This window comes from Flavobacterium rarum (SeqCode) (assembly GCF_965234445.1).
GTDB lineage: Bacteria > Bacteroidota > Bacteroidia > Flavobacteriales > Flavobacteriaceae > Flavobacterium > Flavobacterium rarum.
The window spans coordinates 57,672-115,342 of record NZ_OZ248482.1; the positions used below are offsets into that span (position 1 = coordinate 57,672).

A 57,671-nucleotide genomic window follows, 5' to 3' on the forward strand; every position below is an offset into this window, starting at 1 on the left:
GTGGAACAAATTCTCAATCAAAAGGCCCTTAAATAAATAAATTATTAATTGCTTTATAAACTGCTAACAATAGTCTTTTTTTAAAATTTAAAGACGACTTTGGAAAATAATAAGTTTATTAATACTAACGATAATTAACATTAGATATTTCTAGAAATATTAAGTAAACGCTCTTAATGTTCTACAAAAAAGTTCGACATTTGTTCGGGCGGGGCTACAAAAAACAAACCCTTAAACATCAATTGTTTAAGGGTTTGTTATTGGAATTGTGTTTTGAAAATACTGCTTTCAAAAACTCTCCAGTGAGAAATGGAGTGAGGAATTTCATAAAATTGGGATGCGAACATTAAGCGGAAAAGACACAAGTAGCATCTAATCATCATCTTACATCCTCTAAAATTCTCCCAACTATTATGATTTCGAAAGCTGACGGAGAGGATCACGTTAAAAAAACACTCTTTTAGTACACCATCCGTTGGATGCGAGGAAAGAATTTTTAGTATCCTTTATACAATTATCAAAGATTTTGTGTTTACATCAAATCAAAATAGTATTTTCGGCAAGTAATATTATAAAGTAAAGACGGAGATTTACAATACAACAAAATGGGACTCAATAAGAGAATGTCAAACACCAAAAAAGAGCAATAGAACAATATGGATATAGTCAAATTTAAAATCACGTCTAAAACGATAAAAGTAGAAGTTCGCAATTCAAATAATTATGTTTTTAATTTCAATACAGCCTTAGAAATAGAAAAAGAAGATAGAGACGTTTTATTGAAACTGTACAATGCATTAGACCTACTTTTCAAGAAAGAAAATGCTAGTGAAGTAAAAAATTACATCTCGCCCAATCAAACCAATATATTAGACCAGATTGCTGCCGTTGACGATTTAGACCAGTAAAGATTTTAAACAAAAAAAAAGATAGGCTTTTCAAGAGAAAGCAAATAAAATATACTATTTATTCATTAGTTTTTTACCATTAAAAAACCAAAAAAATTGGCGTCATTAATTATAAAAAGGTAATTTGCACATCCATCAAAAAAAACAACTCCGAATAAATGCGCCTTCCTATTTTTCTTTACTTATTTATTTTTTGCATCATTCCTTCAGCTCAAGCACAATTAAAAGCGATTACCGATCAAACTGACTACCCATTTTGGATCAATCTGCCCAATCAAGAGGTTTTGGATAAAAAAGCGCCCATCATTTTATTTTTACACGGAAAAAGTCTGTCTGGCACTAGTTTGGATCGAGTAAAACGGTACGGCGTACTAAGAGCTATCGAAAGAGGAAAAGAAATTCCCGCCATCGTTATTGCGCCTCAAGTAGCTCACGGTGCTTGGGATCCAGACAAACTCTTGAAACTTCTGGAATATGTGCAAAACAATTACAATACCGATTTGTCGCGCGTTTATGTATGCGGCATGAGTTTAGGAGGCTACGGAACTTTTGATTTTGCTGGAAAATACCCCGACAAAATCACAGCGGCAGTCGCCATTTGCGGAAGCGGAAATCCAAAAGACGCTTACAATCTGGCAACGGTTCCTTTGTGGGTTATTCACGGAAACAAAGATTTTATCGTTCCAATTTCGGAATCCAAAAAAATGGTCAAAGCCATACAGACTTGCAATCCCGATGCTAATCTCACCTTTACAATTGTCAAAGGCGGTAATCACAGCAGTGTAGAAAATTATTTTAGAGAAGATAAAATTTATACTTGGATGCTAAGTCAGTTTAAATTAATTCCATAAAAAAAGGCTGCAATTGCAGCCTTTTTATTTATTTTAGAATCTCTTTTAATTCCTCAAGTCCTACTTTTTTCTGCTCTCCAGAAACCAAATCTTTCAAACTATATTGATTGTCCTTCATTTCTTCCTCACCTACAATTACCGCATAGGGAATAAATCGCTTGTCGGCGTGCTGAAATTGCTTGGCCACTTTGGCATTGTCAGGATACAATTCGACTTTAATTCCGGCAGCACGTAATTCCTTAATGGCTTTCATCGAATAAAAGGCTTCTTTTTCGCCATAATTGATGAACAACGCTTTGGAAGTAGATGTTACTGCTTCTGGGAACAATCCTAACTCTTCAACAACTAAATAGATTCGGTCAAGTCCAAAAGAGATTCCTACTCCACTCATGTTTTTCAATCCAAAAATACCGGTCAAATCATCATAGCGACCACCGCCACCGATGGAACCCATGGCAACTGTTTTGGGAGCAGCCACTTCAAAAATAGCGCCTGTATAATAATTCAATCCTCGGGCTAGTGTTACATCCAAATCCAAACTGGCAGTTGACAATCCTAGATTGGTAACATTGTCACAAATAAAACGAAGCTCTTCTACTCCTTTCATTCCTTCGGCTGAGGATGAAAGTAAAACAGACAATTTCTCGATTTTCTCAGAAATGGTTCCCGTAAAATTGAATAGCGGTTGTACTTTGGCAATCGCTTCTTCGGAAATTCCTTTTTCGATCATTTCTTTCTTTACACCGTCTTCGCCTATTTTGTCGAGTTTGTCCAAAGCAACTGTAAAGTCAATCAGTTTATCGGATGCGCCAATGACTTCGGCAATACCAGAAAGTATTTTTCGGTTGTTGATTTTAATCGTTACTACCGCAAGACCCAAAGCGGTAAAAACCGAATCGTACAATTGCACCAACTCTACTTCTTGCCAAAGCGATTTTGATCCAACCACATCGGCATCGCACTGAAAAAATTCTCTGAAACGCCCTTTCTGCGGACGGTCGGCACGCCAAACCGGTTGAATTTGGTATCTTTTGAATGGGAATTCAATTTCGTTTTGGTGTTGCACTACGTAACGCGCAAACGGAACGGTTAAGTCATAACGCAAGGCTTTTTCGGAAATATAACCCGTTAAATATTTATACTTTAATTCATAATAAAAATCTGCAAAGATGATTTTGACAAAAACATCTAGTTCTGAGTCTGATTTTGAAAGTAAATCATATTTTTCAAGTCTTTTCATTATTAAATAAAAAACATCATCTAATAATTCAATTTCTGATATTGATGCATCTTTAAAAAAGTGTAAATTTTTACTTTTTAAGTGTGCTAAAAGATTTTTTTTGTACAATACATCATAATCTTTCATATCAAAAGATTCATTTCTCTTTTGTAAATAATCTCTATGATATATTATAGAAAAACGTATAAATTCAACAAGTGTCTCATTAAATTTAGAAATATATTCCCCTGAGTTCAATATTTTGAAAATCAATCGGTCGCCTTCTTCTCCGTATTTTCCCATTAAGGTTTCGGAGTTTTCAAAGGAGGGTGTTTCTATAGGTTGGAATCCAAATTTTTCGAAATTGCTTTTTATGATTTGGATAATGTATTGTCTTTTTGCCACCTCAGCAGGTGAAAAATCTCTGGTTCCTTTTGGAATACTCGGTTTTGATGCCATTGTTTTAATTTAGAATTTTAGATTTAAGTAAAACTTTCTTAATCGAAAACGAAATCCTTTAAATCATTCTGCAAATATCTTACTTTTAAAATAATTCCGTTTGAAAAATTTGTGATTTAATTTAATAGGACAGTCCACAAAGTGTCCCAAATATTTTTTTTGCCACAGATTACACAGATTCTCACAGATTTCTTTAATCTCACGTATAAAATCTGTGAGAATCTGTATAATCTGTGGCCAATTTTATCGGTTTAGTATTAATCACGTATACTCATACTGATTTAATGTTTCTTTAACAACGGTATGCCCTGATCTATTTTGTGAACACAAATTATACTTCATAATGGGACACAGATTAGACAGATTAGACAGATTAGACAGATTAGACAGATTAGACAGATTGGTACTGATTCTTTGGGTGTAAACTAAAACTTAGGATAAGAAATACACATAAATCTTTAAGGCTGGATATGGATTAACTAATTTTTATCTGTGTAAATCCGTTAAATCTGTGACATCTGTGTTCTATTACATAATTTAGGTTCAACGACGGAATGCCCTAGCCCAGATAGTAGTGGAAATCCTCCTGAGCCGAGGTTCGGCTCAGGAGATTGAAACGAATAGCTGGAATTAGCTCCTAAAAAAATATTTAGAGGAATTTCTCAAAAGGAAATTGTAACAAAAATTGTATTTTCGAGTCAAATAAAACATGATGCTAAAACTATTCAAAGAAAATATCCGAATTGCATTTGGTTCGATCCGAACTCAATTGCTACGAACCATTTTGACGGTACTGATTATTGCCATTGGTATAACGGCGCTGGTTGGAATTCTGACCGTTGTGTCGGCGCTGGAGAACACGCTCTCCTCCGATTTTGCCTCGATGGGAGCCAATACTTTCAACATTAATCAATACGAAAGCAATTCCCGCAGACGTGGTGGAGGCGAAAGAGAAATCATAAATCCTATTATCTCGTATCCTGAGGCGGTGGCTTTCAAGAACAAATACAATTATCCCTTGACGGAAACATCCCTTTCTTTCACTGCAACATCGATTGCCGAAGTAAAGTATGAAGCTACCAAAACCGATCCTGAAATAAGCGTTCTTGGTGTCGACGAGCACTTTTTGACCAACTCTGGACTTGAAACCAGTTCGGGTAGAAATTTTACCAATTTTGATGTTTCAAACAATACCTATACTTGCGTTGTTGGTTCGGATTTTGAAAAAGGACTCTTAAAAGATATCAATCCTATTGGAAAAACCATATCCATTCGTGGTGCCAAATTCAAGGTTATTGGTGTTTTAAAAGAGAAAGGTTCCACTTTTGGGAACAGTCAGGATTTGCGCGTAATGATTCCAATACAAGTGGCGCGTTCTCTATTTACCGCACCAAACATCAACTATACCATGAGCGTTATGGTTGCCAAAAAAGAATTATTGGACCAAGCCATAGACAACGCCAACAGCACCATGCGTAGAATTCGAAAATTAAGCCCAGTAAAAGACAATAATTTTGCCGTGGTACGAAGTGATGATTTGATCAACAAAATCCTTGGAATCACCAAATATTTAGGCCTTGCTGCATGGCTTATCGGAATCATCACCATCTTGGGTTCGTCTATTGCTTTGATGAATATCATGATTGTTTCAGTAACGGAACGCACCCGAGAAATTGGAGTTCGAAAAGCATTGGGCGCCAAAAAATCAACTATTGCTTTTCAGTTTTTCATAGAGACTTTACTCATTGGTCAAATAGGCGGTTTGGTCGGAATTATTTTCGGAATTCTTATTGGTTATGGGATATCTAATTTAATCGATTTTGATTTCGTGATTCCGTGGGGAGCAATGATTGCAGCATTTGTAGTAAGCTTTTTAGTAGCCCTTATTTCTGGATTGTATCCTGCTATAAAATCGGCAAATCTGGATCCAATTGAAGCGTTGCGATACGAATAGGTTTTTAATTTTTAGCAACAAATACGTTTAAAAACAATAATTTGGGCGTGACCACATTAAGGTTAAGCTTTGTTTTTTCTCGCAAAGACGCAAAGGCGCAAAGTTAAGAGCAGATTTCTTGGCGTCTTCGCGTCTTTGCGAGAGTTATATTTTGAAAAAGCGTAGTGAGAAACCCACAACTTAATGAGTAATTTCATTATACCAAACACATATATAAACTAGTCCAATTATTTATCCTCAACCCAAACTCTCTCCCTAAGACAAACGTATGAGTTGTTTTGCCGCAGATTCGCAGATTTCAAATATAAGTTAATCTATAAATTAGCCGCTTACAGCGGAATTAGCGCGAATTAATTTCTTTAAAATTTTATTTTTTTTAAGGAATAATCTGCGTCCCGATAAATATCGGGAGCGGTTGCTTTTTTTACTATTGCTCTCCAAATTAGAATGGGCCTTTGGACTATATAGTATTTGTGTTTGGTATTACTTGAGAGCTACTAGCGTTCTCTTATTATGTGATTCCTCGTGCCTCGGAATGACAAAAAGCGATGTTTTAGATATGCAATATCGCGTAAGTTTGTCATCTCGACGACGGAGAGATCACACAAGTGACTCGACAATCCCAGTAAAACCTATACTTTTTTTTAAACTTTATGAAATTACCTTCACGCGCAAATCACGTAAAACGAGAAATCTAGTTCAAAAACAAAATTGGACTTTTTAGATTGCAAATTCTAAATCATCTGCTTTCTGTATTTCTTTTGAAAGTACCGAATATAGTTTTTCGATTTCTAGTGGTTTTAGAATTAACCCATTGAAAAAATGAAAATTCTCCTGATCATTTTGGGTCATAACATCGGCAGTTACTGCAAAAATTGGCGTATTTGAATTTTTGTTTGTATTCTCTCTAATATGTTTTGTAGCTTCAAATCCATTCATTTCTGGCATGTGAATATCCATAAGTATCAAATCATATTTTTTACTCTGTACGGTCTCTACCGCCAGTTTACCATTTAAAACATGATCGGTACGAATACCCCATTTTGAAAGTACTTTTTTTAGTAAAAATGCATTTATAGGCGTATCTTCTACGATCAACACCTTTTTATTGTTTAAATTAAAAAGCTTCTCTTCTTTTTCAATAACGATTTCTGTTGCTTTTTTTAATTTTAAAATAAAGAAAAACTCCGAACCTTCTCCTACTTTACTAATAACTTTAATTTCACTTTTGTGAAGTTCCACAAGCATTTTTACAATAGCCAGTCCCAATCCAGTTCCGCCTTGTTTACGAGTTGTAACTGGTTTAATTTGCGAAAAACTCACAAATATATCCGACAAATCTTTTTTAGAAATACCTTCGCCAGAATCTATAACTCTTAACTCTAATAGATCGTGATTCTTTCTTTCTTTTATAATTTTTGCTTTAAACTCTACTTTCCCTTTTTCGGTAAATTTTATGGCATTACTGATAAGATTACCCAAAATCTGAGTGACTTTGGTTTCATCTACTAAATAGGTTTTGTTTTTTAAAATATCATTTTGAAACACAACGTCTATCCCTTTTTCCTTTGCCATTCCTTCATACGTATTGCAGATATTATCGCAAAGTTCTTTGAAATTTGAGGGATACACTTCTAGTTTTGATTTTTTGGAATCCAACTTATTAAAATCCAAAATATCATTTACAATGTTAATAAGATTGTTTGAAGCGAATTGCAGTTTTTTTATCATTTTTCGGCTCTCAACATCAACTTGATTCTCAAGAATTGAAACAATGGTCGTAATTGCATTCAATGGAGTCCTTATTTCGTGACTCATTATAGAAATAAATTTTTGTTTTAACCGAACAGACTCTTCATCGTCCTTGTTTTTTTTGTCAATTAGCGTTTGCCTATCCTTTTGAAGAATTGCCTCTCGATCTAGCGTATTCATTTTATGTATTAGTTCATAATTCTCAATTACTTTAAGCGTTTGAGTATTAATAACCGATTCTTTTTCTTTTATGTATAATTCTAAATATTCTAATGCTTTTAATTTGTAATTACTAAGCTTATGAATTTGATAAAGCAGATAGTAATTCTTTATCTTTATCATAGAAATATTGTATTTTATACTCAGTTCAAGTCCCTCTTTTGTAATCGATTCAGCCTTGTCAAACAAATTTTCTTTTAGATACAATTCACCTAGTTTATTGTAAGCCATTGCTGTACCCATTTTTTCTCCCATTGAAGTATGTATTTTTACAGCTTCAAGAAAATCGGCTTCTGCGTGTTGAAAATCACCATTTTTATAATGCACTTTTCCTCGTCCGTAAATTGCAAAAGCAAAGCCTCGAATATCGTTGGAACGCTTTTTCAAATCCATTGAATATTCAATAATTTGCATCGCCAACTTAACTTTGTTCTTTTTTACCAATAGACCCGAAAGATTATTATATACATTCGATTCTAAATTAATATCATTTATTTTTTTCGCAACTCTTATGGAGCTTTTAAATGACTTAAAGGCATTGTTGGTATCACCAATATACTCATAAATAGTACCTATAGCTTTTTCAACTTTAGATTGATTATAATGGTCTTGATGTTTTTTGTATATTTGGAGTGCATCGATTAGATACATCAATCCCAAATGATAATTATTGGTTTTGTAATGAACACTTCCAATATTATACTTTGCATCGGCAATCCCTTTTTCGTAATTTAATTCCTTGAAAAAATGAATGGCCTCTTCTGATATTTTGTTAGACTTTTCAAAATCACCTACAATCATATGATATAGAGAAAGTAGATTTAAACTTTTTCCAATTAATTTCTTATCTTCTATTGTAGTGCTAATTTGAAGCGCCTCCTCTGCAAGAGCAAAACTTTTGGGTAAATTGTTAACTCGTAAAGTATAAGATTGATCTAATAAAGTAATGATTTGAGCTTTATCAGTTGTAAATAAATTATTGGAACTCATATTAGGTTTATTCTTTTTTGGGGAAAATCTTCGTTCCAAATATATAAATTAAACTTAAACAAAAGAACAAAACTTTACTACTGTGTATTTTAAGTGCAATACTTTAATATCTTTTTTTTTAATTATAAAAACAAGGTCATAGTAAACAAAGCATTTAGCATAAAAACTAGTTTACTCGGATTTAAAATCAAACGCTTTCTATATTCATTCAAGAGAAGCCTTTGTCATCCTGTCATTTCCATAAATATCCTTTCTCAATTCGATATCTTTAAAACCCATCACTTCCAACAAATCAACCATTTCTTTTCCTAAGTACTGATTAATTTCAAAATACAATTGTCCTGAAACAGATAAATTTTTTTGAGCTAATTCGGTTATTTTTTTATAAAAAATCAAAGCGTCATTATCTTCTACAAAAAGGGCCAAATGCGGTTCATTGTCCAAAACATTTTTCTTGATTTCCTGTTTTTCGAGATTTCGAACATAAGGCGGGTTCGAAACAATAATATCAAACTCTTGACCTAAATCCAACGATTCAAGAATATTTTGCCGGATAAATGTAATGCTTACATCATTCTGAATTGCATTTTTTTGGGCGGTTGCCAAAGCATTTTCAGAAACATCAATGGCAAAAACCTGAGCATTAGGAAGGTTTTTAGCCAACGAAATAGCAATGCATCCGCTTCCAGTTCCTATGTCTAAAATTTTTTGATTTTGCCTTTTGCCTTTTGCCTTTTGCTTTTCTAAAATCCAATCTACTAATTCCTCTGTCTCGGGTCTTGGAATCAAAACGTTTTCATTGACCTCAAAATCCAATCCATAAAAACTCGTTTTCCCCAACAAATACTGAATCGGAATTTCCAATTTTAATTGTTCCAAAATCGAATTCCAAGCCTCAATTTCATTCTCAGAAAAACCCAAATCGGGTTGCAAAGCCAAATCAATTCTTTTTAATTTTTGTTTTTCTTCCAATATTAAATAGAAAAAACTCTCCGCTTCGCCTTCACCATACATCGAAGTAAGTTCTTGTATAAAATGCGTTCTGTATTCTTTTATTTTCATTTTTTATGCTATTTTATTCCCCTTCTGGGGTTAGGGGACACAACATCCAAACTGGACAGCTCGTATGGCCTGTGCTTCCCATGGGAGAACAAATGTTTTTGAAACCTACTTTTCTATACAACTTTTGAGCGTCTAGCATAAAAGGCATTGTTTCCAGATAACAGTTGCAGAAACCAAAATCCCTCGCACTTTGCAGACATTGCTCCATCATCTGACTACCAATTCCCTGACCGCGGGTTTCTGGGAGAAAATACATTTTTTGCAATTCACAAAATATTTCGGCTTCATTTGCAAGTGGCGCTATTCCTGCACCGCCAATAATTCTACCTTCACATTCTACTACATAATAAACAGATCGTGGCTTATTATACTCTTCAAACATCAAATCGAGATAGGGATCTTCATAAGCTGTTCCAACTTTTGGAATATCCAATTCGTCAAAAACATCTCGTATCAATTGAGCAACGGCTTGATTGTCTTCTTTTTGTATTTTTCTAATAATCCAATTATCCATATCCTATTATAATGTTAATTCAGTACACAAAAATAACCATTGTAAACGGGAAAACATCCTAATTTTTGAAAACTAATCAAAGCAAACTAATGAATTATTTTTACCGCGGATTCGCAGATAACAATAAAAAAACATTATAATTTAGTCTTTAGTGAAATTTTAATCATAAAACAAAAAATCTAAATTCATATAAATCCGCCTTGCACCTTTGTCAAAGTTTAAAACTTTGACAAAGGTTAAGAGTCAACACAACTTTATCTCCAATTCTTTTTTTTTTAAATTACCATTGAAATTTTAGTACAACCATAATTTAACTGCTTTCAGCGGAATTACCTTAAATTTGTTTCTATAAAATCCCAAAATTCAGCTTTTAAAAAATGAATCTGCGAATCTGCGGTTGTTTATAAAACTCATGCGTTTGTCTTGAGCGGAATAAAAGCAAAATAGTTTCTCGAAAATTAAAAATTCAGCTTTCCAAGAAAAAAAATATTTGAATCAGTGGCTATTTTTTAAGCTCAATCGTTTGCTCAAGTAAAACTAATCACGAAAATTCGAGGCTAAACTCAAAATTAGTATTTTTGCAAAGTGAAGATACATGAAAAATACATGAAGCGTTGCATTGCGCTCGCTAAAAACGGACTAGGAACAACCTACCCCAATCCTATGGTTGGTAGCGTTATTGTTCATGAAGGAAAAATAATTGGAGAAGGTTGGCACAAAAAAGCAGGAGAACCACACGCCGAAGTCAATGCCGTAAATTCGGTACAAGACAAAACATTGCTCAAAAAAGCAACTATTTATGTGAGCTTGGAACCGTGTAGTCATTTTGGAAAAACACCGCCTTGTTGTGATTTGATTATAAAAAACAAAATCCCAAATGTGGTTATTGGCACTGTGGATCCCAACATAAAAGTGGCAGGAAACGGTATAAAAAAATTAATCGAAGCAGGTATTCACGTTACTATTGGTATACTCGAAGACGAATGCAATGAACTCAACAAACGTTTTTTTACGTTTCATCAAAAAAAGCGACCTTACATTATACTAAAATGGGCAGAAAGTCAAGACGGATTCATAGCGCCATTAGAAAAAATCGAGAAAAAACCCGTTTGGATTACCAATGAATTTTCACGACAATTGGTTCATAAATGGCGTACCGAAGAACAAGCCATTCTAGTTGGAACGCAAACCGTTATCGACGACAATCCCAAACTCAATGCAAGAGATTGGCATGGAAATAATCCCATCCGAATAGTAATAGACCAAAACAATAGAATCCCACTAGACAATACTGTTTTTGACAATCAAGTAAAAACCATATTCATTACAAAATCAAAAAACACACCAAACAAAGAAAACACTACCTTTGAAGTAATTGATTTTAAACAAAATATAGGTGAACAAATTATTGATTCACTATACAAACACAACATTCAATCGATTATAATTGAAGGAGGCCTTCAAACATTACAGACCTTTATCGATGCGAATCTTTGGGATGAAGCTCGAATTTTTATCGGAAAAACAACTTTTGGGAAAGGAATTTGTGCTCCTTTGCTACCAAAACTAAAATCAGAAAAGCACATAATAGACACCGATGAACTTCTAATAATTAGAAACCATGATTAATGCTATACTATTTGATTTTGGAGATGTTTTTATCAACTTAGACAAACAAGCTACCATAGATGGTTTGCAAAAACTAGGCCTTTCGGCTTGGAATGACGATTTGGAACAGTTGAATCTAAAGTATGAAGTGGGAGCTATATCCGAGGAAGATTTTCTTTTAGGGTTTCAAAAAAACATTCCCAATGCTTCCATCGATGAAATTTCAAAAGCTTGGAATGCCATATTACTGGACTTCCCGCTCTATCGATTGGAATTTCTTCAAATGCTTTCCAAAAAATACCGTTTGTTTTTATTGAGCAACACAGATGCTATTCATATCGAAACTTTCGAACAAAAAACAGGCTCTTCCTTTTACAGTGATTTTTATCAATGTTTTGAAAAAATATATTTTTCATTTGAAATCGGCATGAGAAAACCCAATCCAGAAGTTTACAACTTCGTTCTGGATCAAAACGGTCTTCAAGCCAAACACACTTTATTTATTGATGACAAAAAAGAAAACACAGATGCCGCCTTGGCACTTGGATTTCCCGTTTGGAATTTACAAGTCGGAGAAGAAGATGTGGTTGATTTGTTTGAGAAAAACTTAATTCAATAGCAATTGCAACATTCAATGGCAATTGCAATAAAAAAAAAAAAAAAACGAACAAGCTCATCAGAATAAAATCCGCTCATACTAAAATTTTAAACTGATATTGATTTTTGCAATTGATATTGATAATACAATTGAAATTGATATTGCAATTGATTTTTGCCATTCTATTGTAATTGCCATTGATTTTAGAAATTGATATTGCCATTTGAACATGAAAGACACCTACAAAACCATAGCTCTTCCCTCTGAAGAATCATTATTCAAAGAAAAAAGCAGTAAATTCTTCGGTTATGCTTACCCAATCGAAACGGAGGAAGAAGTAAAACCCATAATTGAAGTATTAAAAAAACAACATACACATGCTGTTCACTTTTGCTATGCGTATCAATTAGGCGCCGAAACCATTCAATACAGAGCAAATGATGACGGCGAACCAAGCAATACAGCAGGAGCTCCAATTTACGGTCAAATTCAATCGTTTGGACTGACCAATATACTTGTAGTTGTAGTTCGAATTTATGGCGGTATAAAATTGGGAGTTGGCGGATTAATCTCGGCATACAAAACTTCAGCCCAAATCACTTTAGAATCTTGCGAAATCATCGAAAAAACAATTGACATTCCTTTTCAAATTTCATTTGATTATAAAAATATGAACAAAGTGATGCGCGTGATCAAAGAAAAAAAACTGGATATCGTATCTCAAGAAATGGAAATACAGGAAGAAACTAATTTACCTATTGGCAAATTACTAATAAAAACCAGAAAAAAAAATGCCGAAATGGTATTCGACACTTTTAAATCATTGTTTGAAATTAACATTATAAAACTATAAATTCGCACTAAAAAGAACTCATTTTGGTGATTACTCAAAAGTTTTTAGTAGTTCCAAAATGTAATCTGGAGGAGCAATAGGTTTACCCGTTTTTAAGGACACAAAAACTAATAAAAATTGAGCAGTTGTTAATAACTCTTTTGATTCATTATAAATTGCACAATCAAATTCTATCTTTACAGACGTCTGACTTTTGAAAACCGTATGCACAGTTAATAACTCATCATACCGCGCCGATTTTTTGTAATTTATATTCATATTTACAATTGGCAAAGCAATACCACTCTCTTCCATACTTTTATATGAAATCCCTTTATTTCTAAGCCATTCGACCCTACCAATCTCAAAATAAGGAATGTAATTTCCGTGATAAACAACCCCCATTTGGTCTGTTTCCGAATATCGAACACGAACTTGAATTTGATGATCTTTCATTATATATATGTTAAAATTTTAAAATTAAAAAAGCACCTTACAACAATATTTTTGAAAATTATAACCTAATTAATTTTTTTTTACAGATAATTGTTCACATATTTGTTATCCCGAAAAAAGAATATATTTCACATTCTTTTTGCAAGAAAAAAAGCACTACAATAAAATAATTTAACTAAATATATGAACAAGACTGCACAATCAGTATGGGAAAACTGTTTGTCCTTTATAAAGGACAACATTCAGGATCAAGCTTACAAAACTTGGTTCGAACCAATCAAATCAGTTGAACTTACCGATAATGCATTATATATTCAAGTACCTAGTAAATTTTTCTACGAATGGCTAGAAGAACACTATGTAAAATTATTAAAAGTGGCACTAACCAAAGAACTTGGTAAAAATGCAAAGTTACTCTATAAAATCAAAATGGAGAATACTTATGGCAACAAACAACCGTTTACAGAACAATTGCCAAGTGCCAATAGAGGACCAATGAAACCTCAAGAGGTGGATGCTCCATTTAAAAACTTAAATCCAGAATTAAAAAACCCTTTTGTAATTCCTGGCATTCGAAATTTAAAAATCGAATCGCAATTGAATGCCAATTATAGTTTTGACAATTTCCTAGAAGGAGATTCGAATAGATTGGCTCGTTCTGCAGGTATGGCCGTTGCCAACAAACCAGGCGGAACTTCGTTCAATCCATTGTTAATTTTTGGAGGAGTTGGTTTAGGGAAAACACACTTAGCGCATGCTATTGGTGTTGAAATAAAAGACAAATACCCTGAGAAAACAGTTTTGTATATTTCGGCTGAAATTTTCACCCAACAATACATCGATTCGGTTAAGAAAAATAACAGAAACGACTTTATTCATTTTTATCAATTAATAGATGTTTTAATCATTGATGACGTTCAATTTCTTTCGGGTAAATCAGGAACGCAAGATGTATTTTTCCATATTTTTAATTATTTACATCAAAACGGAAAACAGGTTATCTTGACATCAGACAAGGCTCCAGTTGACATGCAAGATATTGAACAGCGTTTATTGTCTCGTTTCAAATGGGGATTATCCGCAGAATTGCACCAACCCGATTACGAAACTAGAATTTCTATCCTAAAAAACATATTGTATCGTGATGGTGTTGAAATTCCAAATGATATCATTGAATATGTTGCTCGTAACATTAAATCAAATGTTAGGGAACTAGAAGGCGCAATCATTTCATTGATTGCACAATCTTCTTTCAACAAAAAAGAAGTAACCATTGAACTTGCCAAAAGTGTAGTTGAAAAATTTGTAAAAAACGTAAAAAGAGAAATTTCTATCGACTACATTCAAAAAATTGTATCGGATTATTTTCAATTGGACCTAGAAACTTTACAATCCAAAACAAGAAAAAGACACGTGGTACAAGCCAGACAATTGGCTATGTTTTTTGCTAAGAAATTCACCAAAGCTTCTTTGGCAAATATCGGTTCTCAAATAGGAGATCGTGACCACGCTACCGTTTTACACGCTTGCAAAACAGTTGATAATTTAGTAGCAACCGACAAACAATTCAAAAAATACGTCGAGGATATCCATTCCAAATTAACGCTATAATAGCACTATGCCAGTCAAAATTTTAATGGTTTGTTTGGGTAATATTTGTCGATCACCATTGGCAGAAGGAATATTGGCCTCCAAACTTCCAGAAGACAAATTCCTTGTTGATTCTGCAGGAACGGGTTCTTGGCATATTGGTCGAGCACCAGATAGTCGTTCGATAACCACAGCCAAAAAAAACGGCTTGAATATTTCCAATCAAAAAGGAAGACAGTTTCAAAAATCTGATTTTGACACTTTTGACTATATTTTTGTAATGGACAATAACAATTACAACGATGTCATTCATCTTGCTCAGAATGATGATCAAAAAAACAAAGTCCAACTCATCTTGGATTCAATATTTCCAAACGAAAAAGTTGATGTCCCAGATCCTTATTATGGATTGGCAAACGGTTTTGATCTGGTTTATGAAATGCTCGACGAGGCTTGCGATGTAATCGCTCAAAGATTGATTACCAAACATTCAGGAGAAAACTAAAAAAGTTTTTTTATAACTTTGTTTCAAACTGTAACTTTTCCCTCAAAGACCATTGACAGGAGTCAAACAAAGCAACTTATTCTTAAAAAGCGAAAACAACCCAAATGAAATCAGCACCAATTCTTGGCAAACTATACTTAATTCCGACTACTATGGGCGATTGCGACCCTATGGACGTATTACCGCAAACCATTAAAAGATGTATTGAATTGATTGATTACTACGTAGTTGAAAACGACAAAACTGCAAGAAAGTCCATCAAACTGACCAATCCAGAGAAAAAACAATCCGAATTAAAGCTTTTCATCCTTAATAAATACACCGAAACCAAAGACCACCAAGAGTTCATAAAACCGCTTTTGGAAGGCAAAAACATGGGATTGATGAGCGAAGCCGGTTGCCCCGGAGTAGCAGATCCTGGCGCAGTAATCGTAAAATTGGCCCACGACAAAGGTATTCAGGTTGTGCCACTTGTTGGCCCATCCTCTATTCTTTTGGCTATGATGGCATCTGGAATGAACGGTCAAAGCTTTACCTTCAACGGCTATTTACCCATTGATAAAGGAGAAAAAAAGACAGCACTCAAAGCACTTGAAAAATTGTCATCAGACAAAAATCAATCTCAGATTTTTATAGAAACACCTTACCGAAACAACAAAATGCTAGAAGATATCTTGCAAGCCATAAATCCCGAAACCTACCTCTGCATCGCTACAGATATCACCCTCCCAACCGAATATATCAAAACCAAAAGAGCCACAGCTTGGAAAAAAGAAACAGTAGATTTACACAATCGACCTACTATTTTTATCATCCATAAAATGTAAAGCAGCACTAATACACTAATGTATTTTTCTTATATTTGTTTCGCTATTAAACCAAAAACACAAAAAATGAATTTTACAAAAAGAGATTTCAAAATGTTTGCATTAGGTTTTTTTACTTTACTTATCATTGATGGTGTTTACCATTGGAAAGATTGTGTAAAAGGCTATAAAGATGGAATGAATTCAGTCTTTTAAAAAACTAAGCAACCCTATTTAATCCTGTAAAAATCATTTTACAGGATTTGTTTTTTAAAACAACATCCATTTGGGCGTGACCCCATTAAGCAAAACGGCCCAATAATCATACCGCAAATTCGGCCGTTTTCCTTAATGCGGTCGGGCTATCCATGCTACTTCGGTAGCTTATTTCTATCCCTCACGCAACTCACAAGAGCAGTTGTTTTATACCAAAAACTTCATCATTCCGAAGAGATTTTAAAAGACGCAGAAGAAGTCTACACTTCACTTTCTTCAATACAAATTCATTTAATTCCATTCAAGAAATTAAAATCAGCTTAAAAAAACTACTTTTATACACCTAAAAAAAAACTTAAAAATAAATTTTGTATTCAGCTTATTCTAAATTAATGTCAAAATAAAAGAGAAAAAGACACGAATTTCACTAATTTACACGAAAACACAGTCCTTATAATTACACAAATTTTCTAGAACTGATAATTTTCGTGAAATTAATTTTAAAATTGAATATAATTAGTGCTAATTAGTGAAATTCGTGTCTACTTTTAATTAGGCTGAATAGTTACTAAATTTTAATCGAAAATCGACAATTCTAGTTTTATTTAATACCGTCAAGGACCTTTGTCAAAGTTCAAAACTTTGACAAAGGTTAGAGTTAAACACAATTTTATTTATTACATGAGCAAACTACCAAATGTAACGACTAGTATCTTTACAGTAATGTCCAAAATGGCATCCGAACACAATGCTATAAATCTTTCGCAAGGTTTTCCAAATTTCCCCGTTGATGATAGGCTAACAGCTATTGTTGCCAAACTTGCCCAAGAAGAGGTGCATCAATACACGCCAATGTCGGGTTACCCACCGTTGTTAGCTAAAATTGCAACTTTGGTAAAATCATCTTACAATCGTAACATTCAACCCGATACCGAAATACTCGTTACAGCTGGCGCAACTCAAGCCATATTCACCACATTACTCGCATTAATAAAAACTGGAGATGAAGTAATCATACTAGACCCAAGCTACGATTGTTATGAAGCACCCATTCTATTAAGCCAAGCAAAACCAATACGTGTAGCACTCAATGACGACTATACTCCCAATTGGAATGTAATTGAAAATGCCTTTTCCCAGAAAACCAAAATGATTATCATCAATAATCCGCACAATCCAACTGGGAAAATTTTAAATGAATCCGATTTTATACATCTTGAATCAATTTTGGAAAAGTATCCTGATGTAGTATTACTTTCAGATGAAGTGTATGAATACATCACTTTCGAACAAAAACACCTTTCGACCCACACTCGTCAAAAGCTGCTTGATCGTTGTATCATGGTTTCTTCTTTTGGAAAATCATTTCATGTTACAGGTTGGAAAATCGGGTATCTTGTAGCGCCCGACTATTTGATGAAAGAAATCAAAAAAGTGCATCAGTTTTTGGTTTTTAGTGTCAATAGTATTTGCCAAATTGCCATTTCTGAGTATTTAGATTTAGTAGACATGAATGAAATAAGAACTCTTTATAAAAAAAAGAGAGACTATTTCAGATTATTACTAAAAAACAGCCGATTTGAATTAATGCCTTGCGAAGGAACTTATTTTCAAGTGGTTTCTTATGCCAAAATTTCAAATGAAAATGATGTCGATTTTTGCAAACGATTAATCACGGAATATGGTGTTGCCGCTATCCCAATTTCTACTTTCTATGAAAATGGAAAAGACCTGAAATTAATTCGTTTTTGTTTTGCCAAAGACAATCAAACTTTGGAAGAAGCAGCCAGGAGATTGAAAGCGATATAGTTACTGAGACACTAAGTTTCTGAGAGTCAAAGTTTTTTTTTAAAGTATATAACTTATTTTTAGCAGAAAATCAGCAACTTAGAAACTTCATTAGTTAAAATAAATCATGCACGCATACTATTTTGCTCTATATTTACAATCCAAAAAATAATAAATTATGAGTTATACCGATAAAATGTTGAGAGATGATGCTTTAAAAGGCAAAGTAATAGTAGTTACTGGAGGCGGAAGTGGATTAGGAAAAGCGATGACCAAATATTTCTTGGAGTTAGGTGCTCAGGTAGCCATTACTTCTAGAGATTTAGAAAAGCTAAAAAACACAGCCAAAGAACTAGAATCCGAAACTGGCGGAACCTGTTTACCGCTACAATGTGACGTTCGTCATTATGTTGAAGTAGAAAATATGCTTCAAGAAGTACTAAAAGCATTTGGAAAAGTTGATGTCTTATTGAATAATGCTGCTGGAAACTTTATATCACCAACAGAGCGTTTGTCTGCTAATGCTTTTGATACCGTGATAGATATTGTTCTAAAAGGAACCAAAAACTGCACGCTTGCCTTTGGAAAACACTGGATAGACACCAAACAAGCCTCATCATCAATATTGAATATAGTAACCACTTATGCCTGGACAGGATCAGCTTATGTGGTTCCAAGCGCTACTGCCAAAGCAGGGGTTCTTGCTATGACACGAAGTCTTGCTGTAGAATGGGCAAAATATGGCATACGTACCAATGCCATTGCACCAGGACCATTCCCGACGAAAGGCGCATGGGATAGATTACTACCTGGAGATCTAGCCGAAAAATTTGACATGGCCAAAAAAGTACCTTTAAAACGGGTAGGTGATCATCAAGAATTAGCTAATTTAGCGGCCTATTTAGTTTCTGATTTTTCCGCTTATATAAATGGGGAAGTCATTGTCATTGATGGAGGCGAATGGCTGAAAGGTGCTGGACAATTCAACTTACTTGAAGCTATTCCAGAAGAACTTTGGGATCAATTGGAAATGATGATCAAAGCAAAGAAAAATACTTAACCACTTGCATTATTCATCGATAAACATCGATATGAATTAAAAATAATCAGAAATAACACCAAAATATTAAACCCAAAAAAAGAGAGCTTTTTACAAGGTTCTCTTTTTTTTGTTATAAAAACCAACAAAAAAACAAAGAACATACAGTATTATTAAGAGAAATTGAGCACTCTAAAAACTATTTGTTTTTGTTAACAAAATAGATTTTCAAAAACCATAAATAATTGTATTTTTACGGTTCAAAATTTAGAAAATAAATGGGCAAAATCATAGCGATTGCGAATCAGAAAGGTGGAGTTGGAAAGACTACTACTTCTATTAATCTAGCGGCTTCGTTGGGTGTTTTAGAAAAAAAAGTATTACTAATAGACGCTGACCCTCAGGCAAATGCCACATCAGGTTTAGGAATTGATGTTGAAACAATAGAAATTGGAACCTATCAAATTCTAGAACACAGCCATACTCCATTGGAAGCCATTATAAAATGTTCTGCTCCAAATGTAGATGTAATTCCTGCTCATATAGATCTTGTAGCTATCGAAATCGAATTGGTAGACAAAGAAAATAGAGAATATATGCTAAAAAAAGCATTGGAAAGCGTAAAAGATCAATATGATTATATCCTTATTGATTGTGCTCCTTCTCTTGGATTATTAACGCTTAATGCTTTGACAGCAGCCGACTCAGTGGTTATTCCAATTCAATGTGAATATTTTGCACTAGAAGGATTAGGAAAACTATTGAATACGATAAAAAGTATTCAAAAAATACACAATCCAGATTTGGACATTGAAGGATTATTGTTGACAATGTTTGATTCTAGATTGCGTCTGTCCAATCAAGTAGTCGAAGAGGTTCAAAAACATTTTAATGATATGGTCTTTGAAACAGTAATTCAAAGAAATGTAAAATTGAGTGAAGCGCCAAGTTTTGGTGAAAGCATTATAAATTATGACGCTACAAGCAAAGGCGCCGTAAATTATATCAACTTAGCTCAAGAAATTATAAAGAAAAACAGTAAATAATTGTATGTCAAAAGCAATAAAAAAACAAGCCTTAGGTAGAGGTTTATCTGCATTATTAAAAGACCCTGAAAATGATATTCAATCGGTTGAAGATAAAAATGCAGATAAAGTAGTTGGGAATATTATAGAGCTTGAAATTGATGCGATAGAAATAAATCCTTTTCAACCAAGAAGTAATTTCAACGAAGAATCATTACGTGAATTAGCTACTTCTATAAAAGAACTTGGTGTAATTCAACCTATAACAGTTCGAAAATTAGACTTCAACAAATACCAGTTAATTTCGGGAGAACGTCGTTTACGTGCTTCTACATTAATAGGACTTACCACTGTACCTGCATATATACGTATTGCAAACGACAATGAATCTTTGATAATGGCTTTGGTTGAAAACATTCAACGCCATGATTTGGATCCAATTGAAATTGCACTTTCTTACCAACGATTGATTGATGAAATTCAATTGACCCAAGAACAAATGAGCGAACGAGTGGGTAAAAAGCGCTCTACAATTGCCAATTATTTAAGACTTTTAAAATTAGACCCAATCATTCAAACTGGAATTCGTGATGGATTTATCAGTATGGGGCACGGTCGTGCTATTATCAATATTGATGATCATGATGTTCAAACAGATATTTATCAAAAAATAGTTAGCCAAAATCTTTCGGTTAGAGAAACAGAAGCTTTGGTAAAAAATTACCACGAGAGTTTAAAACCAAAATCTGCATTACCTCCAAAAACAACTTCTTTTGAAATTAATGATGAAGATGTAAGCACTTTTAATAAGTATTTTGGGACAAAAATCGATGTAAAAGTAGCTGGAAATGGCAAAGGAAAAATCACCATTCCTTTTCATTCAGAAGAAGATTTTAATAGAATAATAAAATTAATAGAAGGGTAGTGAATAAAATCATTTCCATAGTCCTATTGCTTTTTCTTTTGGGAAACGCAGCTCTTTTTGCACAAGCAAAAACGGATGCAGTTATAAAACCAAAAGACACCTTAAAGCTAATAGAAATAGACCCTTTGACACCTGCTAAAGCCGCATTTTATTCGGCTATATTACCTGGATTAGGTCAAGCATACAATAAAAAATACTGGAAAATTCCAATAGTGTATGGCGCCATGGGCACCAGTTTGTATTTATATGTTGATAATAAAAATAAATATCACGAATACAGAGACGCCTACAAAAGTCGTTTAGCCGGTAATCCTGACCCTTATTACAATAAATTTTCAGACACACAATTAATATCGGCTCAAGAATTTTACCAACGAAACGCTTCCTTGTCTGGACTTTTTGTGATTGCTTTTTATGTATTAAATATAATAGATGCCAACGTTGATGCAGCTTTAATACAATTTAATGTCAATCAAAGTTTATCATTACAACCACAAATAGCCCCCGATGCTGTAACATTAAAATCAAATTTAGGACTAACTATTAATTATCGTTTTTAGACACGAGAATTTTCGTTTCTTTTTAAAAATCAAAAAAACACATCACAAATGAAAATTGCGCTTTTAGGTTACGGAAAAATGGGGCAAGTAATCGAACGAATTGCTTTAGAAAGAGGACACGAAATTGTTTTGAAAAAAGACGAATTCAATACTTATGAAGGACTTTCATCTGCCGATGTTGCAATCGATTTTAGTGTACCATCAGCCGCAGTAAGCAATATTTCCAATTGTTTCAACTCCAATGTACCTGTTGTTTCTGGAACTACAGGCTGGCTGGAACATTATGATGAAATGATTGCTCTTTGTAAATCAAAAAATGGAGGATTTATCTCCAGTTCTAACTTTAGTCTTGGCGTGAATTTATTTTTTGAATTCAATGAATATTTAGCCAAAATCATGTCAAAATTTGATCATTACAAAGTGAATATGGAAGAAATTCACCACGATCAAAAACTAGATGCACCAAGCGGAACCGCTATTTCATTGGCAAAAGGTGTTATTGAAAATAGTAATTACACCAATTGGACATTAGATGCTCCTAAAAATAACGAGATTCACATAGAAGCAGTGAGAGTAGGAACAGTTCCTGGAACCCATACAGTAACTTACAACTCTGATGTAGATGCTATAGAAATAAAACATACTGCGCATAATCGTGAAGGTTTTGCACTTGGCGCAGTAATTGCAGCCGAATGGTTGGCCGGAAAACACGGTGTTTATACCATGAAAGATGTACTTGACTTAAATTCCTAATAAAAAAATCAAATTAGAAAATAAAAAAACTTCTAATTTCTAACTTCTAATTTTCATATTATGACACTATATCAATGGTTTGTATTTTTCTTGGTTGTTCAAGTTATTCATTTCTTAGGAACTTGGAAACTTTATGAAAGTGCTGGAAGAAAACGTTGGGAAGCTGCCATTCCTGTTTACAATGCAATAGTTTTAATGAAAATAATTGGTCGCCCTACTTGGTGGACTATCTTACTTTTCATCCCTATTATAAATCTAATAATGTTTCCTGTAATTTGGGTGGAGACTATACGTAGTTTTGGTAAAAAATCATTTTTAGATACACTTCTTGTCATTGGGACTTTTGGGTTTTATATCTTCTACCTTAATTATACCCAAACTTTAACATATGAAGCAGAAAGACATTTAAGCCCAGATCACAAAGGAGCTGACACTATTAGTTCTTTGCTTTTTGCAGTGATTGTGGCTACAATTGTGCATACCTATTTGATTCAGCCTTATACCATTCCGTCTTCCTCTTTAGAAAAATCATTATTAATTGGCGATTTTCTTTTTGTGAGCAAAATAAATTATGGTGCTAGAGTCCCAATGACTACAATTGCGGCACCAATGGTTCATGACTCTCTACCATTTACTAAAAAATTATCCTATTTAAGCAAACCTCAATTACCTTATTTTAGACTTCCTGGTTTTGAAAAAATCAAAAATAATGATATTGTTGTTTTCAATTGGCCAAGAGATACTTTGGACAATATGTATTATCCTTCAAACATAAGAATTGACAAGCCTAGAGATAAAAAAACCAATTATGTAAAACGTTGCGTAGGTATTCCTGGAGATAGTTTACAAATAAAGGACGGTATTGTTTTTATTAATGGTAAGGAATTACTATTGCCAGAGAGAGCTAAACCTCAGTATTCATACAAAGTTGCTTATGACGGAAAAACTCCAATTGATTTTGAGTTTTTGCTAAAAGACATGAAAGTAACAGATGGTGCTGGATTCATAAACGACCAAAAAAGAGATACAATAGCCTTTAGAGCTTTAACTTTTGAAGGAGCGGAACGATTAAGACATATCCCAGGGATAACAGCTGTAACAAGAATCATAAACAAAGGAACCGAAGACGGTATATTTCCAGATTTTAAAGATGGAAAACCATCTGTAACTAATAATTGGAATTGTGATAATTATGGACCAATCTATATTCCACAGGAAGGAAAAACAGTTAAACTTGATAGAAAATCACTTCCTTTTTATAAAATAATCATAACTGAATACGAAGGAAATAAGTTAAAAGTTGATGGCAACACAATTTACGTCAATGACAAAATAGCGACAACATATACCTTCAAACAAAATTACTATTGGATGATGGGTGATAACCGACATAATTCATTAGATGCAAGGTATTTTGGATACACTCCTGAAGATCATGTTGTTGGTAAGCCGATTTTCATTTGGATGAGTTGGGACACTAACGGTAAAGGATTAGACAAAATTCGTTGGGAAAGAGTATTTACAACTGTAAGTGGAGATGGGCAACCACAATCGTATTTTAAATATTTTTTAATTGCACTTGCAGCGTTTTTTGTTGGTGAATATTTTTGGAATAAAAGAAAAGCGAAAAAAGAATTGTAAAATAAATGGTTCTGAAATAATTAATACAATTAAAAAAGTCATACTGTCAATAAAATGAGGTATGGCTTTTTCTTTATACCTTTAAAACATGAAAGCCTTACTACATCCCTCCTATTTTCCATCCATAAGTCATTTTGTGGCTATAGCACAATCTGATAAAGTTACGTTTGAAATAGAGGATAATTTTCAAAAGCAAACCAACCGCAACAGAACTTATATCTATAGTCCAAATGGAATACAACTTTTAAACATTCCAATAAAGCACTCCAAATTATGCCATCAAAAGACAAAAGACATTAAAATAGAACCAGAATTTGATTGGCAAAAACAGCATTTCAAATCGCTTGAAGCCGCCTATAGAAGTTCTCCTTTTTTTGAGTTTTTTGAAGATGATTTATTACCCATTTTTCAAAAAAAACATACTTTTTTAATGGATCTTAATTTGGAAGCTTTTGAAATTGTATGCAAATGTTTGCGAATGAAAATCGAATTTGACAAAACAACCGAATACTTTCATGAGATAGATAATTCCCAAATTAAGGACTTTCGTTATTTAATAAATGGGAAAAAAGATATTTCTGCTTTTGAAACCTACACACAAGTTTTTGACGACAAATATGGGTTTGTAAACAATCTAAGTGTCTTGGATTTATTATTTAATGAAGGAAAATATGCTATGGATTATTTGAAAAATCAAGTACTTCTTTGAACAATGTAACTCTATAAAATTTAAAACCATTAAAGGATTAAGATTCATTTGGATTTGAACTTAATTCTTTAATGGTTTTTTCTTTTTTATAAATAATGATTGAAATTCTATTTCATAGACAATTTGGCCATTATAGGAAAATGATCCGAATTTTGAAAATCAGAAAAACTTTCAAATTTTTTGACTTCCATCATTTCATCAGCAAAAATGTAATCAATTCTTGCTGGATAATATTTGAACTTATAAGTAGCACCAAATCCTTTTCCGGCTTCTTCAAAACTATCTTTCAATTTTCCTTTTATATTTCGATACACGTACGAAAAAGCACTATTATTCATGTCACCACAGATTATAACAGGGTATTTACATCCTTTCTTATGTTCTTCAAAAATACCGGCTTGCTCTTGCTGTTGCTTAAAGGCCTTACTTATTCTCCTTATTAATGATTTTGATTTTTGTTGATTGATGACATCTATGTTTTCGGAAATTTCATCGACATCCGGGGATATTTTTATGGATTGCAAATGCATATTGTAAACTCGTATAATGTCCTTTCCCATTTTAATATCTGCAAATACAACATTATTATTCGAGTTTGGAAATACAATATTTCCTTGGTCTATAATTGGAAATTTAGAGAATATAGCCTGTCCTGTCTTAATTTGCTTCCCTTCCATTAAAACATATTTGTAAGGATACACTTTTAGATCAATATTCCCTGAATTTGAAAACTCCTGAATGCATAAAATATCTGGATTTTCCGTATTGATAAATTCGAGAATTATTGTTGGTATGTCATCTCTATCGAGCCATTTAAAGACGTTGAACAATCTTACGTTGTAACTCATAACGGTAAAATCTTTATCGCTTTCTTGAAATTCTTTTGCCGAAAATTTGTAAAATTTATTAAAAAAAGTGATCCCAATTAAAAGAACTAGACCAGACAAAATCATACGTTTTTTGAACTGAATTGCCCAATAGAAAAAGAACAATCCGTTTAACAAAAAAAACACAGGCATGAATAAGGTAAAAACCGATAAAAGAGGAAATATTTTGGGAGCCAAAAAAGGGAGTACATAAGCGCTGAACGTTAATGCAATAAGCACTAAATTCAACAAATACATTCCTTTATTAAACCATGAAAGGTTCTTCATTTTTTAATGCGTTTTAAACTTTACAATACAAAAGTTTACGTTTTACAGCTCAATAGTAATAATACTATAAAAATAAACTATTTTCCAGCTTTAAACAAGAATTCTTTTTCTTCTTTGCTCAAACTATCATAACCAGACTGACTTATTTTGTCTAAAATTTCATCAATCTGTTGTTGTGATTTGTCTTTTACTACGATTTTTGAAACTGGTTTTTCTAAAGGTTTTTTATAATTTTTATGTACTTTTTTGAAAGGAGTTGCTGGTTTTCTAAATAAATTGACAACGAAATCCAAAACAGCACTTACGATCTTACTCAAATCAAATCCGTTTTGAAGTGATTTTATAAAAACAAATCCAAAAACTGCTCCAGCTAAATGAGAAATATGACCTCCTGTATTTTCCAATCGAAATTGCATTAAATCCAAGATAAGAATTACAGCTGTAATGTGCCATAATTTTACATTTCCGATAAGCAATAGCCGCACATTCATCAATGGATTATACGTTGTCACCGCAACTAAAATTGCCATAATTGCAGCTGAGGCTCCTATTATAGCACCATTTAAATGCAATAAATTGAATCCCAAAACAAATACTAATCCTGCAAAAAGAGCACTTAGAATATACAATCCTAAATATTGTTTTTCACTAAAATATGTCAAAAACAAAGAACTAGCAAAGTTCAAAACCATCATGTTAAACAATAAATGCCAAAAATCGTTATGAAAAAAAGCGTACGTTAAAAAAGTCCATGGCATTAAAACAAAAACAGTAGGTTGCGAAGACAAAGCAATCCAATTAGGAAAATCAAACATCCCTAATTTAAATTGATAAAAAAACAATAGAGAAACCAGAAAACAACCAACATTCCAGAAGATCATTTTCAAGCCAATTCCACCTAATTTATATTGCAATTTTAAATCGTCTATGATGTTCATAATTTGAGTTATGGGTTATGAGTTATGAGCTTGCTGACTCTTTTTTGAGTAAGACGGACTTAATTCCAACGATGGCTGTCAAACTGATTTTTCTTCCAAAACCACATCATCACAAAGCCAACCATTGCACCTCCAAGATGCGCAAAATGTGCAATTCCGCTAGAGCCTCCAAAAAGAGAACCACCTGAAACACCCAAATATAAATCAATTAACAATAATGCAGGAACAAAATATTTTGCCTTGATAGGAATTGGAATAAACATTAAAGCCAATTCTGCATTTGGAAACATAAAAGCAAAAGCCACTAACAAACCATAAATGGCTCCCGAAGCACCTACAACATTGCCTAAATAAGCCCCCATAAAAGCCTGAAAGTCGGAAGAAGTTAATACTTCTTGCCATTTAGTCTCATATTTACCTTCACTTAAAATTTTAAGTATTTCAACTTTTTGATATCCATTTGAAACTAAAGTATTAATCCCATTTTCGAAAAAATAATAATTTACTCCAGTATGCAACAAAGCAGCACCCAATCCACAAGAAATATAAAAAAACAGAAACTTTTTACCTCCCCAAAAATGTTCCAATGCCGAGCCAAAAGAATACAAAGCAAACATATTGAAAGCTATGTGCATAATATTTGGCAATGGCGCATGCATGAACATATGGGTAAAAAGTTGCCAAAAATGAAAATCTGGGCTTTCGAAAAAATACATCGAAAGTAGCTTGTAAGCGGGCTCACCAACAACCATGGAGCCAATATAAAACAAAATATTAATTATTAACAACTGCTTTACTGTAGGTGTGATATTCATCATAATGCAAATTTTTTATCTAGATCTTCCACACGCATAGTGATGAAAGTTGGTTTTTGAAATGGAGAAACATTAGGGTCTTTGCATGCAAAAAGACCATTTACTAAATTCTCTTGTTCTTTTTCGGTTAAATAAGTACCTGTTTTGATTGCTAAACTTTTGGCCATTGATTTGGCAATAGTGTCGTTTTGACTGAAGCTATTCTCTGGAATTCCGTTGTGTAAATCACTCAATAATTGATCCAAAACGGTGACAACTTCACTTTCGGTTACATTTACTGGAATACCCGATATCACGATATGATCCGAATTGGATTCTTCAAAAACAAATCCTGTATTTATAAGAGAAAGTTGCAACTCAGCAATAAGCTCCATTTCTGTCGCCGAATAAAACAAATTGATTGGAAACAACAATTGTTGGCTCGAAGCGTGTTGCACGGTCATATTCACAAGAAATTGTTCATACAAAACCCGTTGATGTGCTCTGTGCTGATCGACAATTACCATTCCTGATTTTATAGGAGAAACAATGTATTTTTTATGAATTTGATAGGACTTATGAACAGCCTGTTCTACTTCATGATCATTAAACAATGAAGAAGTGACTTCTTCGTTTTCAAAAGTAAACTCATTATTTTCAAAAGAATATTCGTTGCTCCCAGAAACAAATTCATTGCCACTTATAACCGTTTTGGTATCGTGCTTTATATCTACATACAAACTTTCCCAACTTGCTGTTGGTTCCGTTTTTTTATAAGACGAAAAAAGTTTATTGGATTTGTCTTCCGCAAAAGGATTGTAATTTCCATCCACTTGAATGGTTGGTACTTCAGCATCCATGTTTTTGTAATGGTAAGGCGTATCCAAATTGGCATCTCGTTCAAAATCCAAGACAGGAGCTACATTAAACTGCCCCAAACTGTGTTTGACAGAAGCTCTTAATATGGCATACAAAGCACTTTCATTATCAAATTTAATTTCCGTTTTAGTTGGATGTATATTGATATCGATAGTGTTTGGTGGCACCGTCAAATACAAATAATAGCTGGGTTGCGCACCAGCTGCTAAAATCCCGTCATAAGCGGCCATTACTGCATGATGCAAATACGGACTTTTTATGAAACGATCATTAACAAAGAAAAACTGTTCTCCCCTACTTTTTTTGGCAAATTCAGGCTTACTAACAAAACCCTGAATGTTCATCATCTCCGTATCTTCTACAACGGGAACTAGTTTTTCATTTGTTTTTCCACCAAAAAAATTGACAATCCGCTGTCTTAAGCTCGATGGAGGCAAATTGTACATATCACTCCCATTATGATAAAATGTAAAATGAATTTTGGGATGTGCCAAGGCTACGCGTTGAAATTCATCGATCACATGTCGGTATTCCACCGTATCCGATTTTAAGAAATTACGACGAGCAGGAATATTAAAAAATAAATTTTTCACGGCAAATGAAGTCCCTTTTGGCAAAACGGCTACATCTTGAGAGACAAATTTACTTCCTTCAATTATGATGTGCGTTCCTAGTTCTTCCTGTTCTTGTTTGGTTTTCATTTCCATGTGAGCAATTGCAGCTATAGACGCCAATGCTTCACCACGAAATCCTTTGGTATGCAAGGAAAATAAATCTTCGGCTTGTCGAATCTTGGATGTAGCGTGACGCTCAAAACACATACGCGCATCTGTAACATTCATTCCAGAACCATTATCAATTACTTGAACCAATGATTTACCAGCATCTTTTATGATTAACTTGATATCCGTTGCTTTGGCATCAACAGCATTTTCCAGCAACTCTTTTACAACTGAAGCAGGTCTTTGAACGACTTCTCCAGCAGCTATTTGGTTGGCAACATGATCCGGAAGCAATTGAATTATACTCGACATTTAAAGATTTTAGATTGTAGACTAACGATTTAAGATTTCTGATTTTAAATTAAAATCAAGGAGGACAAATTTAAGGAATTTCTATTGGGTTTTATAACTTAATAGGTCATAAAAAAAACCAAATTTAGAACAGCAATTAATCCTTTTAAAACCAACAATAACGGCATTATTCTTTACCCGTTAATTCCTTAATTTCCTGCAGTGTATACTTTCTATAAACGACTCCCATACTTTTTGCATACTCTTCAACAGTAGTTATAAACCCCGCCTCTTTTCTCAATTCATTTACGGATTCTGCGTTTTGAATAGGCCATACACAATACCAAAACTCCTTCTTTCCAGTTGTTGCGTTTAGAACATACTGTCCCGAAACTTGCGTTCCATAAAGTTGTTCCTTGCCTTCGTACATCAGCATCCTATCATGCATCATGGCCACTTTTGTAAAGGGTATTTCATTACTTGCACCAGCTTCCTGAATCATAGGAAAATAATTGGCTATTTTTTTGCTATGCTGAATGACAATCCAAGCTGTTTCATTGGTAGGTTCTCCAACCAATGTTTTTCCAGGATATCCATACTTAGCAATAATTTCTTCAATACGGATAAGATTAATAGAATCACGAGCATTTAAAATCTTATACACCTTACCATTAGCAAAATCGTCTTTAGAATATCCTGTTTCATTTAGTATTTGTAATTTTCGACTTTCAGAAGCATCATTATCAATATATTCTCTTAGAATTTGATCGGACAAATAAATACCATCCAATTCCTTTTTTAAGTTTTCATCAATTGTATTTTGAGACTGACTAAACCCAAATACAAACAAAAACAGAATAAATGCATACTTTTTCATATTCGAAACTATCATTAACTAATTTATTAAACGATTAGCTTCAAATATAACAATTAACAATGTTCCGTAAAATCCTTAGCATCACAAAAAAAGCATAAAAAAAGCCTATACTATTCAGAGAAAAGTATAGGCTTTTAAAATATTAAATAAAAAAAATTATTCTTCTAATTGCAATGGTAAATTCTCGATACGTAAAGCACCTTGCGACAATAAATGCTGATCATCAATTTGATGAGACAAAGAAGCTTGTTGTCGAATATAAGCCATTTTTATAGCTGCAATAGCCGCTTCAGTTCCTTTGTTCCCGTGAATACCACCGCTTCTATCAATCGATTGTTGCATTGTATCGTCTGTCAACACGCAGAAAATAACTGGAATATCTGTCTGAACATTCAAATCCTTAATTCCCTGAGTAACTCCTTCGCATACAAAATCAAAATGCTTTGTTTGCCCTTGAATTACACATCCTATGGCAATAACTGCATCAACATTTTGTGTTTGCAACATTTTTTTTGAACCATAAATCAATTCAAAGCTCCCTGGAACATTCCAACGTATAATATGGTGAGGCGGAACAGCATTTTCTAATAATGCAGCAATAGCCCCATTAAAAAGCCCTTCGGTAATAGTATCATTCCATTCTGAAACAACAATCCCAAAGCGAAAATCTTTCGCGTTTGGGACAGTGTCTTTATTATAATCCGATAAATTTTTATTAATTGTAGCCATTTTTATAGAATGTTAGATTACTTAGAAAAATTTAGAATTCTTAGAGTATTAGAAAAACTAAAGTCTAACAATCTATGAAGTCGAATAATCTATTCTTGAGACAAACCAATCAATCCATCCACTGTTGCAGCTTCTGGAGCGTTTTCGTAGTTTTCTTTGATATCTGTGAAATACTTCAAAGCATCTGCTTTATTTCCTAATGCCAAAGCAACTTTTCCAGCTTTCATTAAGAAACGTGGAGTTGTAAAATCATTTTTACTAGATTCAGCAGCTTTTATATAATAATCCAACGCCTCTTTTGGTTGGTTTTTCTGAGAATAAGCATCCCCAATAGCTCCTTTTGCCAAAGCGCTCAACATTACGTCTTCTGAACTGAATTTACCTAATGAAGCGATTGCCTCATCATATTTAGCAGTATTAAGGTAAGCCATACCAGCATAATAGTTTGCCAAATTTCCAGCAGCAGTTCCCGAATATTCATCAGCAATTTTTACAAATCCAAATTTACCTTCAGATCCATTCAATGCCAATTTGTACAATGAATCGCTAGCAACACCATTAGTTGCTTTTTCAAAATTTGTTTGAGCAACAAACATTTCATTAGCAGCATCTTCCTCTTTAGGAACAGCAATAAATTTTTGGTAAGCAAAATATCCAACAGTTACCAATGTAATAGCACTAACAACTCCAATAATAATTTTTTGATTCTTAGCAACCCAGTCTTCTGTTTTAGAAGCTGTCTCGTCTAATTTAGAAAAAACCTCAGCCGTAGCACTGTCTTTTTCGTCAATCATTACATTCTCAACTGCATCGTCTTTTACTTCTTTTTCTTTTGGTGCTTTATATCCTCTTTTACTGTAAGTAGCCATTTAAAATTTAATTTAGTGAACGGCAAAAATAAAATTTTTATTCTAATGCACGTAAAAAAAATCAATTTTATATTAAATTTTAGAAAAATATTTTTAATCCCTTATTTTTACTCAAAAAACACCCTCCAATATCCGAATAATTAGGGCGTGCCACCAGCTAGAAAAAAGGGCTATTTACTTTGTAGTCATTGCCCTTTTTCCTAGCTGCTGTCAGGCTATCTGCTCCGCCCCGGCGGATAGCTTCTATCCTTCACGCGAACCCGCGGACGTAGTAAAAAAGATTTTTGATTTTTGATTTGGTCTTCGCAAACAGAAAATTGATGATTTTACAGAGTTTAAACTTCTGAAATCAAAAATTGTTCATCAACATTCCTGCCATAGCCCTCGGTTTCAAACGTGGGTAACGTATTGGAAAACCAATTTTACGACATTGTATTTTCCCTTGCATTGTCTCCAACGGTTGAAACCGTTGGCTATGGTATAATCAAAAGGAGCTGCTGGAGCTCAAATAAATTACAAAAATTTGTTCCCTAATATATGAGACTCATACTATTTTTTTAAGATTTTAAATCTGTGGAATCTGTATCTCCTTTTTTAAATTTTAAATCTGCGCAAATCTGCTAAATCTGCTTGCAATTTATTTCCAAAAATATACCCTAATAAATCTGTGCAAATCTGTGTCTCCTTTTAAAAATCAAATTCCCATATTTTATTCCAATATTTTTCAATAATTTGCACCCACTTTGAAAAACCCTTTCAAAACAATCAAAGCCTTCTATTACAGCAACTTTCAAATGTATTTAAAAAAAATATCCTTATTCAATTACAAAAATTTTTCCGAAGCCAATTTCGAATTTGACAGCAAAATCAATTGTTTTGTGGGCAAAAACGGCATCGGAAAAACCAATGTATTGGATGCCATCTATCATTTGTCGTACGGAAAAAGTTATTTCAATCCGCTGGCCGTTCAAAACATCAAACACGGCGAAGAGTTTTTTGTGATTGATGCCGAGTTTCAAAAAAACGATAGAACCGAGCAAATTGTCTGCAGTCTCAAGAAAGGCCAAAAAAAAATCCTGAAACGCAACGGAAAAGCTTATGATAAATTCTCGGACCACATTGGGTTCATTCCCTTGGTCATCATATCGCCAGCCGACAGGGATTTAATTGTAGAAGGTAGCGAAACACGAAGAAAGTTTATGGACAGCGTGATTTCTCAATTGGATTCGCAATATCTCCAACAGCTCATCCAATATCAAAAAGTAATGAGCCAGCGCAATGCTTTATTAAAGTATTTTGCCTTGAATCATACGTATGACAACGACACCTTATCTATATATAATGAACAACTAACGCAATTTGGCCAATCCATTTTCGAAAAAAGAAAAGCGTTCATAGCCGAGTTTATTCCTATTTTCAACTTTCATCATCACAACATTACAGGCTCACAGGAATCGGTGCAGTTGAATTATGAAAGTCATTTATTCGAAAATGATTTATTGACACTTTTACAGCAAAGCATCAACAAAGATCGAATTTTGCAATACACTAGCGTGGGCATACACAAAGACGACCTTTCGTTTGAAATCGATAATTACCCAATCAAGAAATTCGGCTCCCAAGGACAACAAAAATCATTTTTAATTGCCTTGAAACTAGCACAATTCGAATTCCTAAAAAAACAAAGTGGCGTAAAACCCATTCTCCTTTTTGACGACATCTTCGACAAATTGGACGAAAGTCGCGTTTCCAAAATTATCGAAATGGTCAACAACGATACCTTTGGACAGTTATTCATATCTGACACGCACCCTGAACGTACCGAAGCAATCGTAAAATCGACACACCAGAGTTATACTTTATTTAATTTGTAACTTTTATTTAAGATTAGTTCCCAATTCAAAAAGCAAAAATTGCTTAATTTTACACCAACACTATATCATTTATTTTACAATGAAAACAAATCACTTTTTTTTATTCATTATATCTTTTATAATTTTATCATGTAACGGACAAACGTCACCAAATGTTAAAACAATTGATGCAACTTCCTATTCAGAGAAAATAAAAGCCACACCAAATGCACAAATTCTTGACGTACGTACACCCGAAGAATATGCTTCAGGAAATATCGAAAATTCAGACAATGTAAACTGGCTTAGTGATAGTTTTGTTTTAAGAACGGACAAATACGACAAAACGAAACCTGTTTTTGTATATTGCAAAATAGGCGGAAGAAGTATCAAAGCCGCCAACAAACTAGCTGAATTGGGCTTTACAACCATTTACAATCTTGATGGCGGAATGCTCAAATGGGAAGCTGCGGGATTTTCAAAACCTAATACAAAAATCATTGGCGTTTGCACTCAGGAATATGCCGAATTGATAAAATCCGACAAAAAAGTGCTAGTCAATTTTTACGCACCTTGGTGTGCTCCCTGCAAAAAAATGGAGCCTTACATCCTTAAAATGCAAAAAGAAATGGCCGACAAAGTTGTTATCATTCGCTTGAATGCAGACGAAAACAAAACCATTATGCAGGAATTGAAAATTAGTGAACTTCCTACTTTGGTATTATATGAAAACAAAGTCATCAAATGGCAAAAATCAGGATTTGTCAGCGAAGAGGATTTAAAAACCCAATTACAATAATCTGGTCTATGCTTTCAAAAGAAACTTTACAATTCCTCGAAGATTTAAAAGCCAACAACAATCGCGATTGGTTTCTCGTAAATAAAAAACGCTACGAAGCCGTAAAAAAAGACTACCATCAATTGGTTGCTTCTTTTCTTGATGCCTTAAAACCGCTTGACTCTTCCTTAGAAATGCTAGAAGTCAAAAACTGCACGTTTAAAATCAATCGTGACGTTCGGTTTGCCAAAGACAAATCACCTTACAAAACGAATTTAGGAGTTTGGATTTCCGCAGGGGCCAAAAATGCAGAAGCTTCTGGTTATTACCTTCATATAGAAAACGCAAAATGTTTTGTTGGCGGCGGATTGTATTGTCCGCAACCCGACCAGCTTCAAAAAATCAGAAAAGAAATTCACTTTTTCTATGATGATTTACAAGAAATTCTAAACGACAAAACGTTTCAATCTATTTATCAAAATTTAAATAGAGACGATAAATCGACTTTAAAGAATCCTCCAAAAGGGTACGACAAAGAAGATCCAGCCATTGAATTTTTGAAATTAAAAAGCTTTACTGCTACCCAACAATTTGACACCAAACTGGTTACTCAAAAAGATTTTGTACCTACAATGGTCGAAAAAATGATTGCCTTGAAACCTTTCAATAATTTTATTGACAGAGCTTTATATTCGGAATAAACCCAAAAGCCAAACACTATTAAAACTAACACTTTATGGAAATCATAAATAATTTTTCGTTAAAAAACTACAATACATTTGGCATTGAAGCAAAAGCCGAACAATTTGTTGCCGTTCACACTGTAGCCGAATTGAAAAGCATTTTGGGACAAAACAAAAACCAAAAGAAATTCATTCTTGGTGGCGGAAGCAATATGCTTTTGACCAAAAACATCGAAGCTTTGGTGATTCATATTGATTTAAAAGGAAAAAAAATACTCCAAGAAGAGGCAGATTTTGTTTGGGTCGAAAGTCAAGCAGGCGAAAATTGGCATGAATTTGTACTTTGGTCAATTGAACAAAACTTGGGCGGACTCGAAAACATGTCGCTTATTCCTGGTAATGTAGGTACAACTCCCGTTCAAAACATTGGGGCTTATGGAACTGAAATCAAAGACACTTTTGTTTCTTGTGAAGCCATCAACATCGAAAACCAAGAGATGAGAACCTTTACCAAAGAAGAATGCCACTTTGGCTACCGAGAAAGTGTTTTCAAAAACGAAGTAAAAGACCAATACATAATAGTTTCGGTGGTTTTCAAACTCACCAAACAAAACCATAAAATAAACACATCTTACGGAGATATAACAGCCGAATTAGCAAAAAACAACGTTTCAACTCCAACGCTTAAAGACGTGAGTAATGCCGTAATTGCCATCAGGAAAAGCAAATTACCCGATACAGCCGAATTGGGAAACAGCGGTAGTTTCTTTAAAAACCCAATACTTTTAAAAACTGATTTTGAGCCAATCCATCAAAAATTCCCCGAAATGCGATTCTTTGACATTTCAGAAACCGAAGTCAAAGTACCTGCAGGTTGGCTGATTGAACAAGCCGGTTTGAAAGGAAAACGTTTTGGAGATGCCGGAATTCACATAAATCAAGCACTCGTTCTAGTAAATTACGGAGGTGCAACTGGACAAGAAATTCTGGATGTTTCAAAAACAGTTCAAGATACGGTATTCGAAACTTTTGGTATTCATATTGAAGCTGAAGTGAATATAATATAGATTCAAGGTTCTACCATTATTTGTGTGGCTAAGGAAAAAATAAAGAGAAATTTTTACCATTAAGTTATTAAGAAAAATTAAGTTTTCTAGGACCTAATGAACCATTGAGTGTAGAAAAAGATTCAAAATAATTCAATTAAAAAAGATGTTGATAATAAAAATTTCAAATCCAAATAATCAAAGCGCTTATGCTATAATAGAAGAATTATCTCAAAATCTCTATGAGCGCTTTGGAAGTGACGGCAAAAATTCTTTTACCGATTGGGAATACAATAATTCCAAATACCTATTTGTAGTAGCAGAACTAGATCATGAAATTTTGGGATGCGGAGCAATAAGACCACTCTCTGAAAAAACAGGAGAAGTAAAACGAATGTTTGCGAAATATCCCAGAAAAAATATTGGACAATCCATTTTGTCTTTTTTGGAAACCAAAGCAAAAGAACTCCATTATGACACTCTAGTTTTAGAAACAAGAGTAAAAAATGAAGAAGCTTGTTCATTTTATAAAAAATCAGATTATATACAAATCCCAAACTATGGCAAATATGCAGGTCGAATAGACGCGATTTGTTTTCAAAAAATCCTTTAAAAAAATATAAATATGTTCATTCCTGATATATACAAAAATGAAGACAAGGAGTCCGTTCAGAAATTTCTTAAAGAAAATGCTTTCGGATTGCTTATCAATCAAACCAATGGAAAATTGTGTGCTACACATATCCCATTAGAATTTGACTACAACAAAGAGGGTGCTGCAATTTTACATGGTCATATTGCCAAAGAAAATCCACAATGGACAGCATTCGAGTCGGATGACCAAGTTTTGGCAGTATTCTCAGGGCCTCACTCTTATATTTCTTCGTCTTGGTATGACCACGAAAATGTACCCACTTGGAATTACTCAGCGGTACATGTTTATGGGAAAATAAAAATCATTGAAGGCGATGCTGTAATTGATTCGTTGACCAAATTGGTAGACAAATACGAACAAAATTCGAAATGTCCAGTTCGAGTAGCCGATTTCTCCAAAAAAACAATGATGCAAACTAGAGGAATTGTAGCATTTGAAATAAAAATTGAAGAAATACAGGCGCAAAACAAACTGTCACAAAACAGAGACGACAAAAATCACGCAAACATTATTTCTGAATTAGAAAAAACAAAAAACCCTCAATCTATAGCTGTAGCGAAAGAAATGACTAAAAATAGAAAGTAATTACCGATTTACATTGATAATTGACAATTGCGAATTACATTTGCAATCGTTTTTAAAAGCCAAAAAATACAATGATGCTAACCTTTACTTTATATTTTTTTATTGCAATAGTTGTCATTCAACTTTTTTATTATCTCATTGTTTTTGGAAAATTTTCTTTTGCAAAAACACAAGAAATTGAAGCCAAAAATATTCCAATTTCAGTGATAGTATGCGCCAAAAATGAAGAAGAGAATATTGTAAAATACATTCCATTATTGGCAGAACAAAACTACCCCAACTTTGAAATCGTATTGATTGACGACGCTTCTAGCGACAATACATTAGACATATTTGAAGAGTTTGAAAAAACATATTCAAACATTAAATTAGTAAAAGTAAAAAACAATGAAGCTTTTTGGGGAAACAAAAAATACGCATTAACACTAGGAATCAAAGCTGCTACAAAAGAACATTTATTATTTACAGATGCTGATTGCTATCCTACTTCCAAAGAATGGATTACAGCGATGAGTGCTCAGTTTACCCAAGAAAAAACAATTGTATTGGGATATAGTGGTTACGAAAAAATAGTGAATTCGTTTTTGAATAAAATAATTCGTTTTGAAACTTTACTCACAGCAGTTCAATATTTTTCATGGGCAAAAAAAGGACATCCCTATATGGGAGTTGGTCGAAATTTAGCATACAAGAAAGAAGAGTTTTTTAATGTAAATGGCTTTATAGATCATATTCAAATCCGTTCTGGAGACGATGATTTGTTCATCAATCAAGCAGCGGATTCAGACAATACGACTATTAGTTTTTTACCAGAAAGTTTTACATATTCGGCACCAAAAACTTCATTTAAGGATTGGTTCATTCAGAAAAGAAGACACGTTGCCACGGCAAAGCATTATAAAATATTTGACAAAATGCAACTAGGGACATTCTTTATTTCCCAATTGTTATTTTTCATTCTATTCACAATTTTATTGGCATTCCAATTTCAATGGATACTTGTATTGAGTCTTTTTGGATTTAGGTATTTGTTTACATGGATTGTTTTAGGATTTGCTGCTGGAAAATTAAAAGAAAAAGATGTGATGTATTGGTATCCCTTTATAGAAATTATACTTATATTCACACAGATTAATGTCTTTTTTACCAATATTTTTTCAAAACCTGCCCATTGGAAATAAACAAATACATAGAGAAAGCAAAAAAAGGAGATCAAGTTGCCTTTACTTTTCTATTGGATTATTATTGGAATGAAGTATATGGTTTTATGCTCAAACGAACTGAAAACGAAACCAATGCCGAAGACATTACCATAGAAACCTTTTCCAAAGCATTTGATAAAATTGCCACTTACAATTCTGAATATCAGTTTAACACTTGGCTAATTTCTATTGCGAAAAATGTTCATATTGATTTAATTCGCAAGAACAAATCAAGCTTATTTGTAGAGATTACTAACGAGCAAGATCAACAAGCCTACAATATTGCCGATACTACTCCGTCGGCAGAAGATGTTTTGATTACTGAACAAAATCTTTCGCAATTATTGCAATTCATCAAAGAATTGAAACCTCATTATCAAGAAGTAATTCAATTGCGCTATTTTCAAGAAATGAGTTACCAAGAAATCGCTAATAAAATTGATGAACCATTGAGCAATGTGAAGATTAAACTACTTCGTGCTAAAAAATTGCTTTCTGAAATTATTCAAAACAGAAGGTGATTTTGTTAATTTAACAAACAATACCGCCTTGCAAATCCTTAAAATACGTGCTAATTTCAAATATTTAACAAAATAATTGACAATTTAACCTTAGTAGACATACTAAAAATCCTGTTATTCGCGTTAGAAGTTTAAACTACTTTAGCTTATGATTTAATTACTACTTAACCATTAAATCCATAAATTATGTCTAAATTAAACATCTACGAATCTAGTTGGATTGATCTTGTATTCGAAAACAGAAACAAAGAATACGGTGCTTATCATTTACGCCAAGAAAACACCAAGACATCCCTTTTTGCACTCTTTATGGGAGTACTACTTTTGACTTCGGCCATTTGTATTCCAATGGTTTACAATTATTTAAATCCTGAGCATCGGATTCCTTCCATTATGCCCGATTTACCACCAATTGTTATTACAGAATTCGAGACTTATGTGCTACCAGAAACAAAAGTAGATGAAGTGGTTTTGCCGGAAATTAAAAGCTCAATTACAGACGACATCAATACCAATACACAACTAATAAATCCTGAAATCGTAGCTGCAGAATCGGCAACTCCAAAAGATATTGCCAGCAATATTGAACTCAAAAACAATCCTAGCGACAATACAACAGCTGCAATTAATACAGGGCTTGGAACTACTCCTTCAACTGGGACAGCTATTGCAAGTACTTCAAATACACCAGACATTTCGATTCACCCAAGTAATGCGGTTGACAAAATGCCTGAATTCCCAGGAGGAATCAAAAAGTTTTACACTTATGTTGGAAATAATTTTGAAAAACCAGAATTAGAAGGTGATACTGCAATTCGCGTAAGTGTTTCTTTTGTGATTGAAAAAGACGGAAGCATGACCGATATAAAAGTATTAAAAGACCCTGGATACGGATTAGGAGCAGAAGCTATACGCGTTTTAAAATCCTTAAAAACCAAATGGTCACCTGGTATGTTTGAAGGAAAAGCGGTTCGGACTTCGTACAATTTACCTATTACTATTCAGCCTAATTAGTTTGGATTTATAATAAAAAAGAGAAAGCTGAACTTCAAAAGTTCAGCTTTCTCTTTTTATTGTCTTGAATACAAAATGAAATTATTATTTCTTTTTTGCAGTAGTCTTTTTAGCAGTTGTAGTTTTTTTAACTATTGGCATTTTTTGAAAATAAGGTTTATACAAACCATCTTTTTCGGCTCTTGCTTTGGCTTCATCCGCCCTTAGATTTGAATCAGGATGTGAGCTCATCATTTGATCAATAAAAGAACTCTGGGCACCTCCACTCATTTTTGCTAAAATTCTAAAGGCAGATTCCTCTGCATTTACATCATAGCCATTCTTCTTCATAAAATCATACGCGAACAAATCGGCTTCCGATTCTTGCTTGCGACTGTGTTTACTATCAATCATAGCACTACCAATTTTTGCCAATTGACTATCTGTAACCGCAGCAATCTTATCCGATTGCGAAGCAGCTGCATCAATTAAAGCTTCCTTTTGATACAAAGCTTTCATTGCGTCTCTAGAATCATGATTATGAACGTGACCTATCTCGTGACCAATAACAGCTATCAGTTCATTATCATCCATTACATCCATCAAGCCCGAAAAAACACGCACACTGCCATCTGCAGTAGCAAATGCATTTATATCTTTGGTAAGATACACTTTGTAATTCAAGGTATAAAACTCTCCTTTGGTATATTTTCCAAAAACTTTAGCCAAACGAATAGCATAAGGATCTGTTGGTCCAGCCACTTTGTTTTCGGCATCCATTTTGTCAACGGCAGGTTTAGACAAAGCAGCAGCATTGGCATCACTAAAAGTCAGTCCAGTCATTCCTTTTTGGACAGCACCTAATGCTTTTTCTCCAAAATTAATTTGCGCTTGTGCAGTAGATAGCCCAAATACAACTACTAAAGCTCCTGATAATAATTTTGTGTTCATCTTTTATTTTATTTGTTTTGAAGTACAAATATAATATAAGTTTAAAAACAACGGATTGCTATTTTTATCTTAATCTTTAAAATTTACCACCTATTTAATTTAGCAATAAAACTATTTTTAAATTCGAAAAACCAAAAAAACATTTGATAACCAAACAAGTTTTATCAAAATTCACAAAAAGTGAACTCTAATTCTAAATCAACATTCCTTATCTTTGTACTCAGAAAATTGATATATGGAAACTGTTTTAGATAATACTTTACCCGTAGGAAAACCAAAATGGCTTAAGGTAAAACTCCCAATTGGTCAAAAATACACCGAACTTCGTGGTTTGGTAGACAAATATAGCTTGAATACTATCTGCACCTCAGGCAGTTGCCCAAATATGGGAGAATGTTGGGGAGAAGGAACCGCAACTTTTATGATTTTAGGAAATGTATGCACCCGTTCCTGCGGTTTTTGCGGTGTAAAAACAGGAAGACCCGAAACGGTAGACTGGGATGAACCAGAAAAAGTAGCCCGTTCTATAAAAATCATGAACATCAAACACGCTGTAATTACCAGTGTAGATAGAGATGACTTGAAAGATGGTGGTTCTATTATTTGGATTGAAACGGTGAAAGCCATCCGTAGAATGAATCCAAACACAACCCTAGAAACTCTGATTCCTGATTTTCAAGGAATAGAAAGAAATATAGATCGAATTGTAGAGGCCAATCCAGAAGTAGTTTCGCATAATGTTGAAACCGTTCGCAGACTGACTCGCGAAGTGCGCATACAAGCCAAATACGATCGAAGTCTGGAAGTTTTGAGATACTTGAAAGAAAAAGGAATCCACCGAACCAAATCGGGAATAATGCTGGGACTTGGAGAACAAGAAGAAGAAGTTTTTCAAACAATGCGTGACTTACGAAATGCCAATGTGGATATTGTAACTATTGGTCAATATTTACAACCCAGTAAAAAACACCTTCCTGTAAAAGAATTCATAACGCCTGATCAATTTGCCATATACGAAAAATACGGGTTGGAATTAGGGTTTCGACATGTAGAAAGTGGCCCATTGGTTCGATCTTCTTATAAAGCTCAAAAACACATACTATAGCCCCAAACCCTTAAAGGAGAAAAACGACTAGTTTAAAATGACAAAAACAAGAATTGCCATAAACGGTTTTGGAAGAATTGGACGAAATTTATTTCGCTTACTTTTAAACCACCCCACAATAGAAGTAGTCGCTATAAATGACATTGCCGACAAAAAAACAATGGCGCATTTAGTAAAATACGACAGTATTCATGGAGTTTTACCCTTCAAAGTAAGTGATGACGATAAAGGCATTATTGTTGATGGGAATCATTTTTTGTTTTTCCACGAAAAAAATATTGCCAATCTGGATTGGAAAAGCATAAATATTGACTTTGTAGTTGAATCTACTGGAAAATACAAAACTTTTGAAGAAATAAATGCTCACATTTTGGCAGGAGCCAAAAGGGTAATCCTTTCAGCTCCATCAGAAGTAGACAGTATAAAAACAGTCGTTTTGGGTGTTAATGAATCTATCCTTGATGGAACAGAAACCATTATATCCAATGCCAGTTGTACCACTAATAATGCGGCACCAATGATCAAAGTGATACAAGAACTTTGTGGAATTGAACAAGCCTACATCACCACCATTCATTCTTACACCACCGATCAAAGTTTACACGATCAGCCCCATAAAGATTTACGCAGAGCAAGAGGAGCAAGCCAATCCATCGTTCCAACAACAACTGGAGCGGCAAAAGCGCTGACCAAAATTTTCACCTCCTTAGATGGGAAAATGGGAGGCTGCGGCATACGAGTTCCAGTTCCAGACGGTTCTTTGACAGACATCACCTTCAACGTAAATCGCTCGGTTTCAATAGAAGAAATCAATGAAGCTTTTAAAATAGCATCTCAAACCAACTTAAAGGGAATATTAGAATATACCGAAGACCCAATTGTTTCTGTTGACGTTATAGGTAACAAAAATTCATGTATATTTGATTCACAACTCACTTCGGTAATTGACAAAATGGTAAAAGTAGTGGGCTGGTATGATAATGAAATAGGATACTCATCAAGAATTATTGATCTTATTTTATTACTCAATAATAAAAAATAAGATCAATCATGAAATACTTTTTATTATGCATTGTTTTTTTTCATACTCTACTCTATTCTCAAAATAGAATCAAAGTAGATAGTGTATACTATTTTTCTAAATTAGTTAATGAAAATGTAAAAAATAATAATTATAAAGATGTTTTATTTTACACCCAAAAATCAATTGATTATTGCAAAAAAAATAATAAAATTGAACAAGAGGCATTTCAAACCTACACTTTAGGAAAAATATACTATAATTTAAACCTTCATAATGATGCAATTGAAGTCTTTAACAAAAGTATTCTTTTGTTTAGCAGTATTTCAAAAAAACCAAATTACAAAGTAGCAAATGCCTATTACTTTTTGGGTTTGTCCTATATCGAGAAAAAAAAATACTCCTTAGCACAAATCTGCATACTCAAAACTGAAGAAATATATAGAAAACTAAAAATAAAAGAAAAAGATAATGAAATCAACCTTCAAAAAGGAATTCTAGCCAAATCCAGGGGTAATATTGCCTTAGCTTCATCTTTATTTAACGATATTATTGCTAAACCTGAAAATAAAAATTTAATAAACACAAAAACTGAAGCTCTTTATCAATTTGGCAACATTGAACAAGACAATAAAAGATATAATTTGGCCTTGAATTATTACAATAGAGCACTCGAATTAAACAAGAAAACTAAAAATCTAAATCAAAAATCAAATATTTTATTAGCCTTAAGCATCGTTTATGACAAGTTACTCGACAAGTCATTAGCTTATAATTATTTAAAAAAACATTTGAATTTAAAAGAAAGTATTGTACTTGCGAATGATGAAAAACTCGGTATCAATGATTATGAAATTTTTAAAGAATCACAACGAAAACAAGAACAATTACTGCTAGATAAAGAAAATAGAGAAAAAGAAAAAGCGGATAAATTTTCTAAGCTAATCAGTATCTTAGCCATCGCAATCATTTCTATTTTGTCATTATTAAGTTTATCACTCTACAAAAACAATATTATACGCAATCAAACCAACTCCTTATTAAAAGAAAAAAATAATGAATTGATTGTTGCAAAAAACAGAGCCGAAGAAGCATCCAAAGCCAGATCAGAGTTTTTGTCCACTGTGAGTCATGAACTTCGCACTCCATTAAATGCCATCAATGGGATTACCCACTTACTTTTGGAAGAAAATCCTAAGAAAACTCAAATGCATTATCTGTCTTCCTTAAAATTTTCGGGTAATTACTTGACCAATTTTATAAATGACATATTAGAAATAAATAAAATCGATTCAAACAAACTAGAAATAGAATACATCAATTTTAACCTGAAGCAATTATTAGAAGACATTCAAAATTCACTAAAAGAAATTGCCACAGTTAACAACAATAAATTCATTCTTAAAATCGACTCCGCAGTACCAGAAAATCTAATTGGAGACCCTACAAAATTGTCTCAAATTTTCATGAATCTAATCAATAATGCTCTGAAATTTACAAACAATGGTATCGTAAGTGTAGAGGCTAGATTAATAAATCTGCAAAATGAAACTGCCACTATCTTTTTCCAAATAATCGACACAGGAATTGGTATTTCAGAAGACAAATTAAAAACGGTCTTTGAAAGTTTTTCTCAAGGATCAGTAGAAATCAACAGAAAGTTTGGCGGAACTGGATTGGGTTTAACTATTGTCAAAAAATTGGTTACTATATTAGGTGGTCAAATTAGACTTAAAAGCATAATTGGTGAGGGATCAACATTCTCCTTTGAATTGAGTTTTAAAGTAGACAACAAACCCATATTAATTAAAGTTCCAATAAAAAATTATGATCCTGAAGTTTTTAAAAACAAAAAAATATTAGTTGTTGAAGACAATAAGATCAACCAAATGATAACAAAAAAAATGTTGACCAATAAAGGAATTGACTGTACTATTTTGGATAATGGAGAAGAAGCTGTCGAATTATTAAAAAATATTACTTTTGACTTAGTATTAATGGACGTTCACTTATTGGGAATAAATGGCACAATTGCAACACAACAAATTAGAGAATTTGACACCAAAACCCCTATTCTTGCACTAACTGCAATTTCATTAAACGAAAACAGAGAAATGCTCCTCTCATTTGGTATGACCGATGTAATCACCAAACCATTTGTCCCAGACGTTTTTTATACCATTCTTGCCCAAAATATTGAAAACCCCCTTAATCTCTCTTAATTAATTCTCTTATTAGACTTCTCAATTGAGGCTCAGCCGCTTTGGCCGCTTCTAGAACCTCATCATGTGAAATAGAATGAATACTTTCGGCATCACCCATATCAGTAATGATTGAAACTCCAAAAGTCTCCAATCCCATGTGGCGTGCTACAATTACTTCAGGAACTGTAGACATCCCAACACAATCGGCTCCCAAAATCTTAACCATTCTATATTCGGATAAGGTTTCAAAAGTAGGACCTTGTAGCCCTAAGTATACTCCATCATGCAATTCAATACTTAGCTCCTTTGCAATTTCTTTAACTCTTGCAATCATTTCTACAGAGTAAGGCTGACTCATGTTGACAAATCTTGGACCAAAACGCTCATCATTTTTACCTCTTAATGGATGCTCTGGCATAAAATTGATATGATCATTTATAATCACTATGGAACCAACTTTGTAATTTGGATTCACCCCTCCCGAAGCATTTGAAACAATTAATTTGGTTACTCCCAAATATTTCATCACTCGCACGGGAAAAGTCACTTCTTTCATAGAATATCCTTCATAGAAATGAAAACGTCCTTGCATAGCTACTACTTTCTTGTTGCCAATAGTGCCAAAAACCAATGCTCCTTTGTGTCCTTGAACAGTTGAAACTGGGAAATTTGGAATTTCTTCATACGGCAAAGTATGCTCAATTGTAATATCCGATGTAAATCCGCCCAATCCAGAACCCAAAATAACACCATATTCGGGTGTGAAATTTATTTTTTTCGAAATATAACTAACAGTTTCTTGAACTTTGTCCCACATAATCTAAAATGTTTTTATCAAAATTATCCCCGCCAGAAAGAAACGTACTTTTTATAGACAAATAATAAAGCTGATCGCTCAATATACTGCCTTTCAATCGAACATAATCTTTTTCGGTAGTTACTATAATTTTATGGTTTGCTTTTTTCTTTATTTCTTGTAATTCGCTTTGGCTAAAATAGTGATGATCCGGATAGCTTAAACATTCATCATTTTCTTGTTTCAGATGAGCAAAAAATGATTCGGGTTTTGCTATTCCTGCCAATAAAATTTTCTCCATACTCTTAATTTCCTCTACACTTTGCGTTTGCTTTTGTGAATAAACTACATCGTCATAAGCAATAAAGGTAAAGAACAAACTTTGATTTGGAGTAAGATTTAGTTGTTTTTTAATTTTATTTTGTTCCGACAAAGAAAGATTTGAAGGACATTTTGTAACAACAACAATATTTGCTCTTTGCGCCCCACTCCTGCTCTCTCTTAAATTACCTGTAGGCAACATAAAATCATCAGAATACAAATCACCGTAAGAAGTAAGCAGTATATAAAAATCTGCCTTAACCTTTCGGTGTTGAAAAGCGTCGTCCAATAAAATAATTTCAGGTGGATTTGTAAGAGACAATAATTGTTCGATTCCATTTTTTCTATTGGCATCTACGGCAACTTTTATTTTTTTGAATTTTTGATAAAATTGAAACGGTTCATCTCCTAATTGTAAAGCATCTGAAGTTTTATTTGCCAAAACAAAACCTTCCGAATTTCTTTTATACCCCCTGCTCAAAGTAGCTACTTTATAATTATCGGAAAGTAACCGAATTAAATATTCGATTTGAGGGGTCTTTCCCGTTCCGCCAACGCTAAGATTCCCTACAGCAATAACAGGCAAATTAAAAGAATAGGATTTTAAAATTCCTTTATCAAAAAGAAAATTTCGGACACTTGTAACAAAGCCATACAAAATGGCAAATGGGAATAATATTTTTCGAAGTAAATTCATTATACGAAAGTATAATATTTTATCTTTGAACGGAAATTTTTAAAACAAACTAACTCAACTTTACTAATTTGTCCCAATTAATTTAGGTTAATATAATTTTGAGTAAAGTTCAATAAATACCCCAAAAAAGATTAAAAAATGAGTACAATAAAAGAAATTCTTTCTATACTTGAAGAAATGGCTCCATTGGCTTATGCCGAAGACTTTGACAATGTAGGCTTAATAATAGGAGACGAAGACGCAAATGCTACTGGTGTTTTAGTTTGTCACGATGCCCTTGAAAATGTAATTGACGAAGCGATTAGCAAAAAATGCAATTTGGTGGTTTGCTTTCACCCAATATTATTTACCGGAATTAAAAAAATCACCGGCAATAACTACGTAGAACGCGCTTTACTCAAAGCAATAAAAAATGACATTGCCATTTATGCTGTTCATACCGCATTGGACAATCATCCAGAGGGAGTTAACAAAATATTCTGTGACACTCTGGGCCTTATAAATACACAAGTTTTGATTCCTAAACAAAATCACATTCGAAAACTGGTTACCTACACCATTCGAGACAATGCCGAAAAAGTTCGAAATGCTTTGTTTGAAGCTGGAGCGGGAAGCATCGGAAACTATGACAAATGCAGTTTCAACTCCGAAGGAACTTTTACATACCAAGGAAACGAAAAAAGCGAACCTACCATTGGCGAAAGAGGTGTAATGTCAAGAGGAACTGAGACCAAAATAGAAGTTGTTTATGCCAAACATCTTGAAGCAAAAATCATAAAAGCACTAAGAGAGAATCACATCTACGAAGAAGTGGCTACCGAAATTTACAATATGAAAAATACGTTTAATCATATTGGTTTGGGAATGATTGGCGAACTGGAAGAATCGATGGATGAAAAAGAATTCCTTTTGTACGCCAAAGACAAAATGCAATCCAGCGGAATCCGTCATTCTGCCTTTACAGGAAAAAAAATAAAAAAAGTAGCCGTTTTGGGAGGCTCTGGTAGTTTTGCCATAAAAAATGCAATTCAAGCGGGTGCCGATGCCTTTTTGACTGCCGATTTGAAATATCATCAGTATTACGAAGCCGAAAATCAACTTTTATTGGCCGATATTGGGCATTTTGAAAGCGAACGCTATACAAAAGAGTATATTGTTGATTATCTTAGGAAAAAAATCCTTAATTTTGCAATCATTTTATCGGAAGAAAATACAAATCCAGTTAAGTACTTATAGAATATGGCGAATACGAAAGAATTAAGTGTTGAGGACAAGTTAAGAGCAATATACGATTTACAACTTATTGACTCTAGAATTGACGAAATTAGAAACGTAAGAGGAGAACTTCCTCTAGAAGTGGAAGATTTAGAAGATGAAGTTGCTGGTTTAAGCACTCGTTCAGAAAAATTGAAAAGTGACCTCGAAGTGATCGAAAATCTTATCAAAGAGAAAAAAAATGCAATTGACGAGCACAAAGAAGCTGTCAAAAAATACACAAAACAACAAGAAAGCGTTCGCAACAACCGCGAGTTCAACTCTTTGACAAAAGAAGTAGAGTTCCAAGAATTGGAAATTCAATTGGCTGAAAAGCAAATCAAAGAAATGAAAGCTTCTATCGAGCATAAAAAAGAAGTAATTGCTACTTCAAAAGAGAGATTGGAAGCAAAATCATCTCACTTGAAACACAAAAAATCAGAATTGGAAGCTATTATGGCCGAAACTCAAAAAGAAGAAATCTTCTTGTCTGAGAAATCTGCAGAGTATGAAGCATTAATCGAAGAGCGATTACTAGTAGCTTACAAAAGAATCAGAAGCAGTGTTCGTAACGGACTAGCAGTAGTATCCATCGAAAGAGGAGCATCTGCTGGATCATTCTTCACTATTCCACCGCAAACACAAGTAGAAATTGCTTCTAGAAAGAAAATCTTAATTGATGAGCACTCTGGAAGAATCTTAGTCGACAGCGTTTTGGCAGAAGAAGAAAGAGAGAAAATGGAACAAATGTTTGCCAAATTCTAAAAAATAATCAAGCCTCGAAATTCGAGGCTTTTTTTATAAATCACAAATTTTGAGTCTAAAAAAAAGCATCCGTTTTTTAACCGTAAAATCAGTTGGTCAATACATCAACTTATTAAGTTTTGTGCATCCAAAAAAGGCATTGCAACTCTCTTATGACCTTTTCACAAATCCTAGAATCGGGCAACTCTCAAAAGAAACCCTACCAGAAATTCTTCAGAACACCCTAAAAGAAACGTTTAAACACAACGAACACCATTTTCAAACTTATACTTGGAAAGGAAATGATACCAAAATTCTACTAGTTCACGGCTGGGAAAGCAATTCGGCTCGCTGGGAAAAAACCCTACCTCATCTTCAAAAATCAGGAAGCACTATCATAGCTATAGATGCGCCGGCTCACGGTCAAAGCAGTGGTAAAGAATTCAACGTTCCTCGCTATGCCGAGTTCATCAACAAAGCTGTCGAAAAATACAAACCCAGCATTATCATTGGTCATTCCATTGGAGGAGCTGCTTGTGTCTATCATCAATATTTACATCCAGAAACCAGTATTCAAAAAATGGTTATTTTGGGTGCACCTTCCGATTTAAAAACACTTATCCAAAATTACATCAACATGTTGAGTTTAAACAAAAAGATGTTCTCTCTTTTGGAAAAACGTTATTTAGAAAATTTTAAAATCAAGTTAGAGGATTTCTCTGGAGGAAAATTTGCCAAACACATCCAAATTGAAGGCATCGTTGCTCACGACACTACCGACACCATAGTCAATTACAAAGAAGGTGAAAAAATAGCCAACGGTTGGAAAAAAGGAAAATTCATCACAACCCAAGATTTAGGACATTCCATGCACGACGATACATTATATCAAGAAATATATCAGTTTTTGTTTGAAGCGGAAAAATAGACTTTTTTGTTGTTATGGGTTCCCGCACACGAGGCTGAAAGCCGAACTGGCGAAGCAATCCCCTGTATCTTTTTTTTACATATAGCCCTTTCAGAGTTCAAAACTCTGAAAGGGCTATATGTAAAAAAAAGGATGCCGTTTCTATCGGGGCTAAAAGGTGAAAATGTTTTTTGTTTCAGGAAGTATTCTAAAAATCCAAGAAGTCTAAAAAGTCTAATATTCTAAAAATCCAAGAAGTCCAAAAAAACACTACTTTTGCAGTATGGAAGAAAATCTAAAACGCCTCAATAAATTCATAGGAGAAACGGGCTATTGCTCCCGCCGTGAGGCCGATAAAATTATCGAAGAAGGTCGCGTAACCATCAATGGCATCGTACCAGAACTGGGAACAAAAGTTTCGCCAGATGACGAAGTGCGCATAGACGGAAAATTAATCCGTGAGAAAAACGAAAAACCCGTTTATCTTGCTTTCTACAAACCAGTAGGAATAGAATGCACCACCAATCTCGAAGTGCGCAACAACATTGTAGATTACATCAATTACCCAAAACGTATTTTCCCAATTGGAAGATTGGACAAAGCCAGTGAAGGTTTAATTTTCATGACCAATGACGGCGATATTGTCAACAAAATATTGCGTGCCAGAAACAATCACGAAAAAGAATATACCGTAACCGTTAACAAACCCATAACCGACCGTTTTATTGAGCGAATGGGCAATGGCGTGCCAATTTTGGACACCGTAACCCGAAAATGCAAAGTAGAGCAAATCAGTAAATACATTTTCAAAATCATTTTAACACAAGGTTTGAATCGCCAAATTCGTAGAATGTGTGAATATTTAGGCTATGAAGTTACCGCCTTGAAACGTATCCGAATTATAAATATCTCTCTAGATGTACCCGTAGGTCGTTATCGTGATTTGACAGATGCCGAAATAAAAGAGCTTAATGAATTGATTGAACCTTCCAGCAAAACCGAGGAAGCCAGCTTACCAAAAGCAGAACCAGTTACAAAAAGAAGAACCGAGTTCATCAAAAGAGATGACCCTCGTTTTAAGAAAAGAGGAGATTATTAATTTATCAAACAAAAAAATGCCAGAAAAAGTCTTCTGGCATTTTTTTGTTTGATAAAATTCAATTACTAATTAATGACTTAATCTGTTTGGAACAGATTGTTATTATCCTATTATTTTAGTGTAAAAATAGACTCCTCAATCAATTCTTCTTTGTCATAAATATTAACATAATACATTCCTTTAGCTAAATCCTTAGCTAATAAATTTTGAGAAATTTTAATCATTTTATTTTCATATTTCACTTTCGCATCCAAACTGTATTTTAATGATTTAAACAGATGCGTTCCATTGTTAACATCACCTAAAACTGCATTTTCGCTATTTACTATTTGTATAAAATAGACTTTTTCTATTGGCTTAGCAATTTCATTTTTAGCGATTGAAAAAGCAACATTAATCACATCAACCTTTTTTGCTTTATCTGTAACAACTTGCTCTCCAGAATTTTTTAATTTAAAAGTAGTGATTTTGGTCCCTGATATAACCAATTTAGAAAATTTATCAACTGTGTTTTGTAAATCTTGTTTTAAAATTTCGTTACTTTTTTGAGAATGTTTTAAAACAACTTTTACATTATCACGTTGTTCTGTTATTAATTTATTTTGTTTTTTCAGTTTCTCATTTTCAACTATCTTCATTCCAACTCTAACTTGCAATAATTTTATTTGACTTTTGTATTTTTTGAATGAAAATTGATCATCTTTTGACGCAACTATCTCAGAAATAAGCTTTATTACCTTATCTCTTTCTTCAATTAACTCAATAGACAATTTTTTGTTATCCAAAATTACATCATCATAATTCTTTTTTAAGATATTAAGCTCTTGCAAAATCATTTTTTTATCAGGCTCATTTTTAGACAAAATAGGTTTATTGATTCGTGTTTTAATAACTGGATCTGATACAGTACTCATTTCATTAGAATAATAAAAAACTCCAGATGTAATAAGAGCTAAGACGCAAAATAATAACAGAATTATTTTAAAGTTTGGTGATTTTGATTGATTTTTCAAGTTTGTTTTTTTTTGTGGTTTTGTGGTATTAAAAATTTAATTTTCTAGAGCACAAAAATAATTTCAATTGACAATATTTATAAAAAAATGTCATGAAACATCTATTTTATGTCATGAAAAAAAAATCCATAAAAAACATTTAAACAATCCTAAAAAAATCAAATTCCCTTTGGGTTAACATTTTATTTTAATTATATCCAGACTTAACAACTGAATTCATCAAAAGAGGACATTATTAAGTATTAAAAAAAAAAGCTGTTTCCTTTTATTGAAACGGCTTTCGCTTTATATCAAAACCATCTTTTTCTTTTGAACAAAAACACTCCAAAAGTAGAAAGCATTACAGAAACAAATATAATTATTAGCATACCATAATTATTATCTTCAAGATTATTTGGCACATTCATTCCATACAAACTGGCAATTACCGTAGGAATCATCAAAATGATAGAAATCGAAGTCATTTGTTTCATAATGGTATTCATATTGTTGGAAATTACCGATGCATAGGCGTCCATAGTTCCTGTTAAGATATCACTATAAATATTAGTCATTTCCTGTGCTTGACGCAATTCAATCTCTACATCTTCCAACAAATCTGAATCATAAGACTCTCTTTGCAATTTTAGATTCTTTATCCTATGAAGCAATATATCGTTTCCTTTTAAGGAAGTTACAAAGAAAACTAAGCATTTTTCAATTTGAAGCAATGCTTGTAATTCTTCATTCTTGATGGATTGCTCTAGATTTTCTTCCGCTAGTTTTATCTTTTGATTGACCTGTTTCAAATATTTCAAATACCATACACTTGATGACAAGAGTAATTTTAATACCAAATCAAAATAATCTTTGATATCCGTATTTTTACGTTGCGTATAGATTACAAAATCTGTCAACATTTCTGTTTTATGAAAACTAATCGTAACGCAAACTTCCCCTTTAAAAACAACACCTAAAGGAATTGTATTGAAAGGCAACTTTATATTATCTGTAATTATTGGAATTCTAATGATAATTAAAGTCCAACCGTTCTCCACTTCTATACGGGGTCTTTCATCAATATCTTCAATATCGTTAAAAAATTCTTCGGGAACTTGTAATTCTTCTAAAAGATATTTTTTTTCTGATTCTGTTGGACATTCAATATTAATCCAGCAGTTTGGAGTCCACTCATTAGACTCGATTAATCCGTTATTGTTTTTGTAAAAAGCTTTCATTTCAAAATTCTATAGGTTAAGTTATAGCATCTTGAATGTTTTTCAAGTGCTTTATTCTTTCAATTTTTCCGAATAATAATCGTCCATTGGGTTGTTTATTTTAAGTTTCGCAAAAGTATTCTTTATTTTTTAATAAAAATCAGGCAGCAACAATTATTATGTAATTCTTAAGACAAAAAAGCCCCAAACTTTCGTCTGAGGCTTTTTATTCTATACAAAAAAACATCTTATTTATTCCTTCTCATTTCACGAGCCAAAAGTGTATTTTTCAATAACATTGCGATAGTCATCGGCCCTACTCCACCAGGAACTGGAGTAATGAAGGAAGATTTTTTACTTACTTCATCAAAATCTACATCTCCTGTAATTTTGTATCCTTTTGGATGGGAAGCATCAGCAACACGAGTAATACCAACGTCTATTACAACTACACCGTCTTTTACCATGTCCGCTTTTAAATAATTCGGAACTCCAAGAGCTGTGATGATAATATCTGCATTTTTGGTATATTCTTCAATGTTTTTGGTTCTACTGTGCGTAAGCGTAACTGTTGAATCTCCTGGATATCCTTTACGACTCATCAAGATGCTCATTGGTCTTCCCACAATATGGCTACGACCAATAACAACAGTGTGTTTACCTGCAGTTTCTACTTTATATCTTTCTAACAATTCCATTATTCCAAATGGAGTTGCAGGCAAAAAAGTTTCCATGTCCAAAGCCATTTTTCCGAAATTTGCAGGATGAAAACCATCTACATCTTTGTCTGGATCAATAGCCATTAATATTTTCTGCTCATCAATATGTTTTGGCAAAGGCAATTGAACAATATAACCATCCAGATTATCATCTTCGTTTAATTCCTTAATCTTAGCAAGCAATATTTCTTCAGTAATATCAGCAGGCAAACTTACCAACGTAGACTCGAAGCCAATTTGTTCGCAAGAACGAACTTTGCTCCCTACATAAGTTAGACTTGCTCCATCAGTTCCCACAATTACTGCTGCCAAATGAGGTACTTTTTCCCCATTATCTTTCATTGCTTTTACTTTTGTCGCAATTTCATTTTTAATATCTTCCGATGTTTTTTTTCCGTCGAGTAGTTGCATTTTTACTTTGTTTAAAAAATTGAAAGTTTAAAAGTTCAAAGACTTGAATGACTTTAAAATAAACTTAAAAAACTAGTGTATTGTTATTTTAAAAATTAGGTTCAAAACTTTAAACAAATTAAAACTTTTAAACCTTAATCCAATTTTATCTCATTCCCGGCATTCCCGGCATTCCTTTCATTCCACCCATCATTTTCATTAGGTTTTTTCCACCTGGGCCCTGCATCATTTTCATCATTTTACTCATTTGCTCAAACTGTTTCATCAATTGATTTACTTGCTCAACTTTTGTTCCAGATCCTTTGGCAATTCTAGCTTTTCTTTTCACATCAATCAATGCTGGCTTACTTCTTTCAATTGGAGTCATCGAATGAATGATAGCTTCAATATGTTTGAAAGCATCGTCTTCGATTTCTACGTCTTTCATTGCTTTTGATGCCCCTGGTATCATTCCGACCAAGTCTTTCATGTTACCCATTTTCTTTACTTGTTGAATCTGAGATAAGAAATCATCAAAACCAAATTCGTTTTTAGCAATTTTCTTTTGTATTTTTCTGGCTTCGTCTTCATCATATTGTTCTTGCGCTCTTTCTACCAACGACACAACATCTCCCATACCAAGGATACGTTCTGCCATACGAGTTGGGTAGAAAACATCAATAGCTTCCATTTTTTCACCAGTACCCACAAACTTAATAGGTTTGTTTACTACTGATTTAATAGAAATTGCTGCTCCACCACGAGTATCACCGTCTAATTTGGTTAAAATAACCCCATCAAAATTAAGGATATCGTTGAATGCTTTTGCAGTATTTACGGCATCTTGACCCGTCATAGCATCTACAACAAATAAAGTTTCTTGTGGCTGAATGGCTTTATGCACTTTGGCAATCTCATCCATCATTTCTTTGTCAACTGCCAAACGACCAGCTGTATCGACAATTACTACATTAAAGCCATTTGCTTTGGCGTGCTTAATTGCATTTTGTGCAATTTCAACCGGATTTTTGTTTTCTGGTTCAGAGTATACCTCAACAGCAATAGAATCTCCTACAACATACAATTGCTGAATAGCTGCTGGACGATAAATATCACAGGCAACCAAAAGCACTTTTTTATTCTTTTTTGTCTGAAGATAATTGGCCAATTTACCAGAAAAAGTAGTTTTTCCAGATCCCTGTAATCCTGACATTAAAATTACAGAAGGATTACCAGAAAGATTGATCCCTGCAACATCTCCACCCATCAATTCGGTAAGCTCATCTTTGACTAACTTCACCAATAATTGTCCTGGCTGCAATGTCGTTAATACATCTTGACCAATTGCTTTTTCTTTTACTCTAGTCGTAAAATCTTTGGCAATTTTAAAATTGACATCGGCATCGAGCAAGGCACGACGAACTTCTTTCAAAGTTTCGGCAACGTTTATCTCGGTGATTTTTCCGTGTCCTTTTAATATATGAAAGGCTTTGTCTAGTTTATCGCTTAAATTATCGAACATAATTGTATTTATCTTTTATTGAGGTGCAAATTTAATGATTTGATATTGAAGTTTAAATAGTAATAGAAATAAAAAAACAACTTTTATCAAATTAATAACAGAATGCTTTTATTTAAAAACACATTCGAAAAAAAACTAACTGAAAATCTTAAAAAAACAGTATCGCTTTTTCTTTTAAATAATTACATTTGCTCCAACATATCATAGTAATAATGAAAATATTCCAACTGATTATTTTGTTTTTATATAGCATAACTTATGCTCAAGAGCATCATAAAGTGGTGACACAAGACAAACTTTCAACACATGGAATGCTTATTTTTGGAAAAGAAAAAATCTATGCTTCCCACCTACCTATGTTTCATTCTCCCCATGATTACCAAATTATTTTGGAACTGGAATTGGATAAAGAAACCCGAAAATTGTTTGTAACCGATCAAGAAAACAATCCCGAATACAATACATATACGATTGAACCAGAAAAATTTGTTTTGCCCGATATGATTCATAATACAAAACCATTTAAAGCAAATCTTTATCGTGGACATTTTGAAAGAGGCGGAAAAAAAATTGTTTCGGACATAAATGTCACTATCAGGACTGTTATATATTATGATAAATTCAATGTTAATAAAACAAAGTCAACCACAAACACCTTTATTTTATTTGGTAACGAAAAAGAAAAATTTATAGCGCATCAAATCACAAACAAACCTGATTTTGATCAAATTATACAAGTGAAAACTGACGTTAAATCCCTTTTAAATAATAAAACCCAAGATCAAATCATTGTAAACAAAATCGAAAACTACCCGATAGGAGTTGGCAGCAATGACATTGAAGTGACAAACAATTCAAATTCACTTACCATTACACTTCTAAAACAATTGTATTTGGAATTTGATGATTTAAAATAATATCCTATGCAAATTCATTGTTTTCAGCACGTTGCCTTTGAAAATCTCGGCACCATTGAAGATTGGGTCAACGACAATAATCACATAATCAGTTATACGTACTTTTTCAAAAAAGACTTTATTTTGCCTGACTTGTCAAACATAGACCTACTTATTGTTTTGGGCGGTTATATGAATGTCGATGATGAAACTGAATTTCCTTGGTTAAAACAAGAAAAACTATTTATCAAGCAAGCTATTAAATTTGACAAAAAAGTAATAGGCATC

General features: G+C 33.4%; 55 protein-coding genes (1 of these 55 only partly in view). 36 read left to right on the top strand and 19 right to left on the bottom strand.

Annotation, left to right across the window (positions count from 1 at the left end):
* Window positions 1-656 precede the first annotated feature (656 nt).
* On the top strand, window positions 657-908 hold the full coding sequence (locus tag AC8GF4_RS05430; protein WP_506593208.1) for a hypothetical protein: 252 nt from the start codon (window positions 657-659) through the stop codon (window positions 906-908).
* A 158-nt stretch (window positions 909-1,066) separates the two neighbouring features.
* Window positions 1,067-1,759 (top strand): carboxylesterase family protein, encoded by a 693-nt coding sequence (locus AC8GF4_RS05435; RefSeq protein WP_506593209.1) that lies wholly within the window; start codon window positions 1,067-1,069, stop codon window positions 1,757-1,759.
* A 28-nt stretch (window positions 1,760-1,787) separates the two neighbouring features.
* Here the strand turns inward: AC8GF4_RS05435 and hisS are convergent, their stop codons facing one another.
* Window positions 1,788-3,437 (bottom strand): histidine--tRNA ligase, encoded by a 1,650-nt coding sequence (gene hisS / locus AC8GF4_RS05440; RefSeq protein WP_506593210.1) that lies wholly within the window; start codon window positions 3,435-3,437, stop codon window positions 1,788-1,790.
* Between the two features lie 709 nt (window positions 3,438-4,146).
* Between hisS and AC8GF4_RS05445 the strand changes: the two genes are divergently transcribed.
* Window positions 4,147-5,391, top strand: a complete 1,245-nt coding sequence (locus AC8GF4_RS05445; protein WP_506593211.1) for an ABC transporter permease — start codon at window positions 4,147-4,149, stop codon at window positions 5,389-5,391.
* A 720-nt stretch (window positions 5,392-6,111) separates the two neighbouring features.
* Here the strand turns inward: AC8GF4_RS05445 and AC8GF4_RS05450 are convergent.
* The 3 genes from AC8GF4_RS05450 to AC8GF4_RS05460 form a co-directional block, all read right to left on the bottom strand.
* A complete protein-coding gene (locus AC8GF4_RS05450; protein ID WP_506593212.1) occupies window positions 6,112-8,352 on the bottom strand; it encodes an ATP-binding response regulator in 2,241 nt (746 codons plus the stop codon).
* Between the two features lie 204 nt (window positions 8,353-8,556).
* Window positions 8,557-9,414 (bottom strand): peptide chain release factor N(5)-glutamine methyltransferase, encoded by an 858-nt coding sequence (gene prmC / locus AC8GF4_RS05455; protein ID WP_506593213.1) that lies wholly within the window; start codon window positions 9,412-9,414, stop codon window positions 8,557-8,559.
* Between the two features lie 13 nt (window positions 9,415-9,427).
* The gene (locus AC8GF4_RS05460; protein WP_506593214.1) at window positions 9,428-9,928 is read right to left on the bottom strand and encodes a GNAT family N-acetyltransferase; all 501 of its coding nucleotides are present in this window, start codon (window positions 9,926-9,928) and stop codon (window positions 9,428-9,430) included.
* Window positions 9,929-10,513: 585 nt separating this feature from the next.
* On the opposite strand from AC8GF4_RS05460, the gene ribD reads away from it, so the two are divergent.
* From ribD to AC8GF4_RS05475, 3 genes are all read left to right on the top strand, one after another.
* Window positions 10,514-11,557 carry a bifunctional diaminohydroxyphosphoribosylaminopyrimidine deaminase/5-amino-6-(5-phosphoribosylamino)uracil reductase RibD gene (gene ribD / locus AC8GF4_RS05465; protein ID WP_506593215.1) on the top strand — a complete coding sequence of 348 codons (1,044 nt, stop codon included), beginning with the start codon at window positions 10,514-10,516 and terminating at the stop codon, window positions 11,555-11,557.
* The gene (locus tag AC8GF4_RS05470) at window positions 11,550-12,155 is read left to right on the top strand and encodes an HAD family hydrolase (protein WP_506593216.1); all 606 of its coding nucleotides are present in this window, start codon (window positions 11,550-11,552) and stop codon (window positions 12,153-12,155) included. The genes ribD and AC8GF4_RS05470 overlap by 8 nt, the downstream gene beginning before the upstream one ends.
* Window positions 12,156-12,357: 202 nt before the next feature.
* Complete coding sequence (locus AC8GF4_RS05475) at window positions 12,358-12,987, top strand: IMPACT family protein (protein ID WP_506593217.1); 630 nt, start codon at window positions 12,358-12,360, stop codon at window positions 12,985-12,987.
* 30 nt (window positions 12,988-13,017) lie between these two features.
* Here AC8GF4_RS05475 and AC8GF4_RS05480 read toward each other — a convergent pair whose 3' ends face one another.
* A complete protein-coding gene (locus AC8GF4_RS05480) occupies window positions 13,018-13,422 on the bottom strand; it encodes an acyl-CoA thioesterase (protein ID WP_506593219.1) in 405 nt (134 codons plus the stop codon).
* 183 nt (window positions 13,423-13,605) lie between these two features.
* Here AC8GF4_RS05480 and dnaA point away from each other — a divergent pair, with 183 nt between their 5' ends.
* The 12 genes from dnaA (at window position 13,606) to AC8GF4_RS05540 (ending at window position 24,979) form a co-directional block, all read left to right on the top strand.
* Window positions 13,606-15,033 carry a chromosomal replication initiator protein DnaA gene (gene dnaA, locus AC8GF4_RS05485; protein ID WP_506593220.1) on the top strand — a complete coding sequence of 476 codons (1,428 nt, stop codon included), beginning with the start codon at window positions 13,606-13,608 and terminating at the stop codon, window positions 15,031-15,033.
* A 7-nt stretch (window positions 15,034-15,040) separates the two neighbouring features.
* A complete protein-coding gene (locus tag AC8GF4_RS05490; RefSeq protein WP_506593222.1) occupies window positions 15,041-15,517 on the top strand; it encodes a low molecular weight protein-tyrosine-phosphatase in 477 nt (158 codons plus the stop codon).
* 104 nt (window positions 15,518-15,621) lie between these two features.
* Entirely contained in the window at window positions 15,622-16,344 is a 723-nt protein-coding gene (locus tag AC8GF4_RS05495) for an SAM-dependent methyltransferase (protein ID WP_506593223.1), read from the top strand.
* Between the two features lie 66 nt (window positions 16,345-16,410).
* Window positions 16,411-16,539 (top strand): hypothetical protein, encoded by a 129-nt coding sequence (locus tag AC8GF4_RS05500; RefSeq protein WP_506593224.1) that lies wholly within the window; start codon window positions 16,411-16,413, stop codon window positions 16,537-16,539.
* A 681-nt stretch (window positions 16,540-17,220) separates the two neighbouring features.
* Window positions 17,221-18,348 carry a methionine aminotransferase gene (locus AC8GF4_RS05505; protein WP_506593225.1) on the top strand — a complete coding sequence of 376 codons (1,128 nt, stop codon included), beginning with the start codon at window positions 17,221-17,223 and terminating at the stop codon, window positions 18,346-18,348.
* Window positions 18,349-18,505: 157 nt separating this feature from the next.
* The gene (locus AC8GF4_RS05510) at window positions 18,506-19,387 is read left to right on the top strand and encodes an SDR family oxidoreductase (protein WP_506593226.1); all 882 of its coding nucleotides are present in this window, start codon (window positions 18,506-18,508) and stop codon (window positions 19,385-19,387) included.
* A gap of 257 nt (window positions 19,388-19,644) precedes the next feature.
* The gene (locus AC8GF4_RS05515; RefSeq protein WP_506593227.1) at window positions 19,645-20,412 is read left to right on the top strand and encodes a ParA family protein; all 768 of its coding nucleotides are present in this window, start codon (window positions 19,645-19,647) and stop codon (window positions 20,410-20,412) included.
* Window positions 20,413-20,416: 4 nt separating this feature from the next.
* Window positions 20,417-21,316 (top strand): ParB/RepB/Spo0J family partition protein, encoded by a 900-nt coding sequence (locus tag AC8GF4_RS05520; RefSeq protein ID WP_506593228.1) that lies wholly within the window; start codon window positions 20,417-20,419, stop codon window positions 21,314-21,316.
* Window positions 21,316-21,876: a DUF5683 domain-containing protein gene (locus AC8GF4_RS05525; RefSeq protein ID WP_506593229.1), complete on the top strand. Its 561-nt coding sequence runs from the start codon at window positions 21,316-21,318 to the stop codon at window positions 21,874-21,876. The genes AC8GF4_RS05520 and AC8GF4_RS05525 overlap by 1 nt, the downstream gene beginning before the upstream one ends.
* A gap of 48 nt (window positions 21,877-21,924) precedes the next feature.
* Entirely contained in the window at window positions 21,925-22,629 is a 705-nt protein-coding gene (dapB, locus tag AC8GF4_RS05530; protein WP_506593231.1) for a 4-hydroxy-tetrahydrodipicolinate reductase, read from the top strand.
* A 60-nt stretch (window positions 22,630-22,689) separates the two neighbouring features.
* Complete coding sequence (gene lepB, locus AC8GF4_RS05535) at window positions 22,690-24,270, top strand: signal peptidase I (RefSeq protein WP_506593232.1); 1,581 nt, start codon at window positions 22,690-22,692, stop codon at window positions 24,268-24,270.
* 88 nt (window positions 24,271-24,358) lie between these two features.
* A complete protein-coding gene (locus tag AC8GF4_RS05540) occupies window positions 24,359-24,979 on the top strand; it encodes a WbqC family protein (protein WP_506593234.1) in 621 nt (206 codons plus the stop codon).
* Between the two features lie 107 nt (window positions 24,980-25,086).
* Here AC8GF4_RS05540 and AC8GF4_RS05545 read toward each other — a convergent pair whose 3' ends face one another.
* The 7 genes from AC8GF4_RS05545 to AC8GF4_RS05575 form a co-directional block, all read right to left on the bottom strand.
* Window positions 25,087-26,133 (bottom strand): endonuclease/exonuclease/phosphatase family protein, encoded by a 1,047-nt coding sequence (locus AC8GF4_RS05545; protein ID WP_506593236.1) that lies wholly within the window; start codon window positions 26,131-26,133, stop codon window positions 25,087-25,089.
* 77 nt (window positions 26,134-26,210) lie between these two features.
* Entirely contained in the window at window positions 26,211-27,071 is an 861-nt protein-coding gene (locus tag AC8GF4_RS05550) for a rhomboid family intramembrane serine protease (RefSeq protein ID WP_506593237.1), read from the bottom strand.
* Between the two features lie 59 nt (window positions 27,072-27,130).
* The gene (locus tag AC8GF4_RS05555) at window positions 27,131-27,889 is read right to left on the bottom strand and encodes a rhomboid family intramembrane serine protease (RefSeq protein ID WP_506593239.1); all 759 of its coding nucleotides are present in this window, start codon (window positions 27,887-27,889) and stop codon (window positions 27,131-27,133) included.
* Window positions 27,886-29,778 (bottom strand): DNA mismatch repair endonuclease MutL, encoded by a 1,893-nt coding sequence (mutL, locus tag AC8GF4_RS05560; protein WP_506593240.1) that lies wholly within the window; start codon window positions 29,776-29,778, stop codon window positions 27,886-27,888. Before mutL ends, AC8GF4_RS05555 begins: the two co-directional genes overlap by 4 nt.
* Before the next feature lie 166 nt (window positions 29,779-29,944).
* Window positions 29,945-30,649, bottom strand: coding sequence for a DUF6624 domain-containing protein (locus AC8GF4_RS05565; protein WP_506593241.1), 705 nt, complete (start codon window positions 30,647-30,649; stop codon window positions 29,945-29,947).
* A gap of 141 nt (window positions 30,650-30,790) precedes the next feature.
* Window positions 30,791-31,363 (bottom strand): 6,7-dimethyl-8-ribityllumazine synthase, encoded by a 573-nt coding sequence (ribH, locus tag AC8GF4_RS05570; RefSeq protein WP_506593242.1) that lies wholly within the window; start codon window positions 31,361-31,363, stop codon window positions 30,791-30,793.
* An 89-nt stretch (window positions 31,364-31,452) separates the two neighbouring features.
* A complete protein-coding gene (locus AC8GF4_RS05575; protein WP_506593243.1) occupies window positions 31,453-32,232 on the bottom strand; it encodes a tetratricopeptide repeat protein in 780 nt (259 codons plus the stop codon).
* Window positions 32,233-33,026: 794 nt separating this feature from the next.
* Between AC8GF4_RS05575 and recF the strand changes: the two genes are divergently transcribed.
* The 9 genes from recF to AC8GF4_RS05620 all read left to right on the top strand — a co-directional run bounded on the left by recF (window position 33,027) and on the right by AC8GF4_RS05620 (window position 40,569).
* The gene (recF, locus tag AC8GF4_RS05580; protein WP_506593244.1) at window positions 33,027-34,106 is read left to right on the top strand and encodes a DNA replication/repair protein RecF; all 1,080 of its coding nucleotides are present in this window, start codon (window positions 33,027-33,029) and stop codon (window positions 34,104-34,106) included.
* Window positions 34,107-34,185: 79 nt separating this feature from the next.
* Window positions 34,186-34,884, top strand: coding sequence for a thioredoxin domain-containing protein (locus tag AC8GF4_RS05585; RefSeq protein WP_506593245.1), 699 nt, complete (start codon window positions 34,186-34,188; stop codon window positions 34,882-34,884).
* 8 nt (window positions 34,885-34,892) lie between these two features.
* Window positions 34,893-35,564 (top strand): DUF2461 domain-containing protein, encoded by a 672-nt coding sequence (locus AC8GF4_RS05590; protein ID WP_506593246.1) that lies wholly within the window; start codon window positions 34,893-34,895, stop codon window positions 35,562-35,564.
* 35 nt (window positions 35,565-35,599) lie between these two features.
* Window positions 35,600-36,613, top strand: a complete 1,014-nt coding sequence (gene murB, locus AC8GF4_RS05595) for a UDP-N-acetylmuramate dehydrogenase (RefSeq protein WP_506593247.1) — start codon at window positions 35,600-35,602, stop codon at window positions 36,611-36,613.
* A 145-nt stretch (window positions 36,614-36,758) separates the two neighbouring features.
* Entirely contained in the window at window positions 36,759-37,205 is a 447-nt protein-coding gene (locus AC8GF4_RS05600; RefSeq protein WP_506593248.1) for a GNAT family N-acetyltransferase, read from the top strand.
* Window positions 37,206-37,217: 12 nt separating this feature from the next.
* A complete protein-coding gene (locus AC8GF4_RS05605) occupies window positions 37,218-37,832 on the top strand; it encodes an FMN-binding negative transcriptional regulator (protein ID WP_506593249.1) in 615 nt (204 codons plus the stop codon).
* Between the two features lie 74 nt (window positions 37,833-37,906).
* Window positions 37,907-39,013, top strand: a complete 1,107-nt coding sequence (locus tag AC8GF4_RS05610; protein WP_506593290.1) for a glycosyltransferase — start codon at window positions 37,907-37,909, stop codon at window positions 39,011-39,013.
* On the top strand, window positions 39,004-39,555 hold the full coding sequence (locus tag AC8GF4_RS05615; RefSeq protein WP_506593250.1) for an RNA polymerase sigma factor: 552 nt from the start codon (window positions 39,004-39,006) through the stop codon (window positions 39,553-39,555). The genes AC8GF4_RS05610 and AC8GF4_RS05615 overlap by 10 nt, the downstream gene beginning before the upstream one ends.
* Before the next feature lie 186 nt (window positions 39,556-39,741).
* Window positions 39,742-40,569, top strand: coding sequence for an energy transducer TonB (locus AC8GF4_RS05620; protein ID WP_506593251.1), 828 nt, complete (start codon window positions 39,742-39,744; stop codon window positions 40,567-40,569).
* Window positions 40,570-40,653: 84 nt separating this feature from the next.
* On the opposite strand, the gene AC8GF4_RS05625 is transcribed toward AC8GF4_RS05620, so the two are convergent.
* On the bottom strand, window positions 40,654-41,499 hold the full coding sequence (locus tag AC8GF4_RS05625) for a M48 family metalloprotease (protein WP_506593252.1): 846 nt from the start codon (window positions 41,497-41,499) through the stop codon (window positions 40,654-40,656).
* Window positions 41,500-41,734: 235 nt separating this feature from the next.
* Here AC8GF4_RS05625 and lipA point away from each other — a divergent pair, with 235 nt between their 5' ends.
* Genes lipA through AC8GF4_RS05640 form a run of 3 tightly spaced genes read left to right on the top strand, consistent with a single transcriptional unit; the run spans window position 41,735 to window position 45,847 of the window.
* Window positions 41,735-42,604, top strand: coding sequence for a lipoyl synthase (lipA, locus tag AC8GF4_RS05630; RefSeq protein ID WP_506593253.1), 870 nt, complete (start codon window positions 41,735-41,737; stop codon window positions 42,602-42,604).
* A gap of 37 nt (window positions 42,605-42,641) precedes the next feature.
* The gene (gene gap / locus AC8GF4_RS05635) at window positions 42,642-43,646 is read left to right on the top strand and encodes a type I glyceraldehyde-3-phosphate dehydrogenase (RefSeq protein ID WP_506593254.1); all 1,005 of its coding nucleotides are present in this window, start codon (window positions 42,642-42,644) and stop codon (window positions 43,644-43,646) included.
* 8 nt (window positions 43,647-43,654) lie between these two features.
* A complete protein-coding gene (locus AC8GF4_RS05640) occupies window positions 43,655-45,847 on the top strand; it encodes a tetratricopeptide repeat-containing hybrid sensor histidine kinase/response regulator (protein ID WP_506593256.1) in 2,193 nt (730 codons plus the stop codon).
* Here AC8GF4_RS05640 and AC8GF4_RS05645 read toward each other — a convergent pair.
* The gene (locus AC8GF4_RS05645) at window positions 45,834-46,646 is read right to left on the bottom strand and encodes a purine-nucleoside phosphorylase (protein ID WP_506593258.1); all 813 of its coding nucleotides are present in this window, start codon (window positions 46,644-46,646) and stop codon (window positions 45,834-45,836) included. The two genes, AC8GF4_RS05640 and AC8GF4_RS05645, sit on opposite strands and share 14 nt — an antisense overlap.
* Window positions 46,618-47,643 carry a tetraacyldisaccharide 4'-kinase gene (gene lpxK / locus AC8GF4_RS05650; protein WP_506593260.1) on the bottom strand — a complete coding sequence of 342 codons (1,026 nt, stop codon included), beginning with the start codon at window positions 47,641-47,643 and terminating at the stop codon, window positions 46,618-46,620. The genes AC8GF4_RS05645 and lpxK overlap by 29 nt, the downstream gene beginning before the upstream one ends.
* A gap of 138 nt (window positions 47,644-47,781) precedes the next feature.
* Between lpxK and AC8GF4_RS05655 the strand changes: the two genes are divergently transcribed.
* The 4 genes from AC8GF4_RS05655 to rluF all read left to right on the top strand — a co-directional run bounded on the left by AC8GF4_RS05655 (window position 47,782) and on the right by rluF (window position 51,647).
* Window positions 47,782-48,879, top strand: coding sequence for a Nif3-like dinuclear metal center hexameric protein (locus AC8GF4_RS05655; RefSeq protein ID WP_506593261.1), 1,098 nt, complete (start codon window positions 47,782-47,784; stop codon window positions 48,877-48,879).
* 3 nt (window positions 48,880-48,882) lie between these two features.
* On the top strand, window positions 48,883-49,662 hold the full coding sequence (locus AC8GF4_RS05660; protein WP_506593262.1) for a zinc ribbon domain-containing protein: 780 nt from the start codon (window positions 48,883-48,885) through the stop codon (window positions 49,660-49,662).
* A gap of 49 nt (window positions 49,663-49,711) precedes the next feature.
* Window positions 49,712-50,569, top strand: coding sequence for an alpha/beta fold hydrolase (locus tag AC8GF4_RS05665; protein WP_506593263.1), 858 nt, complete (start codon window positions 49,712-49,714; stop codon window positions 50,567-50,569).
* A 262-nt stretch (window positions 50,570-50,831) separates the two neighbouring features.
* Complete coding sequence (gene rluF, locus AC8GF4_RS05670; RefSeq protein ID WP_506593265.1) at window positions 50,832-51,647, top strand: 23S rRNA pseudouridine(2604) synthase RluF; 816 nt, start codon at window positions 50,832-50,834, stop codon at window positions 51,645-51,647.
* A gap of 110 nt (window positions 51,648-51,757) precedes the next feature.
* Here rluF and AC8GF4_RS05675 read toward each other — a convergent pair whose 3' ends face one another.
* The 4 genes from AC8GF4_RS05675 to ffh form a co-directional block, all read right to left on the bottom strand.
* Window positions 51,758-52,660, bottom strand: a complete 903-nt coding sequence (locus AC8GF4_RS05675; RefSeq protein WP_506593266.1) for a DUF8428 domain-containing protein — start codon at window positions 52,658-52,660, stop codon at window positions 51,758-51,760.
* A gap of 290 nt (window positions 52,661-52,950) precedes the next feature.
* Window positions 52,951-53,877 (bottom strand): magnesium transporter CorA family protein, encoded by a 927-nt coding sequence (locus tag AC8GF4_RS05680; protein ID WP_506593267.1) that lies wholly within the window; start codon window positions 53,875-53,877, stop codon window positions 52,951-52,953.
* A gap of 227 nt (window positions 53,878-54,104) precedes the next feature.
* Entirely contained in the window at window positions 54,105-54,986 is an 882-nt protein-coding gene (locus tag AC8GF4_RS05685) for a bifunctional 5,10-methylenetetrahydrofolate dehydrogenase/5,10-methenyltetrahydrofolate cyclohydrolase (RefSeq protein ID WP_506593268.1), read from the bottom strand.
* 145 nt (window positions 54,987-55,131) lie between these two features.
* Entirely contained in the window at window positions 55,132-56,487 is a 1,356-nt protein-coding gene (gene ffh / locus AC8GF4_RS05690) for a signal recognition particle protein (protein WP_506593269.1), read from the bottom strand.
* A 212-nt stretch (window positions 56,488-56,699) separates the two neighbouring features.
* On the opposite strand from ffh, the gene AC8GF4_RS05695 reads away from it, so the two are divergent.
* Together AC8GF4_RS05695 and AC8GF4_RS05700 are read left to right on the top strand one after the other, a co-directional pair.
* The gene (locus AC8GF4_RS05695) at window positions 56,700-57,404 is read left to right on the top strand and encodes a hypothetical protein (RefSeq protein ID WP_506593270.1); all 705 of its coding nucleotides are present in this window, start codon (window positions 56,700-56,702) and stop codon (window positions 57,402-57,404) included.
* A gap of 6 nt (window positions 57,405-57,410) precedes the next feature.
* Window positions 57,411-57,671: the 5' end (the start) of a type 1 glutamine amidotransferase gene (locus AC8GF4_RS05700; protein WP_506593271.1), read on the top strand. 438 nt of this gene lie beyond the right edge of the window; the window shows 261 of its 699 coding nt (coding positions 1-261); its start codon is at window positions 57,411-57,413; its stop codon lies off the right edge, out of view.

Coding starts and splice junctions, on each gene's coding strand:
- AC8GF4_RS05430 (WP_506593208.1), top strand. CDS start 657: ATGGATATAGTCAAATTTAAAATCACGTCTAAAACGATAAAAGTAGAA.
- AC8GF4_RS05435 (WP_506593209.1), top strand. CDS start 1,067: ATGCGCCTTCCTATTTTTCTTTACTTATTTATTTTTTGCATCATTCCT.
- hisS (WP_506593210.1), bottom strand. CDS start 3,437: ATGGCATCAAAACCGAGTATTCCAAAAGGAACCAGAGATTTTTCACCT.
- AC8GF4_RS05445 (WP_506593211.1), top strand. CDS start 4,147: ATGATGCTAAAACTATTCAAAGAAAATATCCGAATTGCATTTGGTTCG.
- AC8GF4_RS05450 (WP_506593212.1), bottom strand. CDS start 8,352: ATGAGTTCCAATAATTTATTTACAACTGATAAAGCTCAAATCATTACT.
- prmC (WP_506593213.1), bottom strand. CDS start 9,414: ATGAAAATAAAAGAATACAGAACGCATTTTATACAAGAACTTACTTCG.
- AC8GF4_RS05460 (WP_506593214.1), bottom strand. CDS start 9,928: ATGGATAATTGGATTATTAGAAAAATACAAAAAGAAGACAATCAAGCC.
- AC8GF4_RS05470 (WP_506593216.1), top strand. CDS start 11,550: ATGATTAATGCTATACTATTTGATTTTGGAGATGTTTTTATCAACTTA.
- AC8GF4_RS05480 (WP_506593219.1), bottom strand. CDS start 13,422: ATGAAAGATCATCAAATTCAAGTTCGTGTTCGATATTCGGAAACAGAC.
- dnaA (WP_506593220.1), top strand. CDS start 13,606: ATGAACAAGACTGCACAATCAGTATGGGAAAACTGTTTGTCCTTTATA.
- AC8GF4_RS05490 (WP_506593222.1), top strand. CDS start 15,041: ATGCCAGTCAAAATTTTAATGGTTTGTTTGGGTAATATTTGTCGATCA.
- AC8GF4_RS05495 (WP_506593223.1), top strand. CDS start 15,622: ATGAAATCAGCACCAATTCTTGGCAAACTATACTTAATTCCGACTACT.
- AC8GF4_RS05500 (WP_506593224.1), top strand. CDS start 16,411: ATGAATTTTACAAAAAGAGATTTCAAAATGTTTGCATTAGGTTTTTTT.
- AC8GF4_RS05505 (WP_506593225.1), top strand. CDS start 17,221: ATGAGCAAACTACCAAATGTAACGACTAGTATCTTTACAGTAATGTCC.
- AC8GF4_RS05510 (WP_506593226.1), top strand. CDS start 18,506: ATGAGTTATACCGATAAAATGTTGAGAGATGATGCTTTAAAAGGCAAA.
- AC8GF4_RS05515 (WP_506593227.1), top strand. CDS start 19,645: ATGGGCAAAATCATAGCGATTGCGAATCAGAAAGGTGGAGTTGGAAAG.
- AC8GF4_RS05520 (WP_506593228.1), top strand. CDS start 20,417: ATGTCAAAAGCAATAAAAAAACAAGCCTTAGGTAGAGGTTTATCTGCA.
- dapB (WP_506593231.1), top strand. CDS start 21,925: ATGAAAATTGCGCTTTTAGGTTACGGAAAAATGGGGCAAGTAATCGAA.
- lepB (WP_506593232.1), top strand. CDS start 22,690: ATGACACTATATCAATGGTTTGTATTTTTCTTGGTTGTTCAAGTTATT.
- AC8GF4_RS05540 (WP_506593234.1), top strand. CDS start 24,359: ATGAAAGCCTTACTACATCCCTCCTATTTTCCATCCATAAGTCATTTT.
- AC8GF4_RS05545 (WP_506593236.1), bottom strand. CDS start 26,133: ATGAAGAACCTTTCATGGTTTAATAAAGGAATGTATTTGTTGAATTTA.
- AC8GF4_RS05550 (WP_506593237.1), bottom strand. CDS start 27,071: ATGAACATCATAGACGATTTAAAATTGCAATATAAATTAGGTGGAATT.
- AC8GF4_RS05555 (WP_506593239.1), bottom strand. CDS start 27,889: ATGATGAATATCACACCTACAGTAAAGCAGTTGTTAATAATTAATATT.
- mutL (WP_506593240.1), bottom strand. CDS start 29,778: ATGTCGAGTATAATTCAATTGCTTCCGGATCATGTTGCCAACCAAATA.
- AC8GF4_RS05565 (WP_506593241.1), bottom strand. CDS start 30,649: ATGATAGTTTCGAATATGAAAAAGTATGCATTTATTCTGTTTTTGTTT.
- ribH (WP_506593242.1), bottom strand. CDS start 31,363: ATGGCTACAATTAATAAAAATTTATCGGATTATAATAAAGACACTGTC.
- AC8GF4_RS05575 (WP_506593243.1), bottom strand. CDS start 32,232: ATGGCTACTTACAGTAAAAGAGGATATAAAGCACCAAAAGAAAAAGAA.
- recF (WP_506593244.1), top strand. CDS start 33,027: ATGTATTTAAAAAAAATATCCTTATTCAATTACAAAAATTTTTCCGAA.
- AC8GF4_RS05585 (WP_506593245.1), top strand. CDS start 34,186: ATGAAAACAAATCACTTTTTTTTATTCATTATATCTTTTATAATTTTA.
- AC8GF4_RS05590 (WP_506593246.1), top strand. CDS start 34,893: ATGCTTTCAAAAGAAACTTTACAATTCCTCGAAGATTTAAAAGCCAAC.
- murB (WP_506593247.1), top strand. CDS start 35,600: ATGGAAATCATAAATAATTTTTCGTTAAAAAACTACAATACATTTGGC.
- AC8GF4_RS05600 (WP_506593248.1), top strand. CDS start 36,759: ATGTTGATAATAAAAATTTCAAATCCAAATAATCAAAGCGCTTATGCT.
- AC8GF4_RS05605 (WP_506593249.1), top strand. CDS start 37,218: ATGTTCATTCCTGATATATACAAAAATGAAGACAAGGAGTCCGTTCAG.
- AC8GF4_RS05610 (WP_506593290.1), top strand. CDS start 37,907: ATGCTAACCTTTACTTTATATTTTTTTATTGCAATAGTTGTCATTCAA.
- AC8GF4_RS05620 (WP_506593251.1), top strand. CDS start 39,742: ATGTCTAAATTAAACATCTACGAATCTAGTTGGATTGATCTTGTATTC.
- AC8GF4_RS05625 (WP_506593252.1), bottom strand. CDS start 41,499: ATGAACACAAAATTATTATCAGGAGCTTTAGTAGTTGTATTTGGGCTA.
- lipA (WP_506593253.1), top strand. CDS start 41,735: ATGGAAACTGTTTTAGATAATACTTTACCCGTAGGAAAACCAAAATGG.
- gap (WP_506593254.1), top strand. CDS start 42,642: ATGACAAAAACAAGAATTGCCATAAACGGTTTTGGAAGAATTGGACGA.
- AC8GF4_RS05640 (WP_506593256.1), top strand. CDS start 43,655: ATGAAATACTTTTTATTATGCATTGTTTTTTTTCATACTCTACTCTAT.
- AC8GF4_RS05645 (WP_506593258.1), bottom strand. CDS start 46,646: ATGTGGGACAAAGTTCAAGAAACTGTTAGTTATATTTCGAAAAAAATA.
- lpxK (WP_506593260.1), bottom strand. CDS start 47,643: ATGAATTTACTTCGAAAAATATTATTCCCATTTGCCATTTTGTATGGC.
- AC8GF4_RS05655 (WP_506593261.1), top strand. CDS start 47,782: ATGAGTACAATAAAAGAAATTCTTTCTATACTTGAAGAAATGGCTCCA.
- AC8GF4_RS05660 (WP_506593262.1), top strand. CDS start 48,883: ATGGCGAATACGAAAGAATTAAGTGTTGAGGACAAGTTAAGAGCAATA.
- rluF (WP_506593265.1), top strand. CDS start 50,832: ATGGAAGAAAATCTAAAACGCCTCAATAAATTCATAGGAGAAACGGGC.
- AC8GF4_RS05680 (WP_506593267.1), bottom strand. CDS start 53,877: ATGAAAGCTTTTTACAAAAACAATAACGGATTAATCGAGTCTAATGAG.
- AC8GF4_RS05685 (WP_506593268.1), bottom strand. CDS start 54,986: ATGCAACTACTCGACGGAAAAAAAACATCGGAAGATATTAAAAATGAA.
- ffh (WP_506593269.1), bottom strand. CDS start 56,487: ATGTTCGATAATTTAAGCGATAAACTAGACAAAGCCTTTCATATATTA.
- AC8GF4_RS05695 (WP_506593270.1), top strand. CDS start 56,700: ATGAAAATATTCCAACTGATTATTTTGTTTTTATATAGCATAACTTAT.